The organism is Fundidesulfovibrio magnetotacticus (assembly GCF_013019105.1).
GTDB lineage: Bacteria > Desulfobacterota > Desulfovibrionia > Desulfovibrionales > Desulfovibrionaceae > Fundidesulfovibrio > Fundidesulfovibrio magnetotacticus.
The window spans coordinates 53,623-107,816 of sequence record NZ_BLTE01000006.1 but is presented as its reverse complement, the minus strand read 5'-3'; the positions used below and the strand labels follow the sequence as shown (position 1 = coordinate 107,816).

At 67.0% G+C, this 54,194-nt stretch carries 57 protein-coding genes (1 of these 57 running past the window's edge); 22 read left to right on the top strand and 35 right to left on the bottom strand.

The window, feature by feature from the left end:
* Positions 1-82: 82 nt before the first annotated feature.
* Both NNJEOMEG_RS08150 and NNJEOMEG_RS08145 read left to right on the top strand, forming a co-directional pair.
* Positions 83-511 (top strand): cytochrome c family protein, encoded by a 429-nt coding sequence (locus NNJEOMEG_RS08150; RefSeq protein WP_235956891.1) that lies wholly within the window; start codon positions 83-85, stop codon positions 509-511.
* A gap of 10 nt (positions 512-521) precedes the next feature.
* Positions 522-2,570: a methyl-accepting chemotaxis protein gene (locus NNJEOMEG_RS08145; RefSeq protein ID WP_173083204.1), complete on the top strand. Its 2,049-nt coding sequence runs from the start codon at positions 522-524 to the stop codon at positions 2,568-2,570.
* Between the two features lie 210 nt (positions 2,571-2,780).
* On the opposite strand, the gene NNJEOMEG_RS08140 is transcribed toward NNJEOMEG_RS08145, so the two are convergent.
* The 3 genes from NNJEOMEG_RS08140 to NNJEOMEG_RS08130 are packed head-to-tail and all read right to left on the bottom strand — an operon-like array spanning position 2,781 to position 6,618.
* Positions 2,781-3,617, bottom strand: coding sequence for a DUF169 domain-containing protein (locus tag NNJEOMEG_RS08140; protein WP_173083202.1), 837 nt, complete (start codon positions 3,615-3,617; stop codon positions 2,781-2,783).
* Positions 3,618-3,671: 54 nt separating this feature from the next.
* Positions 3,672-5,108 (bottom strand): sigma-54-dependent transcriptional regulator, encoded by a 1,437-nt coding sequence (locus NNJEOMEG_RS08135; protein ID WP_173083200.1) that lies wholly within the window; start codon positions 5,106-5,108, stop codon positions 3,672-3,674.
* A 31-nt stretch (positions 5,109-5,139) separates the two neighbouring features.
* A complete protein-coding gene (locus NNJEOMEG_RS08130; RefSeq protein ID WP_173083198.1) occupies positions 5,140-6,618 on the bottom strand; it encodes a sensor histidine kinase in 1,479 nt (492 codons plus the stop codon).
* 125 nt (positions 6,619-6,743) lie between these two features.
* On the opposite strand from NNJEOMEG_RS08130, the gene NNJEOMEG_RS08125 reads away from it, so the two are divergent.
* Together NNJEOMEG_RS08125 and NNJEOMEG_RS08120 are read left to right on the top strand one after the other, a co-directional pair.
* Positions 6,744-7,571, top strand: a complete 828-nt coding sequence (locus tag NNJEOMEG_RS08125; RefSeq protein ID WP_173083196.1) for a DUF2092 domain-containing protein — start codon at positions 6,744-6,746, stop codon at positions 7,569-7,571.
* Positions 7,572-7,580: 9 nt separating this feature from the next.
* Complete coding sequence (locus NNJEOMEG_RS08120) at positions 7,581-8,222, top strand: hypothetical protein (RefSeq protein ID WP_173083194.1); 642 nt, start codon at positions 7,581-7,583, stop codon at positions 8,220-8,222.
* A 47-nt stretch (positions 8,223-8,269) separates the two neighbouring features.
* Here the strand turns inward: NNJEOMEG_RS08120 and NNJEOMEG_RS08115 are convergent, their stop codons facing one another.
* Positions 8,270-9,097, bottom strand: coding sequence for a GGDEF domain-containing protein (locus NNJEOMEG_RS08115; protein ID WP_173083192.1), 828 nt, complete (start codon positions 9,095-9,097; stop codon positions 8,270-8,272).
* 158 nt (positions 9,098-9,255) lie between these two features.
* Between NNJEOMEG_RS08115 and NNJEOMEG_RS08110 the strand changes: the two genes are divergently transcribed.
* From NNJEOMEG_RS08110 to NNJEOMEG_RS08085, 6 genes are all read left to right on the top strand, one after another.
* Positions 9,256-11,796 carry an ABC transporter ATP-binding protein/permease gene (locus tag NNJEOMEG_RS08110; protein WP_173083184.1) on the top strand — a complete coding sequence of 847 codons (2,541 nt, stop codon included), beginning with the start codon at positions 9,256-9,258 and terminating at the stop codon, positions 11,794-11,796.
* Positions 11,762-12,289, top strand: coding sequence for a cyclic nucleotide-binding domain-containing protein (locus tag NNJEOMEG_RS08105; protein ID WP_173083182.1), 528 nt, complete (start codon positions 11,762-11,764; stop codon positions 12,287-12,289). The genes NNJEOMEG_RS08110 and NNJEOMEG_RS08105 overlap by 35 nt, the downstream gene beginning before the upstream one ends.
* Before the next feature lie 90 nt (positions 12,290-12,379).
* Positions 12,380-12,814 (top strand): Fur family transcriptional regulator, encoded by a 435-nt coding sequence (locus NNJEOMEG_RS08100; RefSeq protein ID WP_173083180.1) that lies wholly within the window; start codon positions 12,380-12,382, stop codon positions 12,812-12,814.
* Between the two features lie 14 nt (positions 12,815-12,828).
* Positions 12,829-13,473 (top strand): class I SAM-dependent methyltransferase, encoded by a 645-nt coding sequence (locus tag NNJEOMEG_RS08095; RefSeq protein WP_173083178.1) that lies wholly within the window; start codon positions 12,829-12,831, stop codon positions 13,471-13,473.
* Between the two features lie 318 nt (positions 13,474-13,791).
* Entirely contained in the window at positions 13,792-14,064 is a 273-nt protein-coding gene (locus NNJEOMEG_RS08090; RefSeq protein ID WP_173083176.1) for a CD3324 family protein, read from the top strand.
* A 119-nt stretch (positions 14,065-14,183) separates the two neighbouring features.
* Positions 14,184-14,900, top strand: coding sequence for an SAM-dependent methyltransferase (locus NNJEOMEG_RS08085; protein ID WP_235956881.1), 717 nt, complete (start codon positions 14,184-14,186; stop codon positions 14,898-14,900).
* 89 nt (positions 14,901-14,989) lie between these two features.
* On the opposite strand, the gene NNJEOMEG_RS08080 is transcribed toward NNJEOMEG_RS08085, so the two are convergent.
* From NNJEOMEG_RS08080 to NNJEOMEG_RS07980, 21 genes are all read right to left on the bottom strand, one after another.
* Positions 14,990-15,511, bottom strand: a complete 522-nt coding sequence (locus NNJEOMEG_RS08080; protein WP_173083174.1) for a hypothetical protein — start codon at positions 15,509-15,511, stop codon at positions 14,990-14,992.
* Positions 15,512-15,519: 8 nt separating this feature from the next.
* Positions 15,520-15,822 carry a hypothetical protein gene (locus NNJEOMEG_RS08075; RefSeq protein WP_173083172.1) on the bottom strand — a complete coding sequence of 101 codons (303 nt, stop codon included), beginning with the start codon at positions 15,820-15,822 and terminating at the stop codon, positions 15,520-15,522.
* Positions 15,819-16,436 carry an RNA polymerase sigma factor gene (locus NNJEOMEG_RS08070; protein WP_173083170.1) on the bottom strand — a complete coding sequence of 206 codons (618 nt, stop codon included), beginning with the start codon at positions 16,434-16,436 and terminating at the stop codon, positions 15,819-15,821. Before NNJEOMEG_RS08070 ends, NNJEOMEG_RS08075 begins: the two co-directional genes overlap by 4 nt.
* Before the next feature lie 1,095 nt (positions 16,437-17,531).
* Positions 17,532-18,647: a hypothetical protein gene (locus tag NNJEOMEG_RS08065; RefSeq protein WP_173083168.1), complete on the bottom strand. Its 1,116-nt coding sequence runs from the start codon at positions 18,645-18,647 to the stop codon at positions 17,532-17,534.
* A 325-nt stretch (positions 18,648-18,972) separates the two neighbouring features.
* Positions 18,973-21,357, bottom strand: a complete 2,385-nt coding sequence (gene feoB, locus NNJEOMEG_RS08060; RefSeq protein WP_173083166.1) for a ferrous iron transport protein B — start codon at positions 21,355-21,357, stop codon at positions 18,973-18,975.
* A complete protein-coding gene (locus NNJEOMEG_RS08055) occupies positions 21,354-21,605 on the bottom strand; it encodes a FeoA family protein (RefSeq protein ID WP_173083164.1) in 252 nt (83 codons plus the stop codon). Before NNJEOMEG_RS08055 ends, feoB begins: the two co-directional genes overlap by 4 nt.
* 51 nt (positions 21,606-21,656) lie before the next feature.
* Positions 21,657-21,887: a FeoB-associated Cys-rich membrane protein gene (locus tag NNJEOMEG_RS08050; protein ID WP_173083162.1), complete on the bottom strand. Its 231-nt coding sequence runs from the start codon at positions 21,885-21,887 to the stop codon at positions 21,657-21,659.
* 10 nt (positions 21,888-21,897) lie between these two features.
* The gene (locus NNJEOMEG_RS08045; protein WP_173083160.1) at positions 21,898-22,125 is read right to left on the bottom strand and encodes a FeoA family protein; all 228 of its coding nucleotides are present in this window, start codon (positions 22,123-22,125) and stop codon (positions 21,898-21,900) included.
* Between the two features lie 162 nt (positions 22,126-22,287).
* Positions 22,288-22,683: a response regulator gene (locus NNJEOMEG_RS08040; RefSeq protein ID WP_173083158.1), complete on the bottom strand. Its 396-nt coding sequence runs from the start codon at positions 22,681-22,683 to the stop codon at positions 22,288-22,290.
* A gap of 37 nt (positions 22,684-22,720) precedes the next feature.
* Positions 22,721-23,533 (bottom strand): amidohydrolase family protein, encoded by an 813-nt coding sequence (locus NNJEOMEG_RS08035; RefSeq protein ID WP_173083156.1) that lies wholly within the window; start codon positions 23,531-23,533, stop codon positions 22,721-22,723.
* The gene (locus NNJEOMEG_RS08030; RefSeq protein ID WP_235956880.1) at positions 23,530-23,958 is read right to left on the bottom strand and encodes an acyl-CoA thioesterase; all 429 of its coding nucleotides are present in this window, start codon (positions 23,956-23,958) and stop codon (positions 23,530-23,532) included. Before NNJEOMEG_RS08030 ends, NNJEOMEG_RS08035 begins: the two co-directional genes overlap by 4 nt.
* Positions 23,955-25,163, bottom strand: coding sequence for a 2,3-bisphosphoglycerate-independent phosphoglycerate mutase (apgM, locus tag NNJEOMEG_RS08025; protein WP_173083154.1), 1,209 nt, complete (start codon positions 25,161-25,163; stop codon positions 23,955-23,957). Before apgM ends, NNJEOMEG_RS08030 begins: the two co-directional genes overlap by 4 nt.
* A 92-nt stretch (positions 25,164-25,255) precedes the next feature.
* On the bottom strand, positions 25,256-26,143 hold the full coding sequence (locus tag NNJEOMEG_RS08020; protein WP_173083152.1) for a universal stress protein: 888 nt from the start codon (positions 26,141-26,143) through the stop codon (positions 25,256-25,258).
* A gap of 31 nt (positions 26,144-26,174) precedes the next feature.
* A complete protein-coding gene (locus tag NNJEOMEG_RS08015) occupies positions 26,175-26,363 on the bottom strand; it encodes a ferredoxin (protein ID WP_173083150.1) in 189 nt (62 codons plus the stop codon).
* Between the two features lie 93 nt (positions 26,364-26,456).
* Positions 26,457-26,624 carry a flagellar biosynthesis anti-sigma factor FlgM gene (locus NNJEOMEG_RS08010; RefSeq protein WP_173083148.1) on the bottom strand — a complete coding sequence of 56 codons (168 nt, stop codon included), beginning with the start codon at positions 26,622-26,624 and terminating at the stop codon, positions 26,457-26,459.
* Between the two features lie 131 nt (positions 26,625-26,755).
* Complete coding sequence (locus NNJEOMEG_RS08005) at positions 26,756-28,696, bottom strand: ATP-binding protein (RefSeq protein ID WP_173083146.1); 1,941 nt, start codon at positions 28,694-28,696, stop codon at positions 26,756-26,758.
* On the bottom strand, positions 28,696-29,130 hold the full coding sequence (locus NNJEOMEG_RS08000; protein ID WP_173083138.1) for an MOSC domain-containing protein: 435 nt from the start codon (positions 29,128-29,130) through the stop codon (positions 28,696-28,698). The genes NNJEOMEG_RS08005 and NNJEOMEG_RS08000 overlap by 1 nt, the downstream gene beginning before the upstream one ends.
* 28 nt (positions 29,131-29,158) lie before the next feature.
* Positions 29,159-29,572, bottom strand: coding sequence for a hypothetical protein (locus NNJEOMEG_RS07995; RefSeq protein ID WP_173083136.1), 414 nt, complete (start codon positions 29,570-29,572; stop codon positions 29,159-29,161).
* Positions 29,573-29,748: 176 nt separating this feature from the next.
* Positions 29,749-30,705 (bottom strand): patatin-like phospholipase family protein, encoded by a 957-nt coding sequence (locus NNJEOMEG_RS07990; RefSeq protein WP_173083134.1) that lies wholly within the window; start codon positions 30,703-30,705, stop codon positions 29,749-29,751.
* Complete coding sequence (locus tag NNJEOMEG_RS07985) at positions 30,698-31,042, bottom strand: STAS domain-containing protein (protein WP_173083132.1); 345 nt, start codon at positions 31,040-31,042, stop codon at positions 30,698-30,700. Before NNJEOMEG_RS07985 ends, NNJEOMEG_RS07990 begins: the two co-directional genes overlap by 8 nt.
* 307 nt (positions 31,043-31,349) lie before the next feature.
* Positions 31,350-31,745 (bottom strand): Ros/MucR family transcriptional regulator, encoded by a 396-nt coding sequence (locus NNJEOMEG_RS07980; protein WP_173083130.1) that lies wholly within the window; start codon positions 31,743-31,745, stop codon positions 31,350-31,352.
* A gap of 347 nt (positions 31,746-32,092) precedes the next feature.
* Here NNJEOMEG_RS07980 and NNJEOMEG_RS07975 point away from each other — a divergent pair, with 347 nt between their 5' ends.
* The 6 genes from NNJEOMEG_RS07975 to leuS all read left to right on the top strand — a co-directional run bounded on the left by NNJEOMEG_RS07975 (position 32,093) and on the right by leuS (position 38,263).
* Positions 32,093-32,740 carry a riboflavin synthase gene (locus NNJEOMEG_RS07975; protein WP_173083128.1) on the top strand — a complete coding sequence of 216 codons (648 nt, stop codon included), beginning with the start codon at positions 32,093-32,095 and terminating at the stop codon, positions 32,738-32,740.
* 105 nt (positions 32,741-32,845) lie between these two features.
* On the top strand, positions 32,846-34,063 hold the full coding sequence (locus NNJEOMEG_RS07970) for a bifunctional 3,4-dihydroxy-2-butanone-4-phosphate synthase/GTP cyclohydrolase II (RefSeq protein WP_173083126.1): 1,218 nt from the start codon (positions 32,846-32,848) through the stop codon (positions 34,061-34,063).
* Positions 34,064-34,073: 10 nt separating this feature from the next.
* On the top strand, positions 34,074-34,544 hold the full coding sequence (gene ribH, locus NNJEOMEG_RS07965) for a 6,7-dimethyl-8-ribityllumazine synthase (RefSeq protein ID WP_173083124.1): 471 nt from the start codon (positions 34,074-34,076) through the stop codon (positions 34,542-34,544).
* A complete protein-coding gene (gene nusB / locus NNJEOMEG_RS07960) occupies positions 34,544-35,005 on the top strand; it encodes a transcription antitermination factor NusB (RefSeq protein ID WP_173083122.1) in 462 nt (153 codons plus the stop codon). The genes ribH and nusB overlap by 1 nt, the downstream gene beginning before the upstream one ends.
* Before the next feature lie 10 nt (positions 35,006-35,015).
* Positions 35,016-35,345: a hypothetical protein gene (locus NNJEOMEG_RS07955; RefSeq protein WP_173083120.1), complete on the top strand. Its 330-nt coding sequence runs from the start codon at positions 35,016-35,018 to the stop codon at positions 35,343-35,345.
* Positions 35,346-35,773: 428 nt separating this feature from the next.
* Positions 35,774-38,263 (top strand): leucine--tRNA ligase, encoded by a 2,490-nt coding sequence (gene leuS / locus NNJEOMEG_RS07950; protein WP_173083118.1) that lies wholly within the window; start codon positions 35,774-35,776, stop codon positions 38,261-38,263.
* Between the two features lie 204 nt (positions 38,264-38,467).
* Here leuS and NNJEOMEG_RS07945 read toward each other — a convergent pair whose 3' ends face one another.
* Positions 38,468-39,445, bottom strand: a complete 978-nt coding sequence (locus NNJEOMEG_RS07945) for an iron-sulfur cluster assembly scaffold protein (protein WP_173083116.1) — start codon at positions 39,443-39,445, stop codon at positions 38,468-38,470.
* Positions 39,446-39,702: 257 nt separating this feature from the next.
* Here NNJEOMEG_RS07945 and NNJEOMEG_RS07940 point away from each other — a divergent pair, with 257 nt between their 5' ends.
* The 4 genes from NNJEOMEG_RS07940 (at position 39,703) to NNJEOMEG_RS07925 (ending at position 42,326) form a co-directional block, all read left to right on the top strand.
* Entirely contained in the window at positions 39,703-41,043 is a 1,341-nt protein-coding gene (locus tag NNJEOMEG_RS07940) for a sigma-54 interaction domain-containing protein (protein ID WP_173083114.1), read from the top strand.
* A 56-nt stretch (positions 41,044-41,099) separates the two neighbouring features.
* Positions 41,100-41,528 (top strand): hypothetical protein, encoded by a 429-nt coding sequence (locus NNJEOMEG_RS07935; protein WP_173083112.1) that lies wholly within the window; start codon positions 41,100-41,102, stop codon positions 41,526-41,528.
* A 6-nt stretch (positions 41,529-41,534) separates the two neighbouring features.
* The gene (locus NNJEOMEG_RS07930) at positions 41,535-42,008 is read left to right on the top strand and encodes a hypothetical protein (RefSeq protein ID WP_173083110.1); all 474 of its coding nucleotides are present in this window, start codon (positions 41,535-41,537) and stop codon (positions 42,006-42,008) included.
* 90 nt (positions 42,009-42,098) lie between these two features.
* Complete coding sequence (locus NNJEOMEG_RS07925) at positions 42,099-42,326, top strand: hypothetical protein (RefSeq protein ID WP_173082987.1); 228 nt, start codon at positions 42,099-42,101, stop codon at positions 42,324-42,326.
* A 161-nt stretch (positions 42,327-42,487) separates the two neighbouring features.
* Here the strand turns inward: NNJEOMEG_RS07925 and NNJEOMEG_RS07920 are convergent, their stop codons facing one another.
* The 9 genes from NNJEOMEG_RS07920 to flgB all read right to left on the bottom strand — a co-directional run bounded on the left by NNJEOMEG_RS07920 (position 42,488) and on the right by flgB (position 52,714).
* Complete coding sequence (locus NNJEOMEG_RS07920; protein WP_173083108.1) at positions 42,488-43,396, bottom strand: sulfotransferase domain-containing protein; 909 nt, start codon at positions 43,394-43,396, stop codon at positions 42,488-42,490.
* 61 nt (positions 43,397-43,457) lie between these two features.
* Positions 43,458-46,484 carry a glycosyltransferase gene (locus NNJEOMEG_RS07915; RefSeq protein WP_173083106.1) on the bottom strand — a complete coding sequence of 1,009 codons (3,027 nt, stop codon included), beginning with the start codon at positions 46,482-46,484 and terminating at the stop codon, positions 43,458-43,460.
* A gap of 359 nt (positions 46,485-46,843) precedes the next feature.
* The gene (locus NNJEOMEG_RS07910; RefSeq protein ID WP_173083104.1) at positions 46,844-48,157 is read right to left on the bottom strand and encodes a FliI/YscN family ATPase; all 1,314 of its coding nucleotides are present in this window, start codon (positions 48,155-48,157) and stop codon (positions 46,844-46,846) included.
* Positions 48,158-48,159: 2 nt separating this feature from the next.
* Complete coding sequence (locus tag NNJEOMEG_RS07905) at positions 48,160-48,909, bottom strand: FliH/SctL family protein (protein ID WP_173083102.1); 750 nt, start codon at positions 48,907-48,909, stop codon at positions 48,160-48,162.
* Positions 48,896-49,891 carry a flagellar motor switch protein FliG gene (fliG, locus tag NNJEOMEG_RS07900; RefSeq protein WP_173083100.1) on the bottom strand — a complete coding sequence of 332 codons (996 nt, stop codon included), beginning with the start codon at positions 49,889-49,891 and terminating at the stop codon, positions 48,896-48,898. The genes NNJEOMEG_RS07905 and fliG overlap by 14 nt, the downstream gene beginning before the upstream one ends.
* A 3-nt stretch (positions 49,892-49,894) precedes the next feature.
* Complete coding sequence (fliF, locus tag NNJEOMEG_RS07895; protein WP_173083098.1) at positions 49,895-51,493, bottom strand: flagellar basal-body MS-ring/collar protein FliF; 1,599 nt, start codon at positions 51,491-51,493, stop codon at positions 49,895-49,897.
* Positions 51,494-51,518: 25 nt separating this feature from the next.
* Complete coding sequence (gene fliE / locus NNJEOMEG_RS07890; RefSeq protein WP_173083096.1) at positions 51,519-51,851, bottom strand: flagellar hook-basal body complex protein FliE; 333 nt, start codon at positions 51,849-51,851, stop codon at positions 51,519-51,521.
* Positions 51,852-51,861: 10 nt separating this feature from the next.
* Positions 51,862-52,299, bottom strand: coding sequence for a flagellar basal body rod protein FlgC (flgC, locus tag NNJEOMEG_RS07885; protein ID WP_173083094.1), 438 nt, complete (start codon positions 52,297-52,299; stop codon positions 51,862-51,864).
* A gap of 1 nt (position 52,300) precedes the next feature.
* Positions 52,301-52,714 (bottom strand): flagellar basal body rod protein FlgB, encoded by a 414-nt coding sequence (gene flgB, locus NNJEOMEG_RS07880; protein ID WP_173083092.1) that lies wholly within the window; start codon positions 52,712-52,714, stop codon positions 52,301-52,303.
* A gap of 390 nt (positions 52,715-53,104) precedes the next feature.
* On the opposite strand from flgB, the gene NNJEOMEG_RS07875 reads away from it, so the two are divergent.
* Positions 53,105-53,677, top strand: coding sequence for a tetratricopeptide repeat protein (locus tag NNJEOMEG_RS07875; protein WP_173083090.1), 573 nt, complete (start codon positions 53,105-53,107; stop codon positions 53,675-53,677).
* 168 nt (positions 53,678-53,845) lie between these two features.
* Positions 53,846-54,194: the 5' portion of an IMP cyclohydrolase gene (locus NNJEOMEG_RS07870; protein ID WP_173083088.1), read on the top strand. 263 nt of this gene lie beyond the right edge of the window; only the first 349 of its 612 coding nucleotides appear in the window; the start codon lies at positions 53,846-53,848; its stop codon lies off the right edge, out of view.

The following is a 54,194-nucleotide window of genomic DNA, read 5'->3' as shown; positions in this document are numbered from 1 at the left end:
GTGGTGAACGGAAGAAAGGCGATCCGAAGACGTTGGTGGAGGGGGCATCCTCATGGCTCGGTGGGCGTGTCTTGCGGTCGGGGTGTTGTTGTTGGGGGTTTCCGGCGTGGCCCTGGCGGCGGGGGAGCCTGCCTATGTGGGCTCCAAGGCCTGCTCCCAGTGTCATGAGAAAGAATTCTCAAACTTCAAGAAATATTCCAAGAAGGCCCACTCCTGGAACTCGGTGGCCATCATGCGCCCCAAGCTCAAGGAGCGCGAGCTGCGCCAGTGTTACGAATGCCACACCACGGGTTACGGCCGCGCGGGCGGCTTCACCAGCCTGGAGGCCACGCCGGACCTGGCCGAGGTGGGCTGCGAGACCTGCCACGGCCCCGGAGGCGCGCACGCCGCCTCGGGCGAGCGCAAGGACATCACGCGCCGCCCCGACACCCAGAGCTGCACCGCCTGTCACAACAAGGAGCGCGTGGAAGACTTCCGCTTCAAGCCCCTGATCTACTCGGGCGCGCACTAGGAGGGCCGGCATGCACCTGATCGCACGCTCCATCAACGCCAAGCTCTCCCTGGTGATCGCGGCCATCTCCCTCACGGCCGTGGCCGTGATCATGGCCTTCGAGGCCGCCGGAACCCGCGATCTGGTCACCACCCAGATCCGACACGCCGCCGAGACCGAGGCCGACCTGGCCTACATGGGCATCGAGAAGCCCATGATCGTGGGCGACAACAAGGGCACCATCGCCGAGTTCCAGGCCATCCGCTCCAAGTTCAAGGACCTTTCGGCCCACATGACCTCGTATACGGGCAACGTCACCTACAGCACCGACGAAGCCGCCGTGCGCAAGGACCTCGCCCAGGTCTTCGCCAGCCCCGAACTGGAGGGCCTGCACAGGCGCGGCCTCAAGGAGGCGGTGCGCGAGTCCGTGTTCGTGGACAAGGGCGACAAGAAGTTCCTGGCCCGGGTGATCTCCGTGCCCAACCAGGTCAAGTGCCACCACTGCCACGGCGACTCCGAGCCCATCCTGGGCCAGATGGTGCTCCTCTCCGACGTGACGGCCCCCATGGACGCCATGCGCGCCCAGATCGTGCGTTCGGCGGGGGTGGGCCTGGCCGGGCTGGTCTGTCTGATCGGCGTGACGGTGTGGGCCGTGGGCGTGCTCTTCATCCGGCGTATCAAGGCCCTGGCCGGGCAGACCGAGCAGGTGGCCCAGGGCGACTACTCCCCCCGGTTCGAGGACCCGCGCAGCGACGAACTGGCCGTTCTGGCCGGAGACATCAGCGCCATGGTGGCCCAGCTCAAGGACAAGCTGGGCTTCTCCGAGGGCGTGCTGGCGGGCATCCCCACGCCTTGCGTCATCGTGGGGCCGGACAGGGGCATCGTCTGGGTGAACCGACAGATGTGCGAGTTGCTCGAAAAGCCCTACGACCTCAAGCTCTACCAGGGCATGCGCACGGGCGTCTTCTTCTGGAACGACGTCAACCGCAAGACCGTCTCCGAGGTCGCCATCGAGACCCAGACGGCCCAGCACGGCGAGCGCCAGGTACAGACGGCCTCGGGCAGGGGCATCTCGATCACCGTGTCGTCCACGCCGTTCTTCGACATGGACGGCAGGCTCATGGGCTCCATCACCTTCTGGAACGACATCACGCCCATCCGCGAGCAGCAGCGGCGCATCGAGGCCCAGAACCAGGTGATCGCCCAGGCCGCCCAGCGCGCCGAGGCCGTGGCCCTGCACCTGGCCGGAACCTCCGGGCACCTGCTCGACCGTATCGACGAAGCCAGCAAGGGCACGGAGCACCAGCGCCATCGCATCCAGGAGGCCGCCACGGCCGTGGAGCAGATGAACGCCTCGGTGCTGGAGGTGGCGCGCAACGCCTCCAACGCGGCCCGAAGCGCCGAGTCCGCCCGCGAGAACGCCCAGCGCGGCAGCGGCGTGGCCGAGGAGTCCATCCGGGCCATCATGGACGTCCGCGAGCAGACCCGGGCCATGGCCGAGAGCCTCCACCTGCTGGGCGGCAAGGCCCAGGACGTGGGGGCCATCATGAACCTCATCACCGACATCGCCGACCAGACCAACCTCCTGGCCCTCAACGCGGCCATTGAGGCCGCCCGCGCGGGCGAGGCCGGGCGCGGCTTCGCGGTGGTGGCCGACGAGGTGCGCAAACTGGCCGAAAAGACCATGGCCGCCACCAAGGACGTGCACGCCGCCGTGAGCGGCATCCAGGAGGGCGCGCGGCGCAACATCGACCTCATGGACGAGGCCGGAACGCGCGTGGAAAAGGGCGCGGACCTCGTGAAAGGCGCGGGCGAAGCCCTCATGGGCATCGTGGAGGTGGCTGCGGGCACCGCCGACATGGTGCGCGCCATCGCCACCGCAGCCGAGGAACAGTCCGCCGCCTCGGAGGAGATCAACCAGACCGTGGTGGACGTGAATGCCATCGCGGGACAGACCGCCTCCACCATGACAGAACTGGCGGGCATGTCGCGCGAGGTGGCCCAGGTGGCCTCCGAACTGCGCGAGGTGATCGGCTCCATGAGCCTGGAAGGCGGCGACGCGCCCAAGGCCCTGGGCTGATCCCTCTCCGGGAATGCGGAAAGAAGGACGGCCGGGCGCGTAGCCCGGCCGTTTGTTTTGGCAGGCGGTCCCGTCCGGCCAGGGCGCGCGCCCGGGCCATCCGTTTCGCCCGGTGCGGGCGAGCCACGCGGGCCAGGGCCTGTGGGGAGCGCACGTCGGCACGTTCTCCCGTCCCCGCTCGGCCGTGCAGGGGCGGCACGGGCCGCGCGGCTACTCCCCGCCCTTGCCCCTTGCCCAGGCCTCGGCGCTGCGGGCGATCTTCTTGCGGATGCCCGCCCAGGTGTCGGTGGTCAGGTAGGAGTCGCGCCAGCGCTCCACGAAAAGGTCGAAGAGGGCCTTGGGCACGGTGAGGGTCAGCTCGTCGGTGGCCAGGAACTTGCGCTCCGAGGGGTCCAGCCCGCCCAGAACGGCCTTGAGCCTGCCCTGCGAGAGATAGTGCAGAGGCCAGGTGGTCATGCAGGCGCAGCCCGCCCCGAAAGGGCTCATGAGTGCCTCGAAGTCGCCGGTGACGAAGCTGGCCAGGAAGCCCAGCCCGCAAAGCTGCTCCGGGCGCACGAAAAAGGTGATCGTCTCCGGGGTCTCGCCCGACTCGAAGGCGCTCAAGGGCTTGAACACGCGGAAGCGGGCAGGGGCCATGCGCGGCGGGATCTCCTCGAAGAGGCGGCGCGCCGTGGCGGGGTCGGGCAGGTAGCGCTCGCCGTGCACGGGCGTGCCGGGGACGCCCGTGCTCACGTAGCAGGTGATGAAGTCCAACTGCGGGGCGTGGAAGCCCAGGTAGAAGGAGGCCCCGGGGCAGCCGTAGCGGGCGGCCTCGAAATAGGCCGGGAGGTTCTTGCGCCGGGCCAGCCAGAGGTTGCCCAGCACGCAGGAAAAACTGCCCCACACGGCCTGCCAGTCCATGGCCCCGGCCTGTTCCAGCTCCCGCGAGACGGGCGGTCCGGCCTTGGGCGAGTAGCCGGATGCGGGTTCCTCGTCGGTGGAGTGCATGCCGTAGGGCTCGCCGTCCAGGTCCAGGACTTCCAGGAACGCCTTGGTCTCGTCGGTCATGACGCGCCTCCTCGCGGTGGGCGGGTTGTGTGGTTCGCGGCGGCGGGGTTCGGTTCAGGAGAGCACGTCGCCCACGCGCACCTGGGCCTCCACCACCAGCCCGAGCTTGTCCATCTTGGCCAGAAGCGTGGGGCGCGAAAGCCCCAGGAGCCTCGCGGCGTGGGTGCGGTTGCCCCCCGAGACGCGCAGGGCCTCGGCCACCACCAGGGCCGAGAGGCGGTCCACCGCGCGGTTGTGGAGGTCCGGCCCGCCGGCGGCCACCACGGCGCGCACCCAGGCGTCCAAGGCGCCCTCCGCGTCGGCCGCGAGGTCGTGGGATTCCGCGGGAGTGCGCCCGGCGATGGCCGCGCGCACGTCGTCGGCGGAGATGGCCAGACCCCGGCTGAAAATGAGGGTCTTGTTGAGCACGTTGGAGAGTTCGCGCACGTTGCCGGGCCAGGCGTGGTCCTCCAGGGCTGCCAGCCCTCCGGGGGTGATGCCCGGGTCGCGGGCGTTCATGGCCCGTGCGTGGAGCCCCAGGAAGTGGGCGGCCAGCTGGGAGAGGTCCTCCTTGCGCTCGCGCAGGGGCGGCAGGACGATGCGCACCACCTGGAGGCGGTAGTAGAGGTCTTCCCGGAAGCGTCCCTCGGCCATGGCGGCTTCGAGGTCACGGTTGGTGGCGGCGATGATGCGCACGTCCACGGGTACGGGGCCTTTGCCGCCCAGGCGCTCGATCTGCTTTTCCTGGAGCAGGCGCAGGAGCTTGGCCTGCACGGGCAGGGGCATGTCGCCGATCTCGTCCAGGAACACGGTGCCGCCCTGGGCCTGCTCGATCTTGCCCGCGCGGCGCTGGGAGGCCCCGGTGAACGCGCCTTTTTCGTGGCCGAAAAGTTCGCTCTCCAGGAGCGATTCGGGGATGGCCACGCAGTTCACCACCACGAAGGGCCGGTTCTTGCGCGGCGAATAGCTCCACACGGCGCGGGCGGCCAGTTCCTTGCCCGTGCCGGACTCGCCCTGGATGAGCACCGTGGCCTCGGTGGCGGCCACGCGGCCCAGCTGCTTGTAGACCTCGCGCATGGCGCGGCTCTGGCCCACGAGGCTCACGCTGGGGGCCTCCCCTGCGTCCTTGGCTTTGGAGCCCCGGGCCTGGCTGGAGGCGTCCAGGGCCTGCTGGATGAGCCCCAGCATCTCGGGGATGTCGAAGGGCTTGAGGATGTAGTCGAACGCGCCCTTGTTCACGGCCTCGATGGCCGTGCCGGTGTCGCCGTAGGCGGTCATGATGATCACGGGGGTGGCCGGGTCGGCGGCCTTCATGCGCGCCAGGGCCTCCAGGCCGGAGATGCCGGGCATGCGCACGTCCATGACCACCAGGTCGGGCTTTTTGTCGGCCAGGGCGGCGATGCCCTCCTCGCCCGAGGCGGCGGTGAGGGCCTGGTGGCCCTCCTGCTCGATGAGCCGCGCGAAGCTCTGGCGCAGCCCGGGTTCGTCGTCCACCACGAGGATCACGCTCACGGTCGGTCCTCCCGGCGGTCATGGGCGCGCGCTAGTTCCATCTGGCCCTCCCCTGGGATTCGGAGTCGAAGGGCAGGGTGATGGTGAACTTGGCCCCGCCGCCCTTGGCCTGGGTGAGCGAGATGCTGCCGCCGTGTTCGGTGACGATGCGCCGGGCGATGGGCAGGCCCAGGCCCGTGCCCTCCTCCTTGGTGGTGTGGAAAGGCTCGAAGACGCGTTCGCGTTCCTCCTCGGGCACGCCGGGACCGGTGTCGGAGACGCTCAGCACGGCCACGCGGCCCATGGGCTCCATGAAGCCTTCGGACTCGTCCACGGTGATGGTCCCGGGGCCTTGCATGGCGTCCATGGCGTTGGCGAAGAGGTTCACGAGCACCTCCTTGAGCTGCTCGGGGTCGATGAGGATGGGGCGCAGGGGTTCTTCGCGCTCCACGTGCACGGTGATGCGCTGGGCGTCCAGGCGCGGGCGCATGAGCTGCACGGCGGCGGCCGTGACGTCGGAGGGCGAGGAGCGCGCCAGCGTGAGCTTGGGGGGGCGGGCGTATTCCAGGAAGTTCTGGATGATCAGGTCCAGGTGCTTGATCTCCTGGGAGATCACCTCGAAGTCTTCTCGTTGGTTCTCGCTGAGGTCCAGGGAGCGCTGGAGCGAGAAGAGGCGCATCTTCACGGAGGTGAGCGGGTTGCGGATGGAGTGGGCCACGCCTGCGGCCATCTTGCCCACGGTGGCCATGCGCTCGGCGGCCTTGAGGGTGGCCTGGCTTTTTTCGAGCTTGGATCGGGCCTGCACGGCGCGCTCCAGCAGGCCGTGCATGCGCGTCTCCAGGGCGGCCACCTCGTCGGGGCCGGCGGGCTGGTCCTCGCCCTCGGCCAGGCGGCGAATGGGGCCCAGGATCTGGCGCGAGAGCACCAGGGCCAGCACGAGGCCCAGCAGGAGCGTGAAGGGCACGAACACCGTGGCCATGGTGTTGGCCAGCTCCATGCGGCTCAGCCCCTCGGCGCGGTCTCGGCTCAGGCCCGCGCGCAGCGAATCGAGAAAGAGCTCGCACTGGGTGATGAGCGCGTCGAAGCGCTTGCGGGCGGCGGCGTGGATCTGGGACGCGCCCTGGCGGTTGCCCGCGTTGAGCAGCTCCACCACGCGCTCGCGCTCCACGGTGAGGCGCAGAAAGCCCGACTCGATGTCGTTGACGAGCCTGCGCGTGGACTCGTCGTCCACGAAGGAGCGCACCTTGGAGAGCTCGCGCTCGAATGCGGATTGCTGCTCGGAGAGCCGCGTGAGCCAGGACTTGTCGAAATCCAGGGAATAGTAGGTGAGGAAGCCGCGCTGGGCGGCCAGGGAGCTTTCCAGGCGCATGGCGGCGTCGAGGGCGTGGACCTGGCGGTCGAAGACGCCGGACAGGAACGTCTGGATGCGGGTGCCATACCAGAGCATGAAGGCCCCGCCGCCCACGGTGACGGCCAGGAGCAGGCCCAGGACGAGATAGATGCGCAGGCGCAGGGACACGTGGAGACGCATAGGGGGGATATTGCGGGCGCGGGCGGGGAAGTCAAGGCCGGGAAGCCGGGACCGGGGACTTCCGGCCCAAGGGAGGTGCGGCCGACGTGTTGCGCTGCTCGGAGGATGGGGGTAACCCGGATGGAATGGAAAATCTTGCGCGTCTGCGGCGCGCCTTCAAGGAGAACAAGCTCATGCACTTCCGCGCAAAGGCCGTGTCCGGCGTTCTGGCTGTCCTCGCCCTGTCGCTCTGCGTCTGCCTGCCCGTCCAGGCCAAGGAGAAGAAGAAACCCCAGGCCCCGGATGTGGACGCAAGGGCCGTTTCGCTCCTGGAAAAGAGTTGCCATGCCCTCGCCGCGCTCAACGAGTACTCCTTCGAGGCCGACGTCACCCTGGACAAGGTCTACGGCGATGGCTCCAAGGTGCAGGCCGGCAGGCGCATGGAGGTGCGCGTGCGGCGGCCCGGGGCCTTCCGCATCGTCACCGACGGCGACGACATCCAGGTGCTCTCCGTGTTCGACGGCAAGGCCTTCAGCCTTCTCTTGCCAGACCGCAAGGCCTACGCCCAGCTCCCGGCGGCAATGGACACAGACGCCCTCATGGACATGCTGTCCGCGTCGTACGGCATCGAATCCACCCTGGGCGATCTGATCTCCAACAAACCCTGCGACAGGCTCAAGCCCGAATCCAGCTACTACGTGGGCAAGGCGAAGGTGGCGGGGACGGTCTGCGATCAGCTCTTCTTCCTGGGCAAGGACGTGGACTGGCAGATCTGGTTGGAGGACTCGGCCACGCCCTATCCCCGCAAGATCGTCATCACCGAGAAGCGCCAGGCGGGCGCGCCCCAGTTCTCAGCCGTGCTCTCGAACTGGAAGGGCGGCCCGCAGCCCGCCGGGTCCTTCGAGTTCGAGCCGCCGGCCGGGGCCGTGCGCGACGACGCCATCATCACCGGCAAGCAGCCGGGGAAACAGTAGGAGGACGCCATGAGCATCCCCGACGGATGGAACGTGCGCGTCGAGGCGTCCCCCGGCGCGGCGTGGTGCACGGTGATCTTCACCGTGCTCTTCGTGGCGGCCCAGTGGCTCGTGGTGGCGGACTTCGCCCTGGCCCAGCGCCGGGGCGGCGGTCCCAGGGGCGGCTACTCCGCCGCGCGCGGCAGCGTGGCCACGGGGCCGCGCGGCGGTGTGGCGGTGCAAGGCCCCAGGGGCGGCGTGGCCGCCAGGGGGCCCTACGGCGGCGAAGCCGTGCGCGGCCCCAGGGGCAACGCGGCGGCGCGCGGCCCGGGCGGCGCGGCGGCGGCGCGCGGTCCCTACGGGGCTGCGGCGCGCGGCCCAAACGGCAACGTGGTGGCCGCCCCGCGCGGCTGGGTGGCCCCCCCGCCCCCGCCCGTGCCAGTGCCCGTGCCAGTGCCCGTGGCCCCGGGCTACTACGGCGGATACGGCTACGCTCCGGCATCCGGCGTGGCGGCGGGCATGGCCCTGGGGGCCATGCTCACGGTGCTTCCGGCCACGGCGGTGGCCATCGCCAAATCGAACAAGGAAACGGTCTACGTGGTGGAGAACAAGTGCTACCGCGAAGTGATCCGCGACGGCCGCAAGGTCTACGAGCAGATCCCCTGCCCGTAAGGCGCGGACAGAACGCCGAAAGGGCCGTCCCCCGAGGGGCGGCCCGGTCAGCCCACGCGGTCGAGCAGTTCGTCCAGGCGCTTGGCCACCTCGTCGGGGGTGAGCCTCCGGGGCGGCAGGGGCAGGTGGGCGTTGCGCAGCGCCAGGGGCACGCCCACGTGGCGCGCGGCGCGGGCCAGGGCCTCCTCCACGGCGTGGAGGCGCTCGTGCAGGTTGCCAAGCTCCCGGGCCGTGGACAGGGCGGCGAAGCGGTCGGACCCCGTGCGGCCCACCACCGCGTCGGGCAGTGCGTCGCGCAGGGCGTCGGCCGCGCTCAGGAGCAGGGCGTCGGCCTTGTCGTGCCCGAATTGCGCGTTCACCTCCCGCAGCCTGGCCAGGTTCCACACCGTCATCACGGCGGGCTGCTTCTCCCTGGCCCAGGCGTGCAGGCGCTCCTCGGCCAGGCCCAGGAAGCCGTGGCGGTTGTGCAGGCCGGTGAGCTGGTCCTGCCCGGCCATGGCCCGCTCGCGGTCCCAGAGGTTGAGGAGCTGCACGATGAGCAGCAGAAACGACAGGTACGACAGGCTGTGGGAGATGAAGCTGTAGGCGTGGAAGGCCCACTGGTCGTAACGCCGCCCGGCCAGCCAGTCGGTGAACTCCACCGAGAGGGCGCAGGCGAAGGCCGTGGCCACGCCCACCCGCCAGCCCCCGGCCACCGTGAGCATGATCAGCGGCGTGACGTAGACCACCGTGAGGTTGATCTCGTAGCCCGTGGCGTAGTCCAGCCAGGCGATGGCCAGCAGGTAGGCCACGCCCTGCAGGGCCGTGCGCAGCTTGTCGCGGCGCATGGCCTTGATGCGGTCGGACCACCAGGAATGCAGGGGAGGCAGGGGCATGGGGGCTCCTGTGCGTTGGCGTTGCGCGCTTGGCCCAGGATAGCGCGCGGTGGGGGCTGAATCCAGAGGAAAGTGGGGACGCCGGAAAGCGCGGGCGAGTGTTGCCAACGCGGCGGATTCGGGGCATCACGGGGCAAACGCCAACCAAAGGCCGCGCCATGCCGCTTACGCCCGAACTGCCCGACAAGATCTACAAACGTTCGCTCATCTCCTGGGTGCTCACCAGCAACATGAAGCTCCAGGGCATCCTGTTGGCGGTCATCGTGGTCACGGTGGCCATCCGGGTGCTGCCCCTGGAGATGCAGAAGAAGATCATCAACGAGGCCATCGGGCAGCAGAAGGTGCATCTGCTCATCATGTATTGCGGCTACTACCTGGCCGCCGTGGTGAGCGCCTCGGCCCTGAAGTTCGCCATCAACGCGCTGCAGACCTACATCGGCCAGGAAGCCCTGGCCGACATGCGCAAGAAGCTCTACGCCCACATCCTCACGCTGCCCATCGGCTTCTTCCGCAAGGCCAGCCCGGGCATGATCGTCTCCTCGCTGGTCACCGAGGTGGCCAACGCGGGCGACTTCATCGGCCAGGCCATCGCCGTGCCCGTCACCAACATCCTCACGCTCCTGGCCTTCGCGGGGTACCTCTTCTACCTCAACCCCCTGCTGGCCGGGCTCTCCATGGTGCTCTACCCCCTGGCGCTCGTCTTCGTGCCCATGATGCAGAAACGCTCCAACGCCGCCAACCGCGAGCGCGTGGACACCGGGCGCAAGATGTCCACCATGATCGGCGAGACGGTCCAGGGCATCCACGAAATCCACGGCAACGCCTCCTTCCGCCACGAGAACGCCCGCTTCGGGGCCATCACCGACAAGCAGTTCAAGGTGCGCCTGCGCTGGAACCTCTGGAAGTTCGGCATCAAGAACTCCAACAACTTCTTTCAGTCCCTGGGCCCCTTCGTGCTCTTTCTGGTGGGCGGCTGGCTGGCCATCAACGGCCGCTTCGACCTGGGCGCGCTGGTGGCCTTCCTCTCGGCCAACGACAAGCTCTACGATCCCTGGAAAGAGCTCATGGACTTCTACCAGACCTACCAGGACGCCACCGTCAGCTACAACCGCGTGATGGAATACTTCGCGGAAGACTGCGAGTTCGCCCTGGAGCCTGCCGAGGAGCGCGCCCCCCTTGTCCTGCCCGGCAAGGTGGAGGTGAAGGACCTGATCATGGAAGCCCCGGGCGGCATCCGGCTGCTCAAGGGCGTGAGCGTTGGCGTGGAGCCCGGACAGCATCTGGCCCTGGTGGGCTTCTCGGGCTCGGGCAAATCCACCCTGGCGTTGTGCATCGCCCAGATCTACAAATATTCCTCCGGGTCCTGCCAGGTGGGCGGGCAGGAGGTGGCCGCCATGGCCAAGTCCGACCTGGCCGAGAACATGGGCTTCGTGCCCCAGCACCCGTTCATCTTCGAGGGCTCCATCAAGGAGAACCTGCTCTATTCCGTGAACGCGCGCTTCGTCTCCAAGGGGCTCGACCCCGCCGACAACGAACCCAGCCTGGACCGGCTCATCGAGGTCACCCAGCAGGTGGGCCTGTTCCTGGACGTGCTGCGCTTCGGCCTGAACACCGTGTTCAAGAAGGGCCGCAAGGAACACCTCGTGGCCAAGATCATCGCCATCCGCGAGGCCTACTACGCCGACCAGGGCGAGGAACTGCGCGGCCTGGTGGAGTTCTTCGACGAGGGGCGCTACCTGCACCACTCCTCGGTGGCCGCCAACATCCTCTTCGGCAACCCCAACCAGGAAGCCTGGCTCCCCGAGAACCTGGCCGACAATCCCGACTTCCTGCGCTTCCTGGACGAGGCCAACCTGACCCTGCTCCTCCTGGAGCTGGGGCGCGACCTCACCGTCCAGACCGTGGACATCCTGAAGAACGTCCCGGACGCCGACGCCACCTTCTTCGAGCAGACCCCCGTGCTCCCCGAGGAGTTCGAGTCCTACGCCCAGTTGGCCGAGCGCCTGGAGCGCGCCAAGGTGATGGACCAGGACGAACAGGGCAAGGCCATGCTCCTGCGCCTGGCCCTGCGCTTCGCCCCGGGCCGCCACGGCATCGTGCGCCTGCCCGACATGGCCGAGCGCATGCTCCTGGGCGGGCGCGCCCTCTTCATGGAGCGCATCGCCGCAGAGGACCCGGAACGCGTCAGCTTTTACCGCCGCGACAACTACATCCACACCCAGACCATCCTGGACAACATCCTCTTCGGCAAGCTCAAGAGCGAAAGCTCCAAGGTGCTGGACCGGGTGAACAAGACCATCATCAGCCTGCTCATCCAGGAGGACATGCTGGAGCGCATCGTGGAGCTGGGCCTGGACTTCCAGGTGGGCACCGCCGGCGACCGTCTCTCGGGCGGGCAGCGCCAGAAGGTGGCCCTGGCCAGGGCCTTCCTCAAGGAGCCGCCGCTCCTGCTCCTGGACGAGGCCACCTCCGCCCTGGACAATGCCGCCCAGGCGCGCATCCAGAACCTGCTGGACTCCAAATGGAAGGGCCGCTCCACAGTGATCGCCGTGGTGCACCGCCTGGACACCATCAAGGGATACGACAAGATCGCGGTGATGAAGGCCGGTCAGCTCGTGGAAACGGGCTCCTACCTGGAACTCATGGCCAAGAAGGGGATGCTTTATGAGCTCGTCAACGGAAACAAAGCCGGACACTAGCTCCTGCGCCTACGCCGATTATCTTGAAGTCCTGCGGGAGTTGCCCCTCTTCGGCGGCGTTCCCCTGGACGTGTGCAAGGTGCTGGCCTACCTGAGCGTCGCCGAGACCCATCAGCCGGGCGACTACCTGATCCGGCAGGGGGAAACCGCCGACGCCTTCCATTACCTGAGCTGCGGCCGCGTGGAGGTCATGCGCCAGACGGGCGGCGAGGCCGTGGTCCTGAAAACCCTGGAGCAGGGAGACAGCCTGGGCGGGCTGGCCCTGATCCTGGGCGGGCGGGCCAACTTCTCCGTGCGCGCCGTGGAAGAGACGGTGAGCATGGCCCTCACGCGCGACAAGTTCCTCAAGACCGTCAAGCGCTTCCCCGAGCTGGAGCCCGCGTTGCTCCAGGCCCTGGCCGCCCATGTGCTGGACTGGGAGGAACGCTTCATGACGCGCCGCCCCGACGCCGTGCAGGCCATGGGCGGCGACCTGGGGCTTACCCTGTTCTAAGGCGCTCCGGAACGGGGAACCTGTGCGGTTCCCCGTTTGACATGCCCATGCAAGACGGATAGAGCGCGCAAAACGTCCAGGGAGCCCTTGATGAAAGACCCCCACGTCCTCTTTGCCGACTACGCGGCCCAGGAAGGGCTCAAGATGACGCCCCAGCGCCGTCACATCCTGGACGTGTTCCTGCTCCAGGAGGGGCACGTCACCTCCGAGGAACTCTACGAGCGGGTCAAAAAGTCCTACAAGACCATCGGACAGGCCACGGTCTACCGCACGCTCAAGCTGCTCTCGGGCTCGGGCGTGGCCAAGGAGGTGGACTTCGGCGACGGCGTGACACGCTACGAACGCCACCTCGACGAAGGCCACCACGACCACCTGATCTGCGAGCGCTGCGGCGCCAACGTGGAAGTGCTCGACGAAACAATCGAGAAACTCCAGGAAGAGGTGGCCGCCCGCCACGGCTTCACCCTGACCCGCCACAAAATGTATCTCTACGGCGTCTGCCCCGCCTGCCGGGGCGGCCGCTGACGCGAGCCCCCCGCATGTTCGAAGACGCCCCCGACCGGCCTTCCCAGTTCGACCAGGTGGCCCGCACCTGGGACGACAACCCCGCCCGCGTGGAACTGGCCCGCGTGGTGGGCGCGGCCATGGCCGAATCCCTTGGCCTGGACGGCACGCGCACCGTGTTGGATTACGGCGCGGGCACCGGCCTTGTCTCCCTGTGGCTGGCCCCGCGCGCGGCCCGCGTGGTGGCCGCCGACACCTCCGAGGCCATGCTGGAGGTGCTGCGGGAAAAGGCCCGGGCGGCCGGGCTGGACACCCTGGTCCCGTTGCACTGGAATTTCGAGCAGCCCTGGCCCCGGGAGCTGCCCCGTCCCGAGGCCCTGGCCGCCTCCATGGTGCTGCACCACGTGCGCGACGTGCCCTCCGCGGTGCAAGCCTTCCACGCCCTGCTGCCTGAGGGAGGCCGCGTGGCCGTGGCAGACCTCGCGGTGGAGGACGGCAGCTTCCACGGAGAAGGCATGCACGCCTTCCACAAGGGCTTCGAGCCCGAGGCCCTGGCCTCGCTCTTCGCTGCGGCCGGCTTCGGACGCGTGCGCACCCGCGAGGTGCACCGCCTGGTGAAGCCCGGTCCGGACGGGCAGCCCCGCACCTACCCCGTCTTCCTGCTCAGCGCCCGTCGCTGAGGCCCGTCCGGCTGCCGCGCCGCGCCGCGCCGTCACCCTGGCCTGGCGCGCGAGGCGCATCCAGGTCGCTGCCGGTCTGCGGGGGCTTGGCCGCCTGGGCGGGGAACGCCGCCGCCGCGCGAAGCGGCCCCCGGTTTCCACGTGCGCTTTGTCGATCTGCATGGCAATCCGTCATGTAGGAAACAACCAACATCGCAAGAGGTGTTCATGTTCAGAGCAATGGATTCTGTCGTTATGCATAGCAAGGGCTTTTGCACAACGACTTGATTTCCCGGCAAGAGCTCTTGCTCGTTCCTGACGATGTTTGGGAGGAGCACGATGAGCTACAAGAAGGCGAGCGATGTCCTGCCGCGCTCCTTGTTGAGCGCGGTTCAACAGTATATAGACGGCGAGTGCCTCTATATCCCGCGCAAAGCGGACGGCAAGCTTCCGTGGGGTACCCATACGGAAACCCGGGAGGCGCTCCGGGCGAGAAACAGGGAGATTCGGGCCAGACGCCTGGCGGGCTGTTCCGCCGTCGAGTTGGCCAGACAATACTTCCTGTCGACAAAGGCTATCTACAAAATCCTCAACGCCGACAAAAACGGCTGACATCCGGGAGCGCCCTGATCTGGTTCAGGGCGCTTTCTTGTTTCGGAAACGTCTCGTGGAGTGCATTCGGGGCCAGTATGCGGGAAGAATGTCCTTGAACATTCACAGGAACAAAGGGGATGACCATGGACACGCCGTTTACCGACAAGTACGACAAGGCCTTTCTTCTGGACGCCATGATGGGGCCGAACGCCATGCGCATCATGGAAGAAATGGCGCACGACCTCCCTCTTTCTCCAGGAATGCGAGTCCTCGACCTGGGTTGCGGAATGGGAATATCTTCCATCCTTCTTGCGGAAAAATTCGACGTGACGGTGTTTGCGGCCGACCTGTGGATCGCTCCCGCCGAGAACGCGAAGCGCTTCGCTAGCCTGGGGCTTGGTTCGCAGATCTTTCCCTTCCTGGTTGACGCAACGCAAGAGATTCCGTTCGCTCAGGACTCTTTCGACATGATCCTCAGCGTGGATGCCTATCAATACTTCGGCGCCAACGAGACCATGCTTCCGAAGCTCCTGCCGTTGGTGAAGCCAGGCGGCCATGTGGCCGTCGCCGTTCCCGGATTCAACCAGGATTTCCCCGAGGGGGGCTTGCCCCCGGAAATCCGGCCCTACTGGACTCCGGAGTGGTATTTTTATTCCCCCGGCTGGTGGCGGGCGCTCTGGGCGAAGGAACCCGGCCTGGAAATAACCGTGCTGCGCGAAATGGACTCGTGCCAGCAAGCCTGGGACGAATGGCTTAAATCCCCCAATCCCTATGCCCAGGGGGACAGAGCGATGATGGACGCGGGTGCGGGAAAATACTTCAACATCATCCAACTGGTGGGTCGAAAGGTTTGAGATTGGCCCGCGAAACGCGGAAGGCCCCGTGCGCGGACACGGGGCCTTCATGTGCGGCCCTTGGGGATCAGGCCTCGGGAGGGGACGTTCTATTGCCCCGGCGGCGGGGGCGGGCCTTTGGGGTCGCCTGGGGAGATCCAGGGCGGCGGACCGGCCGGTCCCGGCGGCGGGGGCGGTGGGCCTCGGCGTCCGTCCGGCGGCGGGGGCGGCCCGGGAGGGCCGGAGAGCATGCGCTTGCGGTGCTCGCGCAGACGCACCATGATTTCTTCGTGCTTGCGGGCCTGCTCGGGGGTGAGCAGGGCGCGGATGCGCGCCTGGTACTCCTCGAAGATGGCGTCCTCGGCCTCCAGGAAGGGCTTGCGGGCCTCGGCGGTCCTGGCGAACATCTCCTCCACAAGGGGTGTGAGGGCCTTGCCCTGCTCAGCGCTGAGCCCCAGGTCCTGGGTCATGCGCTCCACCACGAAGGCCGCCGGTCCCAGGCGCTCCATGCGCCCGAAATGGCCGAAGGGGCCGCCGAACCAGACGCGCCAAGCCTCCATGCCCAGCGCGCCCACGGCCATGCCGCAGACCAGCAGGGCCAGGGCCAGAAGCCATCCTTGCGTGCGCGTCACGTGGCCTCCTAGAGCGCCAGCCAGCGGGTGACGGCGTCGCCGGAATAGGTGGCGGCCAGGGCCAGTTCGCCAGCGCGTCCCATGCCCGAGAAGGCCAGCGCCCCCAGGAGCAGGGCCGCGGCGAAGCCCGAGGCCAACAGCGGCCGGGCCACGCCCGGCAGGATGTCCCAGAAGCTCAGGGAACGCCGGGCCTCGGCCAGGCGGGCCATGACGCGGGCTTCGAAGCCCGGCGTGGCGGACGCCTCCGGGTGATTCCGGAAAGCCTGTTCCATCAGCAGATCGAGACGGTGGAAATCCTTTTCCCCGTTCATGCGGTCCCTCCAGCCATGCCGGCCCCCCGCAGGGCCTCGGCCATGGTTTTTCGCGCCCTGTGCAGACGCACTTTCACCTTTTCCACGCTCCAGCCGAGCATGGAGGCGATTTCCGTCAGTTCGTGGTCGCCCGCGTAGAAGAGCCCCAGGGCGATCCTGTCGTCGGGCTTCACGCGCCCCAGGAGCCAGGTCACCACGGAGCTTGCTTCCTGGCGGCGAACCATTTCCTCGTGGCGCTCGCGTGATCCGTCGGCCAGGAAGGCGTCCAGCCAGGACTGGCCGTCCTCGCCCGCGAGGCTGAGCGAAACCTCCCCGCGCGACCCCGTCTCGCGCCAGTACCGGATGGCCCGGCGTATGGCCAGCGAGGAGAGCCACGCCCGGAACGACTCGGGCTGCTTGAGCTGCCCCAGCTTCTCAAAGGCCTTCACAAAGGCGTCCTGGGCGGCCTCCGGCACCTCGGCGGCGGGCATGTGCCTCCTGAGCAGGCCGAACAGGTAGTCCTGATGGCGTCTGACCAGGATGGCGAAGGCCTCGGTGCGGCCTTCGAGCACCATGCGCACGGCCCGGGCGTCGTCGACGGCCCCGCCGGAATCCGAATCTGGCACGTTCTTCATGGTCTCCTGGCCGCGCGGTTGGGGACTCCCCTCCCCCCTGCGGGCCGTCCGTCCCCGCATGAGCGGTCGCGGTCCGATTCCGGGACGCCTGCCGGCAGAGTGCTCTCTGGCCGGTATCGGGTCAAGTCGGGGGACTTGATCCGGTTGCGCATGCCGGTCAAAGTACTAGAGGGGCTGGGAGGGGGCGGGGTTACGCGGAGGAGCTGGGTTGCGACGAGGCCGTTGAGGAGCCGTCCGAGACGGCTCCGGGGCTGCCCCTTCCCGGACATGACGAGGGGCTGCGTCTGGCGGGCGCAAAGTCGCACGGAAACGGAAGGTTGTGGCGTGACGAACAGCGTCGGCGAAAGGTGTTTACATTGCGCCGGGCATGTGTAAAATATCGAGTGTGTGGCATCGAACAACGTGTGGCGGCCCTGGGCTGCCACAACATCAGGAGGCCGGATCATGAAGCGATCCACGAATTAACATGGTCTCACTCGAGTGACGGGCGCGCGGGCAACCGTCGCGCCCTTTGTCTGCCCAAGACACCGACTTTTCGGCATGCCCGGCAACCTTGCGCTGGGCGCGGAGCGCTGCAGCGCGGCGTTGCCGCCTGAAAACGGCTTCTGCTCCTTCGGACTTGGGCTTCCGATGCGGTTTCGGGAGCCCGGGTTATAGGAGCTTCCTCCACTTTGTCGTCCAATTGAGCTGCGGCATGGACGGCAGGCCTCCCTGAGGGCAGGACGGGAGCAGAGCGGCTTTGCCTCCCGGGGGTACGCCCCGCAGGCTTTTCGCTTCCTTTGTGTTCAACGTACTGAGGGCGCGCCGAGTACTCGGCGCGCTCTCAGCTTGATGACAAACCCCGAAACGGGGTTTGTGGGAGCCGCTTACGGGCGGCAAAGCCGCCCTGCTCCAGGCTGCGCTTCGCGCAGGGCTGCAGAAAATCCGCAAAGCCGTCTTTTCAGCAGCCTCAGGGCGCGCCGAGTACTCGGCGCGCCCTCAGCTTTTGCGTGACCCGTCACGCCTGAAGCTTCAACCCGCGGGCTGGACGCCGGACGATGTAGCTCGCTTCGCTGGGAAAGCGTTTGCCCGCAGGTTGACCGATGGAAATGGTTCCTAGGCTTTTTCCTGCCAGCGGATGTTGAAGACGATCCCCGGAAGCAGCCAGCCTTTCGCCTCGATCTTCAGCCGGTTGCCCCTGATGGTCATCTTGCAGATGTCGTCTCGGCAATCCTCCATGTTGATCCTCTCCCGGACGCCCTTGTACAGTTGCAGCAGTCCGCACTCCGGGGTGTCCTTGAAGACGTATCCGTCGGGCAGGTTCATGATCAGCGTATACCCGTAGGTTGGCTCGTAAATAGTGGCCGTGAAGACGTTGTCGTCCACGCAGCTGAGCGCGTTCTCCTCGGTGAAGACGGGAACGAAAGGCCTGCGTACCGAAAGTTGCTGGTAGAAACTGTAGGTCGTCCATTCCGAGTCCGCGTAGATGAAGAAGCCGCTCTCGTTCTCCAGGGGTCTGCGGTTGGTCGGAATGGCGGGGATGAGTTCCTCGTTGTCGACAAGGATGCTGATCTTGTGTTTGTCCTCGTAGGCGCTCATGATGGATGAGGACCAGAAGAGGGGAAAGATCCCGAACCCGTCTCCGTCACGGTAGAGCGGATGATGGATCTTGAACTGCGTTTCCTCGTGCCAGGCGAAATGGCTCGCTATGTCGCTTTCGCGGATGTCGATCCGCTTCTCCATCATAGACCGGTGCGGCGTCTTGCAGAAGGGCTGGAGGATGTTCTTCGCCACATAGTGGTAGAGACTCTGCTTCTCCATGTAGGAGTGAACGCCGTAGGCGTTCTCCGTGAACTGCTGCTCCAGAGCTTCGTAAGGAAGCTGTTTGCTCGTGTAGCCGTTGATCGAGTCGGACACGTTCTTGAGATGTTGCGAGACATCGGAGAACATCTTCTCTGTCGGCTCCATCAGGAAGTATTCCCACACCTCCTTGAAAACGGCCCTTACGAAGAAGGAGAGGAAGGGAAAGCCTACCAGGAGATACGCCAGGAGCTCGGCGGGATGCTTGATGGCGGCGATGAACCGGCCTGCCGTCGAGTGGGCGTACTCGTCGCCGTTTGCATAGCCTGCCTTCAAGGTCCCCTCGACGATTTCCGGAGCCGCCAGAAGGACGACCCCCGCGAGGATGGCCAACATGGCGTTCAGGAGTTGTTTTTTGAGATCGGGCCGCACGCCGTCACCTCCTGGATAAAGTGGAACCGGAAAATATCGCTGTTCAACATGTCAATAGGCTTTGCCGATCGGCTTGTCAATGTCTGCGTGGTTTCCACGAGCGGACAAAACGAAACCGCCCGGCCTTGCGGCCGGGCGGTCTTCTTGCCGGAGCGCGAACCCCGGGGACGGTGTTCGCGGGAGTCGCTGCCGGGCGGCAACGCCGCCCTGCTCCAAGCTGCGCTTCGCGCAGGGTTTCGGGCGGGGCCGACCCTGCCCGAAACCGCCGGACCGCCCGGCCTTGCGGCCGGGCGGTCCGGGGAGGGATCGGCGCGAGGGACGCGCCTTAAGGGAAGAGGAGCGTGCCGACCTGGAAGATGGCCACGGCCAGCACGAAGGCAAAGACGGTGTTGAAGGTCATGGAGAACACGGCCCACTTCCAGGAGCCCGTTTCCTTGCCGATGGCCACCACGGTGGGGAAGCAGGGCGAGTAGAGCAGGATGAACACCATGAGCGCGAGACCGGCGGCCAGGGGGATGCCCGCCTGGGTGAGCTTTTCAGCCAGGGGATCGGCCTCTTCGGCCTCCACCGCTCCCAGGGAGTACGCCGTGCCCAGGGTGGACACGATGATTTCCTTGGCCGCGAACCCGCCCACCAGGGCGATGTTGGTGCGCCAGTCGAACCCGGCCCAGCGGCTCACGGGCTCCAGGGCCAGGCCCAGGCGTCCGGCCAGGGAGGCCTCAAGGGCGGCGGCGGCCTGTTCCTTCTCGATGTCTTCCAGTTGGGCCTGGAGCGTTTCCAGCTCTCCCTCGGCCTTGGCGGGCTCTTCGCCCTCGGCTTTGGGGGCCTCGGCGGTCTGCGCGTCGGCCTTGTCCGCTTCCTCGGCCCTGGCTTCGGCGGCCGGAGCATCGGGCTTGGCCTCAGCGGCTTCCTTGGCTTCGGGCTGGGCGGCCTCGGCGGCCTCCAGGGCGGCGATGCGCTCGGAGATCTCGGCTTTGCGGGCCTCGAAGACGTTCTCCTTGTCCTCGGGCAGGCCGGGGAAGGTCATGGCGGCCCAGACCACCACGGAGACGGCCAGGATCACCGTGCCGGCCTTCTTGATGTACTGCCAGGTGCGCTCCCAGGTGTGGATGGCCAGGCCGCGCAGGGTGGGCAGGCGGTAGGGAGGAAGCTCCATGACGAAGGGGGTGGACTCGCCGCGCACCACCGTGGAGCGCAGCATCCAGGAGACGCACAGGGCCATGGCCCAACCCAGCATGGTCATGCCGAACATGGCCTGGGCGGCGTGGTCGGGGAAAAACACCCCCGCCAGCAGGATGAACACGGGAAGCTTGGCCCCGCAGGTCATGAAGGGCGCGGTGAGGATGGTGGCGATGCGCTCCTTGGGGCTGCGCAGGGTGCGGCTGGCCATGACGCCAGGCAGGGCGCAGCCGCCCGCGATGCCGCCCGAGATGATGAAGGGCATCACCGAGCAGCCGTGCAGGCCGAAGATGCGGAACACCCGGTCGAGCATGTAGGCGATGCGCGCCATGTAGCCCGAGTCCTCCAGGAAGGCGATGAGCAGGAAGATGATCATCACCAGGGGCACGAAGCCCATCACGCCGCCCACGCCCGCGATCACGCCGTCCACCAGCAGGGAGCGCAGCATGCCGTCGGGCAGGGCGTCGTTCACGGTCTCGCTCAGCAGGCCGAAGCCCGCTTCCAGCCAGTCCATGGGCACTTTGCCCACGGTGAAGGTGAGCTGGTAGATCAGGTAGATCACCGCGAACATCAGGACGGGGCCCATCACCTTGTGCGTGAGCAGAAGGTCGATGCGGTCGGAGAACTCAACGCGGTCGCCCAGGTCGTCGCGCTTGAGCACGCCCTTGAGCACCGAGGCGATGTAGCCGTAGCGATAATCGGCCACCACGGCCTCGGGGTAGGTGCCCAGGGTGGCGCGCAGGTGGGTGGCCACCTGCAGCACGCGGGCTTCGAGCCACGCGGCCAGTTCGGGATCGGCGGCGCGGCCCAGCTCCATGATCTGGGAGTCGTTCTCGATGTATTTCAGGGCGATCCAGCGCGCGGGGTAGCGCTCCTTGAGGAAGGACTTGGCCAGGATGCGCGCGGTCATTTCGGTGATGGCGGGGTCCAGGTCCGGCCCGTAGGAGATTTCGAGCGGCTTCCACTGCCCCTTGGCCTCGCGGGCCGTCTGGGCGGCGGCCAGCGACAACTCGTGCACGCCCTCGCCGGTGCGGGCCACCAGCTCCGTGACCGGGCACCCCAGGATGGCGGAGAGGCGCTTCACGTCCACGTGCACGCCGTTGCGCCGGGCCTCGTCCATCATGTTCAGGCCCAGCACCAGGGGGATGCCCAGCTCCATGAACTGCACGGTGAGGTAGAGGTTGCGCTCCAGGGCGCCCGCGTTCAAAACGTCCACGACGGCGGCGGGCCGCTCTTCCACCAGGAAGTCGCGGGCCACCAGCTCTTCGGCGGAGTAGGCCGTGAGGGAGTACGCCCCGGGCAGGTCCACCACTTCGAGCACGGTGTCGCCAGCGCGCACGCGGCCCACCTTCTTCTCCACGGTGATGCCGGGGTAGTTGCCCACGTGGGCTCGCGCGCCCGTGAGGGCGTTGAAGAGCGTGGATTTGCCCGCGTTGGGGTTGCCGGCCAGGGCAACGGTGTGCAGGCGCAGGCCCTGATCGTGGAGGGGGGCGGCGCTCTCGGCGGCCGCGCGGTGCTGGGTCTGGCTCATGCCTGGTCTCCGTTCCTCTTGGCGACGAAAAGGTAGTCCGCCTCGTTGTTGCGCAGCGAAAGGGTGAAGCCTTTCAGGCGCAGGGCCACGGGATCGTTCAGGGGCGCGCGGCCCACGATCTCCACCTCCGCTCCGGGCACGAGGCCCATGTCGCGGATGCGTCTGCCCAGTTCTCCCTCCGCGGAGATGCGCGCGATGCACGCCTTCTCGCCGACGGCCATTTGCCGGATGGAACGGTGCTCTTTCATAAGCTTAAAGACCTTGAGAGTCAGTCTCAATTGGAGGGTTTTAAAAAAAGGTCAGCTGCCGCGTGAACAACCGCAGGCCCCGCCGCAACCGCTCCCGCCTGATCCGGCTCCGCCCGGAGTGGCCCCGGACTTGGGCATGGGCCCAAGCTCCTGGCAGCAGCCTCCGCCGGAGGATGAACCGGAGCACCCGCAACCGCCCCGAGTCCTGCCGCGCAGGAAGCGGCGCGCCAGGTACGCCCCTGCCAGCGCCACCAGCGCGGCGACGATGATTTTTTCCAGCATGAAAGCTCCTTTAAGCCTCGCGAATGTGGGAAACCATGACCCGTCCGGCCATTTCGGCCCCGAGGCAGAACTCTCCACCGCGCACGCGGATGCGACAGCAGTCCCCGTCGGCGCAGACGCGGGCCTCCACTCCGGGCGTGATGCCCAGGGCGCAAAGCCGCCCTCTGCAAAGGGGGTCTCCGTGCAGGTCTTCAATACGGACGACGCTGCCTTCAGGACAATCCTTCAGGGGGACCATGGCTATCCTTGCTTGGTTTGAATGGAGGCGATCGTGCATGGCCAACTGATAGTGCAAATGAGAGTCGATGTCAATCGGGAGGGGGGCGCGAAAAGCATGCGTCGCCTGTCCCGAGCGGTCCGGTAGCCCCGGGAGGTGAACCCGGGGAGCGATGGGGTCGGATCAGGCCAGGCCCAGTTGGGCCATGTGCGCGCGCAGATCGGCCATGCGCACCGGCTTGACCAGGTAGCCCGTGGCCAGGCCCTTGAAGAAGGCGTCGCAGACGTTGCGCTGGTCGTCGTGGGCGGTGATCACCAGGGTGGGGACTTCCCGGCCGGGAGGCACGCCCAGGGCCTTCTCCAGGGAGCGGATGGCCTTGAGGGCCTGCTGGCCGTCCATGACGGGCATCTCCAGGTCCAGGAGCACCAGGTCGTAGGGCTCGCCTTCCTTGTGGGCGAGTTCGAAGGCGGCGACGGCCTCCTGGCCGTTGACGGCCACGTCGGTCTGGCAGAGGTCGCGCAGGGAGCGCTGCATGAGCAGGCGATGGGCGATTTCGTCTTCCACGAGCAGTACGCGCACGGCGCTCCTCCGTCGGTCGTCCAGTATGGAATGCACTTTATGATGCGGGGGCCTGCTTGTCAAAAGGGCGGAAGAGCGATTCCCCCGCGCCGAGAAGCAGTTCCAGGCGGGCGTCGGAGAGCCTGAGGCGCGCCTGGAGCGCGGCGATCTCCTCGCCCGGGTCGAAAAGGGGGTAGTCGGAGCCAAAGAGCACGCGTTCCGCCGGGTGGCGGTCCAGGATGGCCGCCAGGAGCGCGTCGTCGATGAAGGGCAGGGTGGAGGAGGTGTCCACGTAGACCTCGCTGCCCGCCAGGTGCTCCAGGGCCTCGACCCAGTGCAGGTAGCCCCCCAGGTGGGCGGCGATCACGGTCAGGCCCGGAAAGTCCCGGTGGATGGCGGCCAGTTTGGCCGGGCAGGAGGGGTTCTGGTGGGGCGGCAGCCGGTCGCCCACGTGGAACATGGCCGTGAAGCGCCCGCGCATGGCCTCCAGTATGGGGCGCAGGGCCGGGTCGTCCAGGCGGAAGCCCTGGAAGTCGGCGTGGATCTTGATGCCCTGGATGCCCGCGCGTTCCAGGCGGTCCAGCTCGTCCTCGTAGCCGGGGAAGCCTGGGTGCATGGTGCCGAAGGGGATCAGGCGGGGCATGGTCCGGGCCATCTCGATGGCCCAGTTGTTGGCCGGGATCACCTGTGCGGGGGCCGTTGCCGCCGCGTGCACGGCGGCGCGGTCCAGGCCCGCGCGGTCCAGGCGTTCCAGGAGGTCGCCCGCCTCGCCCGTGCCCACGGGCCGGATGCCGTAGTGGCTTTCGAGCTGTACGAGGACCTTCTGGGCGATCTTGGGATGGAAGGCGTGGGTGTGGATGTCGAGGGTCACCGGGCGCAGAGTTCCTTGAGCCAGGACGGCACGGCCACGGGTTTGCCCGTGGGGTCCGTGCAGGCGTGCTGGGTTTGCCCCAGGCAGAGGAGCCGGGACGTTTCGGGGGGGCCGTAAACCTGGTAGGCGAAGGTGACGGAGGCGCGGCCCCAGACGCTGACGCCCGCGCGAACGGCCACCTCCTCGTCGTAGCGGGCCGGGGCCAGGTAGCGCACGGCCATCTCGCGCACGGGCAGCAGGAAGCCCCGGCGCTCCACCTCGGCGTAGGAGAGCCCGCGTTCGCGCAGGAAGAGGCCCCGGGCGCGCTCGAACCAGTGGGGGTAGTTGCCGTAGTAGACCACACCCATGGCGTCGGTTTCGCCGTAGCTCACGTGGAGGCGGAAGACCGCCTCGGGCGAGGGGAAGGGCTCGCCGGGGCGGATCACGAGGCCTCCGAGGCCCGGGCCAGGGCCCACGCCAAGAGTTCGTGGCCCGGTTCGATGCACAGCCCTCTCGCGGCGGCCTGGGCCTCGCTGAAGCGCTCCGAGCCGTTGGGGTTCAACCCCGGGGCGTGCAGCAGGAAGGGCACGGGGTCGTCCACGTGGGTGCGTTTGGCCAGGGGCGTCAGGTGGTCGCAGGTGATGAGGCACACGGCCTCGGGGAAGGCCTGGGTGAGGGGGGCCACCACGCGGGCGTCGAAGCGGGCGATGGCTTCGGCCTTGCAGGCGGCGTCTCCGCCGTGGCCGCACTCGTCGGGGCCTTCCAGGTGCACGAACACGAAGTCGCCGTGCTCCAGGAATCGGCCCGCGGCGGCCACCTTGCCTTCGTAGTCGGTGTCGAGCAGGCCCGTGGCTCCTGGCACGTCGAGCACCTCCATGCCCGCCGCGCGGCCCAGGCCCCGGATGAGGTCCACGGCCGAGACCACCGCGCCCTTGAGCCCGAAGGCCGCCTCGAAGGAGGGCAGGGTCAGGGTGCGGCCCTGGCCCCAGGGCCAGACGGCGTTGGCCTTGGTGGCGTTGTCCGGGCCTTCCAGCAGGCGCGCGGCGCAGCGCGTGAGGCTCCAGAGAAGGGGCGATGCGCCGATGGTCTCCAGGTCCCGGGCGATGGACTGGCCGGTGATGTCGTGGGGCGGGCGCACGGCGAGCCTGGCCTCGGGCGCTTGGGCCGCGCCGCGCTGCACGAGCAGGTGGCGGTACTGCACGCCGGGGTGGAGGGCGAAGGGACTGTAGGCGTCGGAGCAGCGGGCGCACTCCTGGTCCAGGCGGCGCACCAGGGGCACGGCGTCGGGCGTGGCGATGTGCCCGGCGGAGTAGTCGAGCATGGTCCCGGAGGCGTCGAAGCGCGAGACGCTCACCAGGTTGAGCCGCCAGACCAGGTCGTCGGGTTCCAGTTTCAGGCCCTGGGCGGCGGCCTCGATGGGGCCGCGCCCGGTGTGGTGGCGGGCCGGGTCGAAGCCCAGCAGGGCCATGTTGGCCACGTCGGAGCCCGGGGGCATGCCTGGGGGGATGGTGCGGGCCGTTCCCGTGACGCCCGAGGCGGCCAGGGCGTCCATCACCGGGGTTTCGGCGGCCTCCATGGCCGTGCCGCCGTCGATCTCGCCGGGCCAGCCGCCCATGCCGTCCGCCACCAGGAAAAGGACTTTGCGTTTCATTGCGGGTGCTCCCGGCGGCAGGAGTGGCCGTTTTCCCGGGAAATGTCAAAACCCTGGCCGCGCCGGGAGGGGGTTCCCCCCGGCGCGGCGGTCTATTTGGAGATCCAGAGGGCGGCCCCTTCGAGCTTGCGCAGGAGCGTCAGGCTCGTGGAGCCGAAGATGTTGGACAGGGTGTCGGGCTTGTCGGCGGAGCGGCCCACGGCCACGGCGGCGTACTCGCCGCGTTCGGCCTCCTTGAGGATCAGCCCGGCCGCGTCCTTGGAGGATTTGACCAGGTAGTCGATGCGCTCCTCGCTGATGCCGTTTTGCAGGAGCACCTCGCCGGTGCGGGCCATGATCTGCTCCACGCGCTCGCCCTCGGGCAGTCCCAGGGCGCGGTTGTGGAAGATGGTCACGGAGTGTTCGGGCTCGTCGCGCAGGATGAAGCCCACGTGGTCGGCCACGCGCAGGGCCTGCTCGGAGCCGTCGGCGCACAGCAGCACGTTGCGGCGGTGGCGCGCCGGGTTGCGGCAGACCCACAGGGGGAAGGTGATGGACTCCCAGAGCAGGCGGTGGGTGATGGAATCGTCGAAGATCTCGTCGAACCAGGAAAGGCCCCTTCGACCCAGGACCACGGCGTCGTAGAGGCCGCGTTCGGCCTCGGCCGCGATGTCCTTGACCGTGCCCAGCTTGGCCGGGGCGCTCTTGAGCTCCACCCGGTTCGCGGGGAAGCCCATGTCCAGGAGCCAGTCCCTGGCGGCGGCCAGAGCCGGGGGCGGCTGGCGGCAGCTCTGCCCGAAGGCCGGGTCCTGCCCGGGCTGGCAGTAGGGGGAGAGGCTCTCCTGAAATTCGCGTCCCGGGGCGGGCCTGGGCGAGACGTAGAAGAGGGTGAGCCGCGCCAGGTCGGTGCGGGCGAAGAAGCTGAAGACGAAGCGCAGCCCGAAGAGGGCGTTGACGTCTTCCGAGATGGTCACCAGCAGGTGTTTTTCGAGGGGCTGCATGGCGCTCCTTGCTGCGGCCGCGCGGGCGGCGCTAGTCCTGCCAGTGGATGCACTCGGCCGGGCAGGTGTCCATGGCCTCCTGGATGCACTCCTCGCCGCCGGTGGCGCTTTCGAGTTCCTGGGCCTTGCCGTCGTCGTTCATCTCGAAGGCGGCGGGGCAGATCTGCACGCAGGATTCGCAGGAGATGCATTCGTCCTGGTCGACATGGGGTCTGGGCATGGCGTTCCTCTCTTGTGGGAAGCGGATGGTTGCCGCGATGTTCCAGAACTAAAGCGGATGGAGGCGGGAAAGTCAAGCCGAGGGGGGGAGGCGTCAGGGAGCGGTCTTGAGCATGTTGTAGAGGATCTCGCGACCGTCCACGCGGTAGCGTCCCATCTGCACGAGGCGCTTGATTTCGGCGACGCGCGCGGCCCGTTCCTCGGGGCTTTCCGAGGGGAGGTCCTGGCGCTGGCCGGCGTTTGTGGGGTCTTTGAGTTCCATGGTGTCACCTGATGTTAAGCACGCAAACCATATCGGCCCCTGGGCCGGGGGCTTTAGTGCCTCGGGGGGGGAACCCGTGTGGGGGGCGGCGCAACCCCTTGCCTTGGTATGGAAACTTTTTTCAGGCCTTCTCAGGCCACGCTGGGAGGTGTCGGGGGAGCCGGGTCGAGCGGCAGCTTGAGGACGAAGATTGAGCCCTGGCCCGGTGCGGATTCCACTTCCAGGCTGCCCCGGTGGTTCTGCGCGATGATGAAGTAGCTCACCGAAAGGCCAAGGCCTGTGCCCTCTCCCAGGGGTTTGGTGGTGAAGAAGGGCTCGAAGACGCGCCGACGCACGGCCTCGTCCATGCCGGGGCCGTTGTCGCGGATGGTGAGCACGGCCATGCCGTTCTCCTGGCGGGTGGCGATGTGCAGGGCGGGCTCCGGGCGGTCGTCCTTCTGGCCGCACATGGCCTGGGCGGCGTTCTGGAGGATGTTCAACACCACCTGCTCCACTTCCTGGGGGGAGCAGGGCACGGGGGGGAGCGCCGGGTCGTAGTCGCGGGTGATGCGGATGCGCCGGAAGTCGAAGTTCTTTTTCATGTTGTAGTCGTTTTGGGCCAGCTCCAGGGCGGAGTCCAGAATCTGCGCGAGGTGCTGGGGCTCGTGGCGCGGCTGGCCCCTGCGGGCGAACTTGAGCATGTTGCGCACGATGCGCGCGGCGCGTTCGCCCGAGGTGCGCAGGGCCTCCAGGAGCATGGGGGCCTGGCGCGCCTGAAGGTAGCGCTCCAGGGCCTCCAGGGTGATGCCCGCCTCGCGCGCGGCGCGTTCGTTGGCGGCAAGTTCCCTGCCGAGGCGGCGCTCCAGGGTCTGGGCGTTCTGGAGCATGCCCGCCAGGGGATTGTTGATCTCGTGGGCCATGCCCGCCGCCAGGCTGCCCAGGGAGGCCATCTTCTCGGACTGGACCAGGAATTCCTCCATGCGGGCCAGTTCCGTCACGTCGTCCAGGCGCAGCACCGCGCCGCGTCCGGCTTCGCCACGGAGCGGGTAGACCGAGAGGTCCACGTGCAGCGTCTGGCCGTCCCTCTCCATGCGCAGCCGCCTGAGCGTGAGGGGCGCGCCCTGGGCGACGGCATCGCGCAGTTCCTGTTCCAGGTGCGTGAGGTCCGGCAGCACCTCCAGCAGGGGGCGGGAGAAGGCCTGGGCCGGGTCCACCCCGGCGAAGGAGGAGGCCGTGGCGTTGCAATGGGTGACGCCAAGGTCCTGGGAAAGGCCCACGATCATGGAGGGCATGGAGTCCAGGATGTTGCGCAGGGCGGCGCGGGTGGCGCGCAGCTGGGTCTCGGCTTCCTGGCGCAGGCGCACCTCCTGGCGCAGGTGTTCGTTGGCCTGGCGCAGTTCGGCCACCGAGGCGGAGAGCCCCGCGCGCATGGACTCCATGGCCCAGGCCAGGCGGTCCAGCTCGTCGGGACCGGAGGGGCCGGGCGGCGGGCGGTCCAGGACCAGGGGTTTGTCCAGGCCGCTCAGGGTGAGCCCGGCGGCGTGCACGGCCATGCGCCGGAGGTGCCGGGCCACGAGGGAGTAGAACAGGAAGAGGAGGGCGCCGGCCAGGAGCATGGTCCGGGTGGTCTCCAGGGCCGCGGCGCGCAGGGCGTCGGACTCTATGCGCTCGCGCCCGGCGTCGAGGCCCAGCACCAGGCGCAGCTGTCCCACGTCGCGGGCGACGCCCCGGAACTCGTAGCGCAGGGGGTAGGCGCGCTCCAGACGCTCGCGGCTTTCCTCGCGCCCGGCGGAGGCAAGCACCGCGCCCTCGCTCGTTACCTCGGCCAGCTCCACGTCAGGGAGGCGGTGCAGGCCGTCGAGCTGCATGCGCAGGGACTGTTGGTCCATGTGCCAGATGGCGTTGGAGAGGGTGTCCAGGTTCACCTGGCCCACCTGGACCAGGAGGGCCTGCTTTTCGGCCAGGAAGTCCTTGCGGCTGGACCACAGGCCCAGGCCCGAAAGCACCGCGGCCACGGAAAGCGAGAAGAGGAAGACCCACTTGGCCAGACGCCAGGAGAGGCCCTGGAAGATCGAGGCGCGCCCGGCGGGCATCAGGATTTGACGCGCCGCACGCCGTCTCCGGGGCGCACGGCCCCTCCCTGGAGCACGCGGGCGAAGAGCCCCTGGCGGGGCATGATGCAATCGCCCACGATGCGGCGGATCTCGCAGCCCTGGTGGCACTCCTTGCCGATCTGGGTGATCTCCAGAACCGCGTCCGGCCCCACGCCGATGCGGTCGCCCAGGGCCAGGCCCAGGGCGTCGAGCCCCTCCACGGCGAGGTTTTCGGCGAAGGAACCGGGGCCGATGGTGGGCAGTTGCAGGCGCATGCCCTCCATGGCGCCGAAGTCCAGCAGGCTCACCTGGCGGTGGCTTCCGGCGTGGGCGTCCCCGGCCACGCCGTGTTCCGCCACCAGTTCCACGGATTCAACGGGGGCCTTCTTGGCCCCCTTCCTGTCGCTCACGCTGACGGCCCTGACGACGGCCATACAAGCCTCCACGCGGGTCGCTGCCTGGCTAGTCCAGCTTTTCCATGGGGTAGTGATCGTCGCGGCCCGGCCAGATCATGAACACCTTGCCGTCTTTGGCGTAGAAGACCACGCCGTCGACGCCGGAGGTCATGCGGGAGCCGTCGATGGAGAAGCTGGCCCAGCCCTTGAAAGAGTTCTTCTTGTGGGAGTCGTAGTAGTAATAGACGGCGTACTTGTCGCCCTTCTTCACCAGACAGTACTGAAAGAGCCAGGGCCGCTCCAGGTTGCCGGGCTGGGGCCTGCGCCAGTGGCCCATGAGCGCGGGGTCGGGCGGGGCGGACACGGTGGCGTACTGGGTGGGCGTGCCGGCCACGTCCTCCGGGGCGATGGAGCGGATGCCCGTGCAGGACGCAACCAGAATCAGCGCGGTCAGGACGATCCAGGACAGCTTCAGGCGCATGGCAGCCTCCGGGGTTTCGGGCGCTTGCGCCCGGTTTTCATCCCATTTAGGGCGAAGATAGCCGGATTGTCCGGCCGTGTCATCCGGGGTTTTCCCCTCCTCCTCGTGCCGCGCCCCGGCGGATGCCGCCCGGGAGGGCCGCCCGGGCGCATCCCCGCGCGGAAGGCCGCGCCCCGTCAGTCCCCGGAGGGGTGACCCGCGCGCGCGCCGGGCGGGTCGGGCTCCTGGAGCAGGGGCTCGGCGGAGACGCGGCGGCTTTTGGCCGCCACGGCGTCCAGGATGGACCCGCGCATGCGCTCCAGGGCCTTCGTTCCCGCCTCGAGAATGGACGAAAAATCCTCCCCGGCCTCAAGCCCAGCGCGCTTGCGCGGCCGGGCCAGCACCACCACCAGTTCCTCGCCCGAGCTCTGCAGCGTCTGGAACATCTGGGCGCGCAGCATGGACTTGCGGAACGAGCGGATCACGTTGAGGTAGGATTCGCCTAGGCCCGCTGGCAGGGACGCGAAGTCGTCCTGGGCGTAGACGGCCACCACCACGTCCATGCCCCGGCGCGCGGCCTCCAGGGTGGGCAGGGGCTGGGTGTAGGAGCCGTCGGCCAGCCACTGCTCGCCGCGCACCAGGGGCGGCGTGAGGGGAAAGGGGTTGCCCGCGGCGTAGACGGCCTCGGCCAGGGAGCCCTGGTCCAGGGCCACGGACTCGCCGGTGCGCACGTCGGTGGCGGTGAGCACGGTCCGGGTGGACAGGTTCTCCAGCTGAAGGCCCCGGAAGACGCGGGCGTACACTCCGCGCAGGCGCGCGGAGTCTGCCAGGCCCGTCTCGGCGTTCACGCGGGGCGTCTGGCCCTGGTTGAGGAAGAGGGCCGCCGCCGGATCGAGTTCGGTGAAGAGGCGCTTGTCGCCCATGGCCCGGAAGGCCTCCTCCACCTGGGCCAGGTCGAACCCGGCCCCGGCCAGGGCGGCGATGAAGGCCCCGCCGCCCGCGCCCACCAGCAGATCCGGCCCCAGGCCCTGTTCGCGCAGGAACTGGAACACCGGGATGGCCGCGAAGGCGCGCAGGCCCTCGGAGCCCATCACCAGACCCACGTGGGGGCGTCCGGCGTGCGCGGCCGGGGCGGGAGGCGTCCGGTCAGCCACGGCGGGCCGCCCGGAAGGCCGCCTGGGGGCTCTCCGCCACGGTGAACACCTGGAAGAGGCCCGAGATGTCGAAGAGGTCGCGCACCAGGCCGCCCAGGCCGCAGAAGGCCAGGGACACGCCCCGTGCGCGGGCTTTCTGGCCCAGGGAGACAAGGGCGCGCAGCCCTTCGCTGGAGAGGTAGTCCAGCCGGGCCAGGTCCAGGACGAGGCAGGATGCCCCGGCCGCGTCGAGCAGACCCTGGGAGCGGGCCTCGAAGGAAGCCACGCCTTCATGGTCGAGCCTGCCGGAGAGCGAGGCCAGGAGCCCCTGGTCCAGGGTCTGGAGGGAGAAGTCCATGACTCATGCTAGATGTCGGGGGCTTCCGGGTCAAGGCCTGTCGGCGGGGGGGGGGGGGGGGCCGGTCGCGGCAAGACCCGGGATGGGGTGCGTGGGGGGACGCGCCGCACACGAAGCGGCCGCGGACCCGGCGCGGTGCGGGACGCGCTGGGCGGCTCCGGGCGGGGTGCTTTCGCGCGGCGGGGCGCGCTGGGCAGCCGGACGGGCGCGGGCGTCGCGCGTTCCGGCCTTGCAAACAACACCGCCCCCGGGGCCTCTGGCCTGGGGGCGGTGCTGTGGGTGATGGAAGCAGCCCGGTGGTGCGGGCTTATTTCGCCTTCTTGCGCTTTTCCCAGAGCTTCATGTCCTTCATCTTGGTGCGGCGCTCGCGCTGGAGGGACTTGCTCACCAGGGGCGTTCCCTTCTTGTAGCCGTACTTGGCCCTGTATTCGTCGGCGGTGACGCCGTGGGTGGCCAAGTGCTTCTTGGTGAGGATCTTGAAGGTCTTTCCGCACTCCAGGCAGGTGACGGACTTTTCCTTGATGGCCTTCTTCGGGTCGGTGGCGGGGCCTGCGCCCTCCTCCACAACGGGAGCGCCTTCGCTGATGCCGCGGATGCCCTCCGCGACCTTCTTGACCATGGAGGTGATTTCCTCTTCGGTCATGTTGCGAACGCTTGCTTGAGCCTTGACGATTTCCAATGCTTCCTTGAGATAGTCGTCCATGTGGTTCTCCTGAAAAACGCGGGTGGTGTCCCGACGCGATACACGAACGCGCCGCGCCGTGTAAATATCGGCCACGTACTTTTTCTCCTTTAGGTTGAAAAAAAGCCACTGTTGCGCACTGTATCGGAGGCGTCCGCGGAGCGCTTCCGGGGCGATGCGGCAAGCATCTTTGCGCTGTGTTTCTAGAAACCGGAACCACGGCGCGGCCCGCGCCGGACGCGCAGTGCCGGGCAGTGGCGATGCCCGGGATATGCGTTGCCGCCCCGACGCGATGCGTCGCGCCGGACGTTTTGACAAAGCGTCCCGGAGGGTGCACTAGAAGGCGCAGAGCGGATCGGGAGGATGCCATGTTCACGGGTCTGGTGCAGGGTACGGGAAAGGTCACGGCGCTCACGCGCAGGGGCGCGCAGATGCGCCTCGGGGTGCGCGCGGACTTCGACCTGCCCCGGATCGTGCTGGGCGAATCCATCGCGGTCAACGGCGTGTGCCTCACCGTGGAGGAGGCCGCGTCCAACGCCTTCTTCGCCTACGCCTCGGCCGAGACCATGGAGAAGACCAACCTGGGCGAGTTGGCCATGGGCTCGCTGGTGAACCTGGAGCGCGCCCTGGCCCTGGGCGACCGCCTGGGCGGACACCTGGTGAGCGGCCACGTGGACTGTCTGGCCCGCGTGGAGTCCTCCGCTCCCGCCGGGGAGAGCGTCCGCTACACGCTCGCGTTCCCCGAGCGTTTCGGCGTGTTCGTGGTGGAGAAGGGCTCGGTCTGCCTGGACGGCGTGAGCCTCACCGTGAACGCCTGCGGGCAGGACTGGCTCAGCGTGAACGTCATCCCCGCCACCCAGGCCGAGACCACCATCGACGGCTGGTGCGCCGGTCGCGCCGTGAACATGGAGTGCGACCTCATCGGCAAATATGTGGCCCGCATGCTCGAACCCTTCGCCGCCAAGTCCAAACCGTCCGCCATCACAGAGGAATTTCTGAGAAATCACGGATTCTGAGTCGGCAATTCCTCCTCCTCGCGGGCGCTTGCCCTTTTTCGGGTTCCGCACTACTGATTCGCGTTCAGGCGATCGCGCCCGCGACCGCTTCAGGAGGACCGTCCCATGCCCCTTTGCACCACCGAGGAAGCCATCGAGGAGATCCGCCAGGGCAAAATGATCATCCTGGTGGACGACGAAGACCGCGAGAACGAGGGCGACCTGACCATCGCCGCCGAAAAGGTCACCCCCGAAATCATCAATTTCATGGCCGTGCACGGACGCGGGCTCATCTGCCTGCCCATGTCGCCGGAGTGGACCGACAAGCTCAAGCTGCCGCTCATGACCGACCAGAACCAGTCCCAGTTCGGGACCGGGTTCACCGTGTCCATCGAGGCGCGCGTGGGCGTCACCACCGGCATCTCGGCCTACGACCGCGCCACCACCATCCTTACGGCCGTGGCCGACGGCGTGAAGGCCGAGGACGTGGTCTCCCCGGGCCACATCTTCCCCCTGCGCGCCCGCTCGGGCGGCGTGCTGGAGCGCGCCGGCCAGACCGAAGGCAGCGTGGACCTCTCCCGTCTGGCGGGCCTCAAACCCTGCGCCGTGATCTGCGAGATCATGCGCGACGACGGCAACATGGCCCGCATGCCGGACCTGGTGGAGTTCGCCAAGAAGCACGGCCTCAAGATCGCCTCCATCGCCGACCTCATCCGCTACCGCATGCGCTTCGGCCACCTGGCCGTGAACAAGGTCGCGGAGGCCGCCCTGCCCACCTGCTACGGCGAGGGCTTCCGCGTCATCGCCTTCGAGACCAGCGGGCCCAACCCCAAGACCCATCTGGCCATCGTCAAGGGCGAAATCGTCCCCGGCGAGCCCATCCTGGTGCGCGTGCACTCCGAGTGCCTCACCGGCGACGTGCTGGGCAGCCTGCGCTGCGACTGCGGCGGGCAGCTCCAGCAGGCCCTGCGCGCCATCGACCGCGAAGGCAAGGGCGTGGCCCTCTACATGCGCCAGGAAGGGCGCGGCATCGGCCTGGCCAACAAGATCAAGGCCTACGCCCTCCAGGACCAGGGCCTGGACACCGTGGAGGCCAACCGCAAGCTGGGCTTCAAGGCCGACCTGCGCGACTACGGCATCGGCGCGCAGATGCTGGTGGCCCTGGGCGTCACCAAGATGCGCCTGCTCACCAACAACCCCAAGAAGATTGTGGGGCTCGAAGGCTACGGCCTGGAAGTGGTGGAGCGCGTGCCCATCGAGATGAACGCCTGCGTGGAAAACTTCGACTACCTGCTCACCAAGAAAGAGAAGATGGGCCACATGCTCAACCTGGAGACCAAGTAAGGAACCCGCCATGACCCAGATCCGCACCATCGAAGGCCAGATGACGGCCAAGGGCCTCAAGTTCGCCATCCTGGCCTCGCGCTTCAACGACACCATCGTGGACCGCCTGGTGGGCGGCGCGGTGGACTACCTCGCCCGCCACGGGGCCGATCGCGAGGACATCACCCTCGTGCGCGTGCCCGGGGCCTTCGAGATGCCCCTGGCCGCCAAGAAGCTCTGCGCCTCGGGCAAGTACGCCGCCGTGGTCTGTCTGGGCGCGGTGATCAGGGGCCACACCCCCCACTTCGACTTCGTGGCCGGGGAGTGCACCAAGGGCCTGGCCATGGTCAGCCTGGAGACCGGCGTGCCCGTTGGCTTCGGCCTTTTGACCACCGACAACCTGGAGCAGGCCATCGAGCGCGCCGGAACCAAGGCCGGCAACAAGGGCGTGGAAGCCGCTTCCGCCGCCCTGGAGCTGGTGCGGGTCCTGGAGCAGCTCTAGTGTCGGGCCCCCGCACGCCCAGGCGTCGCGCCCGCCGCCGCGCCTTCCAGATCCTCTACGGCTTCGACTTCGAGCCCCCCGTCAGCGACAGGGGGCTCCTCAAGGCCGTGCAGAACGCCCCCGAGGACCCCGGGCTCCCCGAAGAGCCCGGCGACGGCTACGCCCAGGAACTGGTCAAGGGCGCGTGGAACGCCCGGGAGGAGCTGGACAAGCTCATCTCCAAACACGCCCAGAACTGGAAGATCGCCCGCATCGCCAAGGTGGAGCTGACCATCCTGCGCCTGGGCGTCTACGAGATGCTCCACGTGGAGGACATTCCCCTGCGCGTGGCCCTCAACGAGGCCGTGGAGCTGGCCAAGGAGTTCGGCGACGAGAACTCGCCCGGTTTCGTCAACGGCGTGCTCGACGCCGTGGCCAAGGCCGTGGACCAGGGGAAGGCGGGAGCAGAGAAGAAACTGTAGGAGAGATCTTATGGCCAAGAAGTCAGTGTTCCTCTCGTATGACTTTGAATTCGGAGGAGATGTCGAATCGCTTTACGAATGGCTGGACGAGAAAGGCGCGAGGGAGTGCGTGAATGGCCTGGCTTTTTTTCCTTACGAATTCAGTGGCAACCTGCTTGACAGCCTCAGGAAAGATATCTCCAAGGCAGTGAAACTTTCCAAGAAAGATCGGCTGTATGTCGTGTTCAAAGAGTCGAGCTCGGGCAAGATGAAAGGTGATTTCCTGTTCGGGGCCAGAAAGAAGGCCCCGTGGGCGGGTTATGCAGTTGAGAGCAAAGAATATGAAGATGTTGATGCATGAAGAGGGCGTTGGTAGACTCATGCTTTTGGATAGGGCTGTGCGACTCGGGTGACGAGTGGCACAGCACTTCTCTGGATGTGTTCAGTGAGTTGGTGGAGGAGGGTTTCGAGATAATTGCCCCTTGGCCAACGCTGTACGAATTTCTGGGGACAAAGAATTTAAAGCCATATTACCTGGACAAACTGAAGAAATATATAGTCGATGGCAGGGTTGTGAAATTTGATGACTCCCCATTCAGGGAGAGAGCGCTCAGGGCATTGTTTGATGGTGGTGCAAGGAAAAGTCTGGTCGATTGGATAATATGCAGCATAATAGATGTGCACCACAGCGACTTCTCGTTTTTGGTGACTTACAATCCTAAAGATTTTCTGGACGTCTGTAAGAAGCGTTCTTTTGCCATAAAGCCAGAAAGGCCGGGTAATTTCTCTATGACAAAGTACGATCCTCTCGCCATCGAGGCCAAGTGGCAGTCCCGCTGGACGCAGGGCCGCCACTTCCATGTGGAGGCCGATCCCTCCAAGCCCCGCTACTACGTGCTGGAGATGTTCCCCTATCCCTCGGGGCGCATCCACATGGGGCACGTGCGCGTCTACACCATCGGCGACGTGGTGGCGCGCATCAAGCGCATGCAGGGGCTCAACGTGCTCCACCCCATGGGCTGGGACGCCTTCGGCCTGCCCGCCGAGAACGCGGCCATCAAGCGCAGGCTCCACCCCGCCAAGTGGACCTACGAGAACATCGACAACATGCGCGCCCAGCTCCAGAAGATGGGCTACTCCCTGGACTGGGAGCGCGAGCTGGCCACCTGCGACGCCGAATACTACCGCTGGGAGCAGCTGTTCTTCCTCAAGTTCTACGAAAAGGGCCTGGTCTACCGCAAGAACTCGCCCCAGAACTGGTGCCCGGACTGCCACACCGTGCTGGCCAACGAGCAGGTGGAGGACGGCAAGTGCTGGCGCTGCGACTCCGAGGTGGAACAGAAAGACCTCGAACAGTGGTTTCTGCGCATCACCGCCTACGCCGACGAGCTGCTGGCCGACCTGGAGACCCTCTCGGGCGGCTGGCCCGAGCGCGTGCTCACCATGCAGCGCAACTGGATCGGCAAGTCCGTGGGCTGCGAGATCGACTTTCCCCTGGAAGAGGGCGAGGGCGCGGTGCGCGTCTTCACCACCCGCCAGGACACCCTCTGGGGCGCGACCTTCATGTCCCTGGCCGCCGAGCACCCCCTGGCCGAACGCCTCATCAAGGGCAAGCCCCAGGAGGGCGAAACCCGCGCCTTCATCGAGAAGATCCGCAACATGGACCGCATCAAGCGCCAGGCCGACGACCTCGAAAAAGAGGGCGTGTTCACGGGCAGCTACTGCGTCAACCCCGTGACGGGCTTGAAGATGCCCATCTACCTGGCCAACTTCGTGCTCATGGGCTACGGCACCGGCGCGGTCATGGCCGTGCCCGCCCACGACCAGCGCGACTTCGAGTTCGCCCAGAAGTACGGCCTGCCCCTCAAGGTGGTCATCGAGCCCAGGGGCGAGACCCTGGACGCGGACGCCCTCACGGCGGCCTACACCGAGCCGGGCCTGCTGCGCGACTCCGGCGACTTCACCGGGAAGGATTCGGGCGACGCCAAAATCGCCATCGCCGACTGGCTGGAAGCAGCCGGGAAAGGCACGCGCGCAGTCAACTACCGCCTGCGGGACTGGAACGTCTCCCGCCAGCGCTACTGGGGCGCGCCCATCCCCATGGTCTATTGCGAGAAGTGCGGCGTGGTCCCGGTCAAGGAGTCCGACCTGCCCGTGCGCCTGCCCCTGGACATCCAGGTGCGCGACGACGGCCGCTCGCCCCTGCCCGACAACGCCGCATTCGTGAACACCAGCTGTCCCGCCTGCGGCGGCCCCGCGCGGCGCGAAACCGACACCCTGGACACCTTCTTCGAGTCCAGCTGGTATTTCCTGCGCTACTGCTCGCCCAAGGACGACACCGCGCCCTTCGACCCCGAGGCCGTGCGCTACTGGTCCCCCGTGGACCAGTACGTTGGCGGCATCGAGCACGCCATCCTGCACCTGCTCTACTCGCGCTTCTTCGTCAAAGCCCTGCGCGACCTGGGCTACGTCAGCCATGCCGAGCCCTTCGCCAACCTGCTCACCCAGGGCATGGTCATCAAGGACGGGGCCAAGATGAGCAAGTCCAAGGGCAACGTGGTGGACCCCGACGAGATGGTGGCCCGCTACGGCGCGGACACCGTGCGCGTGTTCATGCTCTTCGCCGCCCCCCCGGAGAAGGACCTGGAATGGTCCGATTCGGGCATCGAGGGCGCTGCCCGCTTCCTCTCAAGGCTCTGGCGCCTGGTCACCGAGGAGCTGGCCGGTGTCGTTGCGCCCACCGGCCCCTGCCTGGCCCAGGACCCCGAGGCCCTCTCGCCACTGGCCAGGGAGCTGCGCCGCCGCGAGCACGCCACCGTGGCCAAGGTGGCCAAGGACATCGAGGGCCAGTTCCAGTTCAACACCGCCATCGCGGCCATCATGGAGCTGGTCAACTTCCTCTTCGCCAACGTGGAGGCCCTGCGCGCCGAAGACCCGCGCGCCGTCTCCTCGGCCGTGAACACCCTGCTGGCCGCCCTCTCGCCCATGGCCCCGCACGTGTGCGAGGAGCTCTGGGAGATGATCGGCCACAAGACCCTCCTGGCCGACCAGCCCTGGCCCGCCCACGACCCCGCCGCCCTGGCCACCGACACCGTCACCGTGGTGGTGCAGGTGCTGGGCAAGCTGCGCGGCAAGATCGAGGTGGCCGCCGACGCCGACGAGGACGCCGTGAAGCAGGCCGCCCTGGCCGAGGAGAACGTGGCCCGGCACATCGCGGGCAAGACGGTGCGCAAGGTCATCTACGTGCCCGGCAAGCTGGTGAACGTGGTGGTGGGCTAGTCGGCTCCCCTTCCGGTTCCACGGAACACAGGCCCCCGTCCGGCGCTGCCGGGCGGGGGCTTTTGCGTGGCGGCCTCGCAGGACGCGTCAACGGCGCGGCCGCCCCGCGACTGCTGCGGGGCGGCCGGTCGGGAGGAGCCCGGCCGAGTCGTCGGCCGGGCGGTTCGGCGCGGGGCACGGCGTCTCCGCGCCGGGAAGAGCCTGCTAGGCGGCCTGGCGCTTTTCCCAGGCGCGCAGTGCGATCTTGAGAGCGCCCACGGTGAAGGTGTCGCAGTCGAGCTTGGGGAGCACGCGCGGCAGCAGGGGGCGCAGGTCTTCGTTGGAGAGGCCCCAGCATTCCCAGACCGGCTTGCCGGTGACGAGCCGGGTGAGGGCCTCGAAGCATTCCTTCCCGTATTCGCAGCCCGAGGCTTCGCCCCCGGCGGCGGCCACCACGTCGTCCTCGATGCGCAGTTCCACGCGCGTGGAGTTCTTGCAGGTGGTGCAGCCGTGCACCCCCACGGCGTTGGGGGCTTCAACGGGGATCACGAGGGGCCGCGCGGTGGGGTCGCAGGATGCGCTCTCCAGGGGAGCGGGGCCCGCGGGCGCGGGGGTCTCCTTGGCCACCAGCTTGGGGGCGGGCTTTTCCTGCTCGATGCCCAGCTCCTTGCGCAGTTCGTCCAGGTCGATGATGCGGGGGTCCACCAGGGAGAACCCGCAGCTGCCGCCCCAGTCCTGCGTGTCGGCGAACGCGCCGTCGTAGCGAACGTCGTCGAGGATCAGGAAGTCCTGTTCGCCCAGGATGCGGTCCCAGCGGTGCACGAAGAAGCTGAAGCGGGTGGGGTCGAACCCGGCGACGTTGGTCCACTTCCAAACCATGTGGCAGTATTCGTCGTCGTAGCCCAGGAGCGCCAGGTAGCGCGCCTTGCTCTCCAGGTAGTGGCGGCGGCGCAGGAGCACGGCGTCGCGGCCGATGCCGGCGGAGTTGAAGGGCACTTCGCGGTGGTCGAGCTGCACCTTCACCACGCAGTCGTCGTCGAACTTCATGCCGCAGGTGCTGGTGTTGCCGTTGCGCCACCAGTGGATGTACTTCTTGGTGTAAAACTTGCGGCCGAGCGTCTGGATGCGTTCCACGGTCTTGGCCGAAACGGGATGCAGAGCCAGGTCGCAGCGGCGACCGGTGATGGTCAATGTAAGTTCCATGACTGTCCTCCTCACCTTGTATCGGGGGCTGCCCAGCCACCCTGGTTGTCGGGGCGCGCCCACGCCCCGTTTGCGCTCTTTTTTTCACAAATGATGCCAAGTCTGTTTCCAGTATATTTTCAGGTGGTTGACCATCAAGCGGCCAGGGCCGGTCAGCTGCCCGGACGAATTCTTCGTCCTCTGCATTGACCCCCGCAACGCCCGGGGCTACCACGTACCCAAAAGCGCGGGGGACCGTCAGGCTGGCGGAGGGGCGAATGAAACAGCTGGGAACGCCGTTTCCCTGCACGTCCATGTGCTCGTTCATCATGGACAGCGTGGCGGACGGGGTCTTCACCGTGGACACCGACTGGGCCATCACCTACTTCAACAAGTCGGCCGAAGCGCTCACGGGCATCCCCATGGCCAGGGCCCTGGGGGCCAAGTGCTGGGACGTGTTCCAGACAAAGGACTGCAAGGACGTCTGCGTGCTGCGCGCCTGCATGACGGACGACCGCAAGATCGCCCACCGCATCATGCACATCCTGCGCGGCGACGGCACGACCGCCGCCGTGAGCGTCTCCGCCGCGCCCCTCAAGGACAACAAGGGGCGCATCATCGGCGGCGTGGAGACCCTGCGGGACCTCACCGGCGGCTTCGACGACGCCCGCCACGTCTGCTGGGGCTCCCCGGAAGACTTCTGCACCAAGGACCGCAGCCTCACCGAACTGGTGCGCATCCTGCCCCAGGTGGCCCAGAGCGAGGCCACCGTGCTGTTGCTGGGCGAATCCGGCACCGGCAAGGAGCTTTTCGCCCGGGCCATCCACCGCCTTTCGGGACGCGCCAAAGGGCCGTTCGTGGCCGTGAACTGCGGGGCGCTGCCTGAAAACCTGATGGAATCCGAGCTGTTCGGATACAAGGCAGGGGCCTTCACCGACGCCCGGCGCGACAAGCCCGGCCGCTTCCAGCTGGCCGAGGGCGGCACGCTGCTGCTCGACGAGATCGGCGATCTGCCCCTGGCCCTCCAGTCCAAGATCCTGCGCGTGCTCCAGGAGCGCGTCTACGAGCCCCTGGGCGGCGTGGAGAGCGTGGCCGCCGACGTGCGCGTGGTGGCCTCCACCAACCGCGACCTGGCCCGCATGGTGGACGAGGGGACCTTCCGGGGCGACCTCTACTACCGCCTCAACGTGGTGCAGTTCACCCTGCCGCCCCTGCGCGAGCGCTCCCAGGACGTGCCCCTGCTCGTGGACCACGCCCTGCGCCACCGCCGCCGCGCCCAGGGCAAGGACATCCGGGGCGTTGCCCCCGAGGCCATGCGGCTGCTCACCCGCTACGGCTACCCGGGCAACATCCGCGAACTGGAGAACATTCTGGAGTACGCCTGCATCCTCTGCCCGGGAGGGCTCATCCAGGTGGACCACCTGCCGCGCAACCTCCGCCCGGCCATCCGGCCCGTCACCAGCGACGGCCCCATGACCATGGACGAGGTGCGCTACCACGCCGCCGTCAAGGCCGTGAAGCGCAACCTGGGCAACCGCAATGCGGCCTGCCGCGAGCTGGGCATCTCCAAGGACACGCTGCGCAAAATCCTCAAATTGAACGGCACGGAAGAAAAATAAGTCCGTTCCGCCTGCGGACGACTTTTTCGTCCATCCGGCCAGGGAGCGCCCACGCCATGTTCTCCGACCACCTCCGCTGGATCAAATGCGCCCTCTCCGCGCTGCTGTTGGCGGGGATCGTCCTGGCCGGAGCGGACGGCCCGCCTGGCGAACGCTCCCTGGCCCGCTGCCTCGATCAGCCGTCCGACTGCGACGGCGCGCTCCTGTACATCAACCAGGCGGTCGTCGCCGCCGTCGGCCCCGAGGGCTTTCGCTTGGCCACCCGGAAAGGCCCCGTCCAGGTGGAGGGCCGCTGGCCGGAGGTCGAGACCGGCTCGATCGTGGACCTGGCCGCCGCTTTCCGCCCGCCGAACCGCCTGGATCCCAGCCTGGTCCACGTCCACCTGGACCGCGCCTTCAAGGTCTGGGGTTCGCTGGCCGCCGCCGTCGTCGCCTGCGGCATCTTCCTCCAAGCCCTGGCGCGCGCATTGCGCGCCAAACCCTGAGGCGTCTTGCCGGACCTCGTGACGCACCTCTGCGCGGCGCAGCTCGCACGGCGCGGCGGCGAACGCCTCGCCCGCCGGGAACTCGCGGAGTTCCCGGCAGCCTGCTGGCTCCTCGGCAACTGCCTCCCGGATCTCCTGGCCCGCGTGCCCGGCATGTTCTGCACCAGTCGGCTTTTCCAGCTGCTCCACGAGCCGGTCCCCTGCCTTCTGGCCTGCTACGCCCTCTGCATGCTCCTGCCTGGGCGGCTGCGCAGGCAGGCTTTCGCCTGGACGGCCATGGGCTCGCTGCTCCATCAGGCCCTGGACATGCTCCAAAGGACCGTGGGCGGTCCCTCCCAGTTCTGGCTGTACCCCTTCTCCTGGCGCAGTTGGGACATGGGACTCTTCTGGCCCGACCAGGCCATCCTCGCCGCGCCGTTCCTGCTCGCGGCCGTGGCTGCGGTCGAAATCGATCGCTGGCGGAGGGAGTCGGCACGGTGAGCCGTGGGATGAAGGAGAGGATGTCGGCATGCGACGCGGGGTGCGCCTGTCCAGACCGGATCACGCCCGGCATGAACCGCGGCGGACACCGTGCGCGTGCTCATGCTCTTCGCCGCCCCCCCCGGAGAAGGACCTGGGGTGGTCCTCTTCGCCAACGTGGAGGCCCTGCGCGCCGAAGGCCCGCGCTCCGTCTCCTCGGCCGTGAACACCCTGCAGGCCGCCCCGGCCGGGGAAAACGTGGACCGGCACATCGCGGGCAAGACGGTGCGCAAGGTCACCTACGTGCCCGGCAAGCTGGTGAACGTGGTGGTGGGCTAGCCGACTCCCTGCCGCGATCCGCGAAAGAACCCGAAGGCCCCCGCCCGGCGACGCCGGACGGGGGCCTCTGCTCGATGAAGGCTTCCGAAGGCAGAATGACTGTCCTGATTACCGAGGAACACTCATTTCCCTAAGGGGCTTCCTGGTTCAAGTCGTGCTGTTCATTCCCGTGTAGGCCGTTGGGGGTTGTCTGGCTCTGGCATGATCAGGGAGGCGCTGCGCTGTGGTGTCTGCTCCGTATGACTGTACCACTTTGTCTTGAGATCAATTCCAAGAATTTCAGATGTGCGGATAACGTCTGGAAGAAAATGACTCAGAAGTTTGTTGGCACACTCAGGCGTTAAGTCCAGGGGAACGTCTTCTGAAGCGTTTACATTGCAGCTCAAGAATGAGCTGTCTAGGTCTAGGCCGATAAATGATTCAAGCGTATTGATCCAGTGCGCGGAATCGTATCTTAAGTCTTCGTAGAGCAGTATGCATATGTTTTCTCTTGGGAATAACTTGAGGAATTTGGCAATGGCGTCAGCGTATTGAGATTGCAGTATATTTTTGCCCGGAGACAGCCAGTCCGTTTCTCTGACGGCATTGAGCTTGACTTGACTAAGGCCTTCGGTGAAATACTTTTCGATGGAGTTGTTGCCGTGCTCGCGGTAGAGATGCTTGTAGAGCGAAATAGATCTGGAGAGTGGTTCTCTTAAAGTAATTATGATTTTGATATCCTGGTTGTATTGAAGAATTGACTCGGCAGAACCTGGTTGGGTTAAATAGACGGGGCTTATTTCACAGACATATTTTTCGCTGTCCGCATCCAGGAATATCCTCTCATAATCTCTTCGCGACCAGCCTCGTGGATGATGCTTTTCTTCCATGACGCCGAAATAGTTGACTTCTTTGACCGGTGTGGCGTATATGTCCCGCGAGTTTTCAAAGAGCAGCTGAATCATCGATGTCCCGCAACGGCCAGCTCCAACACCGATCAAGTTCACCTTTCTCCCGCTGTTGGTAAGCCCCTTGTTTAAGCGTTTAAAATACGCCCAAACTTCCTGCGCTGCCATTTCAGGGTCGTGCATGGCTTGTAGTCCTATGAATTTATTGAGATGGGGTTTGTAGTTGGCTGCGCGTTGTTTAAGCTCAAGAAAGGTTTGACCTAAGATTGGAACGAACAAGGTTGGCTATTCTGTCGGGGTTTAGCGTTTGGAATATTGACTGCCGGGCTGCTGAGCCCAGCGATTTGCGTTTGTCGGAGTTGAGCAGGGCGCGCATGCCCGCGCCCGCGGCCGCGATGTCGGGGTCGCCCCAGACGGTTCCGGCGGGGTAGGGTCCGTATGCCCTGTCCGTCTCGATGATCTCGGCCGGGACCAGGATGCTGTTGGTCGAGTCCATGAAGTCCAGGTTGCCGGAGTAGCCCGTGGCGATGACGGGGAGCCCCAGGGCCATGGATTCGGCGCAGGTGAGCCCGAACCCTTCGGAGCGGTGGAGCGAGACGTACACGTCGAGGCTTTTCAGGAAATCGTAGGTGTCTTCCCGGCTGAGCACGCATTCCGTGAAGAGGACGCGATCGTTGGCCATGGTCCGCAGGGTCTCGTATTCAAGGTTGCCGCGCGCGGCGCCGTTGGCCTTGAGGACGAGGAGGCAGTCGTCGTCGGGACGAAGGCTGGAGAGGAAGGCCCGGATCACGGCGCGGATGTTCTTGCGCTCCAGCACGCTGTTGGGATCGAACAGGAAGCCGAACAGGGTCGAGCGCTCGGGCAACCCGAAACGCGCCCGGTTCGCCCGCGCCCGGGCGAGCGCCTCGAAGTCCAGCGGGATCGGCACGACGGCCGTCGCCTTGCCCGTGGCCTTCTCGATGGCGCTGGCCGAATGGGAGCTCGCGGTCCAGATCTCGTCGTAGAAGGCGTGGGATTTCGCCATGCCGCGCGGCAGGACGGCGGTTTCCCACATCCAGTAGCCGATGTTGCGCTTCGCCCTGTGGACGCCGGGCAGGAACCTGTTCGCGGGGTCGGTGGCGTCGGCGTTGGCCACGGTGAGCGACACGTCGGCGTAGCCCTGCGGCCAGCCGAAGACGAACGGGTTGTCGGGCGGGGGCGCGGGCATGGTGTGCCGGGTGGGAATGGTCATGGCGCGCAGGCGGATGTCCGGCTGGAAAAGCGTTCTCAGCAGGCTTCGCGAACACTCGCCCATCCCGGTGGGGGCGTTGAGATATCCGGCGAAGTTGACCTTGATCGCCCCGTCCGCCGGATCGATCGCCCCGCGGCAGGAGCGCATGAAGTCGTGGTTGTACTCGGGGGTCATTTCAGGAATGACGCAGGCGCGGGGATTGTCCAGCGTGCCGGCGTCGCTGTCGAAGTGGGCGGCGTGGTGGTCGATGGGGGCCATGGCCTCCTCGTTCGCGAGCCAGGCCGTGATCTCCCTGGTGAAATCCTCAAGCTGCAGTTCCCTGCATCTTCGAGCCGCGTCGTAGAGGTTCGGGCATGTGCTGCGGTCCGTCGAAGGGCCGGCGTAATGGTACAGGAACACGATCTTGCGCATCAGTGAGGCGTTTTCTCGAGCATATTCCAAGAAAAGGCTGATGTCTTCATGGGACAGCTTCAAGCTGCCGCGATTGCGTCGCAGCCAGGCCGTGAAAGAAACCAATCCGCCCGGTGCGGCGATGTTGCCGTGCTGGGCCTGGATGTCCCAATGGGAGAAGTACAGACTGAAAATCCTCGTGACGTTTCCGCGGGTGCCCTTGAACGCTTCGGTATGTTCCTTGGTGAATCCCATTTCCTCCTGGCCGTAAGTGGAAAACCACTCGGCGAACTCGTCGAAAAGTCCGTCGTCTGCCCAGAACCCTTTGAAGTAGTCGAACACGTCGCTTCGCTGCGCGCGCCGGAGGCGATCGAAGGCGTCCTGAACGTAGTCATAGGGCGTTTCGTTCTCTTCGAACGCCAAGAGATCGACGAGTTGTTCCCCGGAGGCCCCTTCCAGGGCGAGCCACTCCCGGAACCCGGGATCGTTGCCGTGGGACAGCGCGTTTGGGAAGACATCCAGGAGGTCCTTCCGGGCTCTCAGCAGGAAATGGAAGGCCAGGATGGAGTCCGGGAAGTCTGGGGCCACGCCTCGCGACATCAGGAAGCGGCAGAACGCGTCCGGTTCGTCCACCGGGTCCGGCGTCTCCACCCTGTTGCGGGCGGCCCATTGCATGATGTCGCGCACGATGCGCATGGGAAGCCGCGTTCCGTTGGAGAGCGTGGCGAACGCGTAGGGGAGCTTGCTGCAGAACAGATACCCGTTGCCGAGCAATTTCTCCCTGTATCCGAGCGTCAGCGCCTCGAGTTCGGGACTGTCCTCGGGGTGGAACCTGTTCTGGTGCCGCGACAGCTGCCAGGGCAGGTAGGGGGAATAGCCGGAGTAGTGGAAGAAAACGAGCGGAACGTCGTTGGCGCGCCATGCGCCGTCGATGTGCGAGAGCCTGCGCTCGTGGAGATTCCAGTAGGCCACGTTGTAGCCGTCGTCGAAGATGATCTTGTGGTCGGGACAGAAGCAGGGAGCGAGGTCGAGCCAGCGCTGGTCGACGAAATAGCCGTTCCCCGTGTCGGAGACGCAATCAACGAAAAGCTTCTCCTTCCACCAGTCCAGGAGGTTGCGGGCCGAAGCGCAGTCCTTGATGCCCAGGAAGCCCAGGTTGTACGCGCCGCTGAGCAGTATGGCATGGTCGCCGGGTGATTTTCCGTCGAAGTAGGGCTTCGTGATGTGCGGCGTCAGGGCGATGGAGTGCGCGTCGAGGGCGGAATAGGCCGCGTCCAGCGGGTGGAAGAGCTCGATGTCCGGGTCGAGGTAGATGATCTTGCCATACAGCGCGGACTCGAACAGCCTGCCCAGGATGTAGGGCTTTACGGCGGTGTTCAGCTCGATGACGGAGTATCTGTAGGCCATGCGTGAAAAGTCCGGGATCGCGAAATCCGTGATCTTCACGATCCGGCCCGCGCAGGGGAACATCTCCAGCACTTCGTCCGACACGTCGTCCACAAGCGCTATGATGAAATCCTTGTCCGGGTGGAAATGCTTGAAGGAATCGCACAGCGTGACGGCATGGCTCAGGTAGTTGGCGGAGACGATGGTGAGCGCGGCGTCCTTGCCCGGACGGGCGTCCACGGTGTTGTCGGCGGAATGCTTCACTGCGTCACCTCGTCGCGAGCCGGTTTGCCGCGGAAATCCGCGTGGCGTTCATGGCCTTCATGTCGTTCACCCGGCGGACAGGCTGGCCGGGGCGTTGTGGCGCGAAGTGTCGTTGCATCGGCCGCCGAGGTCAAGCCGCGTGGCCGCCGCGCCCTGTTCGGAATGTCGGAGAGCCGCCCGTGGCAGCCCTGCGCGGAGCGCAGCCCGGGGCAGGGAGGTTGTGCCCCCGGAAGTGGCTCCCGCAAGCCCCTTTTCGGGGTTTGTCCTCAAGCTGAAGCCGCCTGGCGGGCGCTCCCCGCGCGGGGAGGGTGTGGTGGAGAGGGGAGGCCGACGGTCCGGGCGGACGGGCGAAGCACCGTTCAGGCCCCGGCCACCAGGGCCTGGAGCCGGGCGAAGCTGCCTTCGAGGGTCTCGGCCTCGGCCACCTGCTGCTGGAGGTAGTCGCGGATGGGGCCGATCATGCGCAGGGCCTGGTCGATCTCCGGGTTGGCCCCGGCCTGGTAGGCTCCGATGTTCACCATGTCCTCCACGCGCCGGTAGGTGGCCAGCATGCGGATCAATGAGCGGCCCGCGTCCAGGGCCTCGCGGGGCGTCACGTCGGAGCGCAGGCGGCTGATGCTTTTGAGCACGTCGATGGCCGGGAAGTGCCCCTGGTCGGCCAGGTCGCGGGTGAGCACCATGTGCCCGTCCAGGATGGAACGCGTGGAGTCCGCGATGGGCTCGTTGAAGTCGTCGCCGTCCACGAGCACGGTGTAGATGCCCGTGATGGAGCCCGAGGCGCTGCGGCCCGCGCGCTCCAACAGCTTGGGCAGGTGCGCGAAGACCGACGGGGTGTAGCCCCGGGTGGTGGGCGGTTCCCCGGCGGCCAGGCCCACCTCGCGCCCGGCCATGGCGAAGCGCGTCACCGAGTCCATCATGAGGATCACGTCCGCGCCCTGGTCGCGGAAGAATTCGGCCATGGACGTGGCCGCGTAGGCCGCGCGCATGCGCACCAGGGGGCTCTGGTCCGAGGTGGCGACCACCAGGACGCTGCGCGCCAGGCCCTCCGGCCCCAGGTCCTTCTCGATGAATTCCAGCACCTCGCGGCCACGCTCGCCGATGAGCCCGATGACGTTCACGTCGGCCTTGGTGTTGCGCGCGATCATGCCCATGAGCGTGGACTTGCCCACGCCCGAGCCCGCCATGATGCCCACGCGCTGGCCCTTGCCCAGGGTGAGCAGGCCGTTGATGGCGCGCACGCCCACGTCCAGGGGCTCGCTGATGCGCGGGCGCGAGAGCGGCGAGGGCGGGTCGGCGTGCAGGGGGTAGTAGCGGCGGGGGTCGATGGGGCCTTTTTCGTCGATGGGGTTGCCGAAGGCGTCGATGGCCCGGCCCAGGAAGCGGCGTCCCACGGGGATCAGCGGCGGGGTGGCCGTGTTCTGGATCAGGCAGCCCTGGCTGATGCCGCGCAGCTCGCCGTAGGGCATGAGCAGGCAGGCGTCGTCGCGGAAACCCACCACCTCGGCGGGCACGCCCTTGTCCCCGGGCTCTCCGCTCATGAGGCGGCACACCGCGCCCAGGGGGGCCTTGATGCCCTTGCCCTCGGCGATGAGCCCCACCACCTTGCTCACCTTGCCGTAGGTGCGCACGGGGTCGAAGCCTTCGAGGAAGGAGATGCAGGCCGGGGCTTCCACGCTCAGGGCGCTCCCTCGCCGTCGGTGAATTCCACGCGCTCCAGAAGTTCGGCGATCTGCTCGAAGCGGCTGTCCACGCTGTTGTCCACCATGCCCGCGTGGGACTCCAGGCGCACGCCGCCCGCCTCCAGGGAGGGGTCGGCCTTCACGCGCCAGGGGCCCAGGGCGTGGTTGGCCTCGCGCGCGGCCTTGAGCAGCTCCGCGGCGGCCTCCTCGTCGCCGGGGTGGACCATCACGGTGAAGCCCTGGCGGGTGTCCAGGAGGTCCACGGCCTGGTGGAGCAGGGCCTCCAGCACCTCCTGGCGGCGCTGGGAGACCTCCACATGGAGCGTTTTGCGCACGGCCAGGCGCAACAGGGCGGCGAATTCCTGACGGTGCCTGGCCCAGAGGTTGACGCGGTCGGCCTCCAGCCCCTGGAGCAGGCCGGAGAGGGCCTGGCCCATCTGGTCCATCTGGCTGGAACAGGCGGCGCGGGAATCGGAGAGCCCCTGCCGGAAGCCCTCCTGGCGGGCCTGCTCGCGCAGTTCGTCGGCCTCGGCCATGGCCTGGCCGATGATCTCCTTGGCCTTGGCCTGGGCCTTGGCGCGCACGCGGGTCCAGAAGGCCAGCTCGGTGTTCTCGTCGAGGACGTTGGTCTTGGTGCCCTCGATCTCGTGCACGGTCATCTCGGCGGGGCCGTTGGCCCCCGTGCCCATGACCACCCGGGCGTTGCCGGGCAGGAAGCCTCCATGGGCCTCGCTAGATGAAGACATCGCCGCCGCCCCTGCCGATGGCGATCTTGCCTTCGGCCTCCAGACGCCTCACGGTCTTCACCACGTTCTGTTGGGCGCCTTCCACGTCGGCCAGGCGCACGGGGCCCATGATCTCCAGGTCTTCGCGGATCATGGTGGCGGCGCGTTCGGAGAGGTTCTTGAAGAACTTTTCCTTGAGGTCGTCGGACGCGCCCTTGAGGGCCTGGGTGAGCTCCTCGTTGGAGACCTCCTTGAGCAGTTCGCGGATGGAGCGGTCGTCCAGGGCCTTGATGTCCTCGAAGACGAACATGAGGTTGCGGATGTCTTCGGCCATCTGGGCGGACTCTTCCTCGATCTCGGAGAGCACTTCTTCCTCGGTGGCGCGGTCCACGGCGTTGAGGATTTCGGCCACGCTGGTGATGCCGCCCACCTTCTTGCCTTCCTTGCCGCCCATGGCGATGAGCTGATTCTGGAGCACCTTGTCCACTTCCAGGAGCATCTCCTCCGCCACGGCCTCCAGGCGGGCCAGGCGCATGAGCACCTCGGCGCGCACGCCGGAGGGCAGGTTCTGGAGCAGTTCGGCGGCCTGGTCCGGGTGCAGGTGGCCCAGGATCAGGGCCAGGGTCTGCGGGTGTTCGTTGCGCAGGATCTGGGCCAGGATGCGCGGGGAGACGTTCTCCAGCTCCTGGAAGGGGGTGGGCCCCGTGTTGAGCTCCAGCGAATCCATGATGTACTTGGCCGTGTCGGAATCGAGCGCCTTGGAGAGCATGCGCTTCACGGCGTCGGTTCCGCCCACCAGCACTTCCTGTCCGAACTGCATGGCCTCGTTGAACTCCTTGAGCACCTCTTCGACGCCTTCCTTTTCCACGGTGTCGATCTCGAGCATGGCCTTGGAGATGCGGGCGATCTCGCCCCGGTCCATGCGCTTGAACACCTCGGAGCAGAATTTGTCGCCGAGCGCAAGGCAGAGCACGGCGGTCTTGTGCGGTCCGGAGAGGGCCATGGCTTACGCGGCCTCCTGCTTGAGCCATCCGCGAAGGATCTGGATGGCCTGGTCGGAGTTGGTTTCGAAAAGCTGCTGCGCCAGAACCTTGGCGTTTTCCAGTCGCTTTGAGATTTCCACCAGTTCGGTCTCTTCCTCCTCGGCCTCGGCCAGGGCGATGCGCCGTTCGGCCTCGGGCAGGCGGCTCATCTGCTCGATCTCCTCGCGGGTGACCTTGGGGCGGATGAGGGCCATCACCACCGGGCGCACCACCAGGAGCAGGAAGAGGAACACCAGCAGTCCGTTCAGGAAGGGCTTGCCCAGGCGCTGGGCGTATTCCAGCATGTTCTGGGTGAGGCTGGGCTCGCCGATGAGCTCGCGCTCGCCGAAGGACATGCAGGACACCTCGATGGTGTCGCCGCGCTTGGCGTCGAGGCCCACGGCGCTGGAGACGGCCTGCTTGATGCGCTCCAGCTCCTCGGCGGGCCTGGGGATGAACTTGGGCTCCTTGCTGTTCGGGTCCTGAATGTAGTCCACGATAACCGCCACGCTCAGGCGCTGCAACTCCCCGGTGGCGGGTTTCACGAACTGGGTCTCGGAATCGATCTCGTAGTTGGTGACGCGCTTCTCGCTGGCCTGGTCCACCTTGTTCTGGGTGCCGGTGAAGCCGTCGCCCCGGAAGTTGGTCTCGGGCACGGAGCCGTCCACGTTGGCCTTCTGGTTGGTGGAGGACTCCTCGCGGGTCTCGGAGCGCACCACGGTGCGGTTGGGGTCGAAGCTCTGGCGTTTGATCTCGCGCTGGGCGAAGTCGAGGGAGGCGCTCACCTTGGCGATGGACTTGCCGCCGCCCACGATGGGGGTGAGCAGCTCCTCGATGCGCCGCTCCATGTTGAGCTGATAGTTGTTGCGGAAGTCGAACTGGGAGCTGGTGAGGCCGTCGATGCTCTGGTCGTCCTTGGCCTGGTAGACGATCTTGCCGGAGGTGTCGGTGATGGTCACGCGGCTGGGCTCCAGGCCCTCGACGCTCATGGCCACGAAGTTGACGATGCCCTGCACCTGCTTGGGTTCGAGCTTGCCGCCGTTTTTCAGCGTGAGCACCACCGAGGCGCTGGGCTTGCGCTGCTCCTCGATGAAGAGGCTCTTCTGGGGCAGCACCAGGTGCACACGGGCCTTCTCGATCTGCGGGAACTCAGAGATGGTGCGCGAGAGCTCGCCCTGCAGGGCGCGCTGGTAGTTGATGCGCTGCACGAAGTCGGTCTGCCCCACCTTGGTCTCGTCGAAGATCTCGTAGCCCAGGCCCGCGCCGCGCAGCTTGCCTTCGCCCGCGATGCGCAGCCTCGTCTCGCTCACCTGGTCCACGGGCACCAGCACGGTCTGGCCGGCGTCTTCCAGGCGGAAGGGGATCTTGTTGGCCTTGAGGGTCTCCACCACGCGGTTGGCGTCGTCCTGGCCGAGCTTGGAGAAGAGCACCTTGTAGTCGGGCTGGTTGAACCAGAAGATCATCAAGGCGAAGGCGGCCACCACGGAGACGGCCACACCCGCGAAGAGGATGCGCTGGGCCATGGTGCGGGCGGACCAGAAGCGGGTGGCCTGATCCCAGAGGGATTTGATCACGGTGGACATGGCGGACTCCTATTCTTCCTGGAGGCTAGAAGGGCATCTTGACCAGTTCGCGGTACATGTCGAGGACCTTGCCGCGCACGGCGCTGGTCATGGACATGGCCACCCCGGCCTTCTGAAGCTGGATCATCAGCTCGTGGACGTTCTGGTTCTCGCCTGTGGCGAAGGAGGCCACCATGCGGTCCTTCTTGAGCTGTTCGGCGTTCACTTCGGCCACGGAGTTCTTGAGGGTGTCCACGAAGCCGGTCTGGGACGCGCCGGAACCGACGGCGCCCTCCACCTGCTTCTGGATGGACATGCCGCCCTGGGTCTGGCCCATGGCGGAGCGGTAGGCGTTGAGGGCGATGGGGCTGATGGCCATGGCGAACCTCCTAGCGTCCGATTTCCAGGGCCTTGTTGTACATGGCCTTGATGGTGTTCACGCTGGTGGTGTTGGCTTCGTAGCCGCGGGTGGCCTGGATCATGTTGGCCATCTCTTCCACCACGTTGATGTCGGGGTATTGCACGTAACCGTTCTGGTCGGCGTCGGGGTGCCCGGGCTCGTAGACCTGCTTGGGCGGGCGCTGGTCGGCCACGATGCCCGTGACGCGCACGCCCTGCAGCTCCTGGGTGAGCGCGGCGTTCATGGCCTTGCCGAAGGGCGTGGCCTGGGTGGACTGCAGCGCCACGGACTTGCGCTGGTAGGGCCCCTGGCCGTCCATGGTGCGCGTGGTCTTGGCGTTGGCCAGGTTCATGGAAATGACGTTCATGTAGGTGCGCTGGGCCGTGAGGGCCGAAGCGCCGATGTCGAGGGCTGTCATGAAGTCCATGTTACTTGCCTCCGTCCATGATGACCTTCTGGATGCCTTCGAAGCCCTTCTGCATCACGGTGGTCAGCGAGTTGTACATGAGCGAGTTCTTGGCCATGGCCGCCATTTCCTTGTCCAGGTCCACGGCGTCGGCTCCGTAGATGGTGCGGGGCTTGAACTCCTTCACCACGTCGGCCTGGTAGCCGTTCACGTCGTAGGGGCCCGGCACGTGGGCGGCGTTGGTGCGGGTGACGGCGGTCTTCATCTCCTGAGTGCCCACGGCATCCTGGAGCGCGCCCTCGAAGTCGATGGAGCGGGCCTTGTAGCCCGGGATGTTCATGTTGGCCAGGTTGGACATGACGAGGTTTTGACGCTCGATGCGCAGGTCCATGACCTTGGCGATGAGGTCGGTGTTGGCTCCGTAGATGTCCGGCATGGCGTATCTCCTTGTGGGGCGGCCGTTTTTGCCCGGTGTCCCGGGGGTGGGTGCGTCCGCCTCCCGCCACAGGATAGCAACTCCCGTTCCAAAAGATCATCAAGCTGGAATTGTTGATCCTTTATATGCCGACCCAGGGGTGGCACGCCGTCTGCTCTCTGCTCCCGGACGGGCCTCGCCCACGGCGGAATTTGCCTGATTCGGCGGTTGGCACGGCACTTGCTAGGTGAAATCCGCGGGCTTGCCTGTCCCCGGGAGGGACGACTTGCAGGGCGGCGCCGTCTGATAGGGGAGAAGGGAAGCCAGGAGGGTCTTCCCGACGCGAAAGCGAACAATGGGCGCGATGCCGGGGGAGACAGCGCACGCGCCCGCCCACTGGAGGGGAACGTCATGAGCGGTCATCTGGATTATGAAATCAACAAGGAACTGGGCGAGTGCTACCTGTTCATGGGCGACCTGGACAAGGCGGAGGAATACTACCGCAAGGCCATGAACTCCAACGGCATCCACCCGGACCCCTACATGGGCCTGGCCACCATCGCCGTGCACCGTGGAGATCTTGACGCGGCCTTCGGCTTCTATCGCAAGGCCGCCAACGTGGAGGCCACCGACAAGTCCCTCTCGGGCATGGCGCTCATCGAGATGGAGCGCGGCGAGCACGAGGCCGCCTTCGGCCACTTCGCCCAGGCCCTGGACCACAATCCCGAGAACATGGTGGCCCTCTACAGCCTGATCCGCCTGGGACACGCCATGGACCGCGTGGACGAGGTGGTGCCCCACCTCGAGGACTGCCTGGCCGTGGACCCCCTGAAGCACGACATCCGCTACTCCCTGGCCGGCTGCCTCATCACCGCCGGACGCCCCGAAGAGGCCCGGGAGCACCTGGAGCGCATCCTCCAGCAGGAGCCCTCCTACGCGCGCGCAGTCGAACTCAAGGAGCATCTGGAGGCCCAGGCCGCCTAGGCCCGAAACTTTTCCGACCGAATCTCCCCTCCCCCATTGGTTCCCGGTCCGGTCCGCTCCCGGCGGCCGGACCGGGAATCAACTCCTCGCTCGGGGAGGACGGAGCAAGATGAGAGGTTGCCAAGCGCCGGGTCTTTTGGCACTGCCAAGCCAAAAAGCGAGGCAGCCATGGAACTCTTGCCCATCCGCAGGGCCATCCTCTCCGTCACCGACAAGTCCGGCCTGGCCGAATTCGCGGCCTTCCTCCACCAGCACGGCGTGGAGCTCGTCTCCACCGGCGGCACCAAAAAGGCCATGGCCGACGCGGGCCTGCCCGTCACCGCCGTGGATTCCGTCACCGGCTTCCCCGAAATGCTCGGCGGACGCGTCAAAACCCTGCACCCCCACATCCACGCGGGCATCCTGGCCGACAAGGACGACCCCGAGCACCTGAAGACCCTCGAGGCCTTCAAGCTCCAACCCTTCGATCTCATCTGCGTCAACCTCTACGACTTCGCCAAGGCCGCCGCCTCCGGGG

What these genes read in the sequence shown, in the direction of transcription:
- NNJEOMEG_RS08145 (WP_173083204.1), top strand. Translation starts at nt 522, where the DNA reads ATGCACCTGATCGCACGCTCCATCAACGCCAAGCTCTCCCTGGTGATC.
- NNJEOMEG_RS08140 (WP_173083202.1), bottom strand. Translation starts at nt 3,617, where the DNA reads ATGACCGACGAGACCAAGGCGTTCCTGGAAGTCCTGGACCTGGACGGC.
- NNJEOMEG_RS08130 (WP_173083198.1), bottom strand. Translation starts at nt 6,618, where the DNA reads ATGCGTCTCCACGTGTCCCTGCGCCTGCGCATCTATCTCGTCCTGGGC.
- NNJEOMEG_RS08125 (WP_173083196.1), top strand. Translation starts at nt 6,744, where the DNA reads ATGGAAAATCTTGCGCGTCTGCGGCGCGCCTTCAAGGAGAACAAGCTC.
- NNJEOMEG_RS08120 (WP_173083194.1), top strand. Translation starts at nt 7,581, where the DNA reads ATGAGCATCCCCGACGGATGGAACGTGCGCGTCGAGGCGTCCCCCGGC.
- NNJEOMEG_RS08115 (WP_173083192.1), bottom strand. Translation starts at nt 9,097, where the DNA reads ATGCCCCTGCCTCCCCTGCATTCCTGGTGGTCCGACCGCATCAAGGCC.
- NNJEOMEG_RS08110 (WP_173083184.1), top strand. Translation starts at nt 9,256, where the DNA reads ATGCCGCTTACGCCCGAACTGCCCGACAAGATCTACAAACGTTCGCTC.
- NNJEOMEG_RS08105 (WP_173083182.1), top strand. Translation starts at nt 11,762, where the DNA reads ATGAGCTCGTCAACGGAAACAAAGCCGGACACTAGCTCCTGCGCCTAC.
- NNJEOMEG_RS08100 (WP_173083180.1), top strand. Translation starts at nt 12,380, where the DNA reads ATGAAAGACCCCCACGTCCTCTTTGCCGACTACGCGGCCCAGGAAGGG.
- NNJEOMEG_RS08095 (WP_173083178.1), top strand. Translation starts at nt 12,829, where the DNA reads ATGTTCGAAGACGCCCCCGACCGGCCTTCCCAGTTCGACCAGGTGGCC.
- NNJEOMEG_RS08090 (WP_173083176.1), top strand. Translation starts at nt 13,792, where the DNA reads ATGAGCTACAAGAAGGCGAGCGATGTCCTGCCGCGCTCCTTGTTGAGC.
- NNJEOMEG_RS08085 (WP_235956881.1), top strand. Translation starts at nt 14,184, where the DNA reads ATGACCATGGACACGCCGTTTACCGACAAGTACGACAAGGCCTTTCTT.
- NNJEOMEG_RS08075 (WP_173083172.1), bottom strand. Translation starts at nt 15,822, where the DNA reads ATGAACGGGGAAAAGGATTTCCACCGTCTCGATCTGCTGATGGAACAG.
- NNJEOMEG_RS08070 (WP_173083170.1), bottom strand. Translation starts at nt 16,436, where the DNA reads ATGAAGAACGTGCCAGATTCGGATTCCGGCGGGGCCGTCGACGACGCC.
- feoB (WP_173083166.1), bottom strand. Translation starts at nt 21,357, where the DNA reads ATGAGCCAGACCCAGCACCGCGCGGCCGCCGAGAGCGCCGCCCCCCTC.
- NNJEOMEG_RS08055 (WP_173083164.1), bottom strand. Translation starts at nt 21,605, where the DNA reads ATGAAAGAGCACCGTTCCATCCGGCAAATGGCCGTCGGCGAGAAGGCG.
- NNJEOMEG_RS08050 (WP_173083162.1), bottom strand. Translation starts at nt 21,887, where the DNA reads ATGCTGGAAAAAATCATCGTCGCCGCGCTGGTGGCGCTGGCAGGGGCG.
- NNJEOMEG_RS08045 (WP_173083160.1), bottom strand. Translation starts at nt 22,125, where the DNA reads ATGGTCCCCCTGAAGGATTGTCCTGAAGGCAGCGTCGTCCGTATTGAA.
- apgM (WP_173083154.1), bottom strand. Translation starts at nt 25,163, where the DNA reads ATGAAACGCAAAGTCCTTTTCCTGGTGGCGGACGGCATGGGCGGCTGG.
- NNJEOMEG_RS08020 (WP_173083152.1), bottom strand. Translation starts at nt 26,143, where the DNA reads ATGCAGCCCCTCGAAAAACACCTGCTGGTGACCATCTCGGAAGACGTC.
- NNJEOMEG_RS08015 (WP_173083150.1), bottom strand. Translation starts at nt 26,363, where the DNA reads ATGCCCAGACCCCATGTCGACCAGGACGAATGCATCTCCTGCGAATCC.
- NNJEOMEG_RS08010 (WP_173083148.1), bottom strand. Translation starts at nt 26,624, where the DNA reads ATGGAACTCAAAGACCCCACAAACGCCGGCCAGCGCCAGGACCTCCCC.
- NNJEOMEG_RS08005 (WP_173083146.1), bottom strand. Translation starts at nt 28,696, where the DNA reads ATGCCCGCCGGGCGCGCCTCGATCTTCCAGGGCCTCTCCTGGCGTCTG.
- NNJEOMEG_RS08000 (WP_173083138.1), bottom strand. Translation starts at nt 29,130, where the DNA reads ATGGCCGTCGTCAGGGCCGTCAGCGTGAGCGACAGGAAGGGGGCCAAG.
- NNJEOMEG_RS07995 (WP_173083136.1), bottom strand. Translation starts at nt 29,572, where the DNA reads ATGCGCCTGAAGCTGTCCTGGATCGTCCTGACCGCGCTGATTCTGGTT.
- NNJEOMEG_RS07985 (WP_173083132.1), bottom strand. Translation starts at nt 31,042, where the DNA reads ATGGACTTCTCCCTCCAGACCCTGGACCAGGGGCTCCTGGCCTCGCTC.
- NNJEOMEG_RS07980 (WP_173083130.1), bottom strand. Translation starts at nt 31,745, where the DNA reads ATGGACGACTATCTCAAGGAAGCATTGGAAATCGTCAAGGCTCAAGCA.
- NNJEOMEG_RS07975 (WP_173083128.1), top strand. Translation starts at nt 32,093, where the DNA reads ATGTTCACGGGTCTGGTGCAGGGTACGGGAAAGGTCACGGCGCTCACG.
- NNJEOMEG_RS07970 (WP_173083126.1), top strand. Translation starts at nt 32,846, where the DNA reads ATGCCCCTTTGCACCACCGAGGAAGCCATCGAGGAGATCCGCCAGGGC.
- ribH (WP_173083124.1), top strand. Translation starts at nt 34,074, where the DNA reads ATGACCCAGATCCGCACCATCGAAGGCCAGATGACGGCCAAGGGCCTC.
- NNJEOMEG_RS07955 (WP_173083120.1), top strand. Translation starts at nt 35,016, where the DNA reads ATGGCCAAGAAGTCAGTGTTCCTCTCGTATGACTTTGAATTCGGAGGA.
- leuS (WP_173083118.1), top strand. Translation starts at nt 35,774, where the DNA reads ATGACAAAGTACGATCCTCTCGCCATCGAGGCCAAGTGGCAGTCCCGC.
- NNJEOMEG_RS07945 (WP_173083116.1), bottom strand. Translation starts at nt 39,445, where the DNA reads ATGGAACTTACATTGACCATCACCGGTCGCCGCTGCGACCTGGCTCTG.
- NNJEOMEG_RS07940 (WP_173083114.1), top strand. Translation starts at nt 39,703, where the DNA reads ATGAAACAGCTGGGAACGCCGTTTCCCTGCACGTCCATGTGCTCGTTC.
- NNJEOMEG_RS07935 (WP_173083112.1), top strand. Translation starts at nt 41,100, where the DNA reads ATGTTCTCCGACCACCTCCGCTGGATCAAATGCGCCCTCTCCGCGCTG.
- NNJEOMEG_RS07920 (WP_173083108.1), bottom strand. Translation starts at nt 43,396, where the DNA reads ATGCACGACCCTGAAATGGCAGCGCAGGAAGTTTGGGCGTATTTTAAA.
- NNJEOMEG_RS07905 (WP_173083102.1), bottom strand. Translation starts at nt 48,909, where the DNA reads ATGTCTTCATCTAGCGAGGCCCATGGAGGCTTCCTGCCCGGCAACGCC.
- fliG (WP_173083100.1), bottom strand. Translation starts at nt 49,891, where the DNA reads ATGGCCCTCTCCGGACCGCACAAGACCGCCGTGCTCTGCCTTGCGCTC.
- fliF (WP_173083098.1), bottom strand. Translation starts at nt 51,493, where the DNA reads ATGTCCACCGTGATCAAATCCCTCTGGGATCAGGCCACCCGCTTCTGG.
- fliE (WP_173083096.1), bottom strand. Translation starts at nt 51,851, where the DNA reads ATGGCCATCAGCCCCATCGCCCTCAACGCCTACCGCTCCGCCATGGGC.
- flgC (WP_173083094.1), bottom strand. Translation starts at nt 52,299, where the DNA reads ATGGACTTCATGACAGCCCTCGACATCGGCGCTTCGGCCCTCACGGCC.
- flgB (WP_173083092.1), bottom strand. Translation starts at nt 52,714, where the DNA reads ATGCCGGACATCTACGGAGCCAACACCGACCTCATCGCCAAGGTCATG.
- NNJEOMEG_RS07875 (WP_173083090.1), top strand. Translation starts at nt 53,105, where the DNA reads ATGAGCGGTCATCTGGATTATGAAATCAACAAGGAACTGGGCGAGTGC.